This is a genomic window from Shinella sp. AETb1-6 (genome assembly GCF_009826875.1).
GTDB lineage: Bacteria > Pseudomonadota > Alphaproteobacteria > Rhizobiales > Rhizobiaceae > Shinella > Shinella sumterensis.
This window is the reverse complement of sequence record NZ_WUMM01000006.1, coordinates 328,500-378,340: the sequence shown is the minus strand read 5'-3', so window position 1 is coordinate 378,340 and position 49,841 is coordinate 328,500. Positions and strand designations below refer to the sequence as shown.

52 protein-coding genes and 1 tRNA gene (1 of these 53 only partly in view) are annotated in these 49,841 nt (G+C 63.3%); 17 read left to right on the top strand and 36 right to left on the bottom strand.

Features of this window, described 5'->3' with window-relative positions:
- Window positions 1-77: 77 nt before the first annotated feature.
- The 3 genes from tsf to GR158_RS13840 all read right to left on the bottom strand — a co-directional run bounded on the left by tsf (window position 78) and on the right by GR158_RS13840 (window position 3,071).
- On the bottom strand, window positions 78-1,004 hold the full coding sequence (tsf, locus tag GR158_RS13850) for a translation elongation factor Ts (protein ID WP_134649137.1): 927 nt from the start codon (window positions 1,002-1,004) through the stop codon (window positions 78-80).
- A 232-nt stretch (window positions 1,005-1,236) separates the two neighbouring features.
- Complete coding sequence (rpsB, locus tag GR158_RS13845) at window positions 1,237-1,998, bottom strand: 30S ribosomal protein S2 (RefSeq protein WP_160871479.1); 762 nt, start codon at window positions 1,996-1,998, stop codon at window positions 1,237-1,239.
- A gap of 245 nt (window positions 1,999-2,243) precedes the next feature.
- Window positions 2,244-3,071 carry a cell envelope integrity EipB family protein gene (locus GR158_RS13840; protein WP_160871478.1) on the bottom strand — a complete coding sequence of 276 codons (828 nt, stop codon included), beginning with the start codon at window positions 3,069-3,071 and terminating at the stop codon, window positions 2,244-2,246.
- A 179-nt stretch (window positions 3,072-3,250) separates the two neighbouring features.
- Between GR158_RS13840 and GR158_RS13835 the strand changes: the two genes are divergently transcribed.
- Genes GR158_RS13835 through GR158_RS13820 form a run of 4 tightly spaced genes read left to right on the top strand, consistent with a single transcriptional unit; the run spans window position 3,251 to window position 6,073 of the window.
- Window positions 3,251-3,715 (top strand): RidA family protein, encoded by a 465-nt coding sequence (locus tag GR158_RS13835; protein WP_134649134.1) that lies wholly within the window; start codon window positions 3,251-3,253, stop codon window positions 3,713-3,715.
- Complete coding sequence (locus GR158_RS13830) at window positions 3,715-4,440, top strand: glycerophosphodiester phosphodiesterase (RefSeq protein WP_160871477.1); 726 nt, start codon at window positions 3,715-3,717, stop codon at window positions 4,438-4,440. Before GR158_RS13835 ends, GR158_RS13830 begins: the two co-directional genes overlap by 1 nt.
- A 1-nt stretch (window position 4,441) precedes the next feature.
- Window positions 4,442-5,635 (top strand): GNAT family N-acetyltransferase, encoded by a 1,194-nt coding sequence (locus GR158_RS13825; RefSeq protein WP_160871476.1) that lies wholly within the window; start codon window positions 4,442-4,444, stop codon window positions 5,633-5,635.
- Window positions 5,636-5,650: 15 nt separating this feature from the next.
- Window positions 5,651-6,073: an HIT family protein gene (locus GR158_RS13820; protein ID WP_160871475.1), complete on the top strand. Its 423-nt coding sequence runs from the start codon at window positions 5,651-5,653 to the stop codon at window positions 6,071-6,073.
- Window positions 6,074-6,079: 6 nt separating this feature from the next.
- Here the strand turns inward: GR158_RS13820 and GR158_RS13815 are convergent, their stop codons facing one another.
- The 8 genes from GR158_RS13815 to GR158_RS13780 all read right to left on the bottom strand — a co-directional run bounded on the left by GR158_RS13815 (window position 6,080) and on the right by GR158_RS13780 (window position 12,988).
- Window positions 6,080-6,424 carry an AzlD domain-containing protein gene (locus GR158_RS13815; RefSeq protein WP_134649130.1) on the bottom strand — a complete coding sequence of 115 codons (345 nt, stop codon included), beginning with the start codon at window positions 6,422-6,424 and terminating at the stop codon, window positions 6,080-6,082.
- Window positions 6,421-7,161 (bottom strand): AzlC family ABC transporter permease, encoded by a 741-nt coding sequence (locus GR158_RS13810; protein ID WP_160871474.1) that lies wholly within the window; start codon window positions 7,159-7,161, stop codon window positions 6,421-6,423. Before GR158_RS13810 ends, GR158_RS13815 begins: the two co-directional genes overlap by 4 nt.
- Before the next feature lie 67 nt (window positions 7,162-7,228).
- Window positions 7,229-9,742 carry an ATP-dependent Clp protease ATP-binding subunit ClpA gene (gene clpA / locus GR158_RS13805; protein ID WP_134649128.1) on the bottom strand — a complete coding sequence of 838 codons (2,514 nt, stop codon included), beginning with the start codon at window positions 9,740-9,742 and terminating at the stop codon, window positions 7,229-7,231.
- Window positions 9,743-9,751: 9 nt separating this feature from the next.
- Complete coding sequence (gene clpS / locus GR158_RS13800) at window positions 9,752-10,102, bottom strand: ATP-dependent Clp protease adapter ClpS (RefSeq protein ID WP_134649127.1); 351 nt, start codon at window positions 10,100-10,102, stop codon at window positions 9,752-9,754.
- A 246-nt stretch (window positions 10,103-10,348) separates the two neighbouring features.
- Window positions 10,349-10,702, bottom strand: coding sequence for a phasin family protein (locus GR158_RS13795; protein ID WP_160871473.1), 354 nt, complete (start codon window positions 10,700-10,702; stop codon window positions 10,349-10,351).
- A gap of 219 nt (window positions 10,703-10,921) precedes the next feature.
- On the bottom strand, window positions 10,922-11,125 hold the full coding sequence (locus GR158_RS13790; protein ID WP_134649125.1) for a DUF3126 family protein: 204 nt from the start codon (window positions 11,123-11,125) through the stop codon (window positions 10,922-10,924).
- Window positions 11,126-11,278: 153 nt separating this feature from the next.
- Window positions 11,279-12,112 (bottom strand): serine O-acetyltransferase, encoded by an 834-nt coding sequence (cysE, locus tag GR158_RS13785; RefSeq protein ID WP_134649124.1) that lies wholly within the window; start codon window positions 12,110-12,112, stop codon window positions 11,279-11,281.
- A gap of 90 nt (window positions 12,113-12,202) precedes the next feature.
- Window positions 12,203-12,988: an alpha/beta fold hydrolase gene (locus GR158_RS13780; protein WP_160871472.1), complete on the bottom strand. Its 786-nt coding sequence runs from the start codon at window positions 12,986-12,988 to the stop codon at window positions 12,203-12,205.
- A 217-nt stretch (window positions 12,989-13,205) separates the two neighbouring features.
- Between GR158_RS13780 and GR158_RS13775 the strand changes: the two genes are divergently transcribed.
- Together GR158_RS13775 and GR158_RS13770 are read left to right on the top strand one after the other, a co-directional pair.
- Entirely contained in the window at window positions 13,206-13,454 is a 249-nt protein-coding gene (locus GR158_RS13775; RefSeq protein ID WP_134649122.1) for a zinc-finger domain-containing protein, read from the top strand.
- A 22-nt stretch (window positions 13,455-13,476) separates the two neighbouring features.
- Window positions 13,477-14,637, top strand: coding sequence for an FAD-dependent monooxygenase (locus tag GR158_RS13770; RefSeq protein WP_160871471.1), 1,161 nt, complete (start codon window positions 13,477-13,479; stop codon window positions 14,635-14,637).
- Window positions 14,638-14,701: 64 nt separating this feature from the next.
- On the opposite strand, the gene GR158_RS13765 is transcribed toward GR158_RS13770, so the two are convergent.
- On the bottom strand, window positions 14,702-15,892 hold the full coding sequence (locus GR158_RS13765; protein ID WP_160871470.1) for a cystathionine beta-lyase: 1,191 nt from the start codon (window positions 15,890-15,892) through the stop codon (window positions 14,702-14,704).
- Window positions 15,893-15,963: 71 nt separating this feature from the next.
- On the opposite strand from GR158_RS13765, the gene GR158_RS13760 reads away from it, so the two are divergent.
- The 5 genes from GR158_RS13760 (at window position 15,964) to GR158_RS13740 (ending at window position 20,537) form a co-directional block, all read left to right on the top strand.
- The gene (locus GR158_RS13760; protein WP_160871469.1) at window positions 15,964-16,137 is read left to right on the top strand and encodes a hypothetical protein; all 174 of its coding nucleotides are present in this window, start codon (window positions 15,964-15,966) and stop codon (window positions 16,135-16,137) included.
- Window positions 16,138-16,256: 119 nt separating this feature from the next.
- Complete coding sequence (locus GR158_RS13755) at window positions 16,257-17,285, top strand: amino acid ABC transporter substrate-binding protein (RefSeq protein ID WP_134649119.1); 1,029 nt, start codon at window positions 16,257-16,259, stop codon at window positions 17,283-17,285.
- 94 nt (window positions 17,286-17,379) lie between these two features.
- Window positions 17,380-18,588, top strand: coding sequence for an amino acid ABC transporter permease (locus GR158_RS13750; RefSeq protein ID WP_160871468.1), 1,209 nt, complete (start codon window positions 17,380-17,382; stop codon window positions 18,586-18,588).
- 1 nt (window position 18,589) lies between these two features.
- Window positions 18,590-19,744: an amino acid ABC transporter permease gene (locus GR158_RS13745; protein ID WP_134649117.1), complete on the top strand. Its 1,155-nt coding sequence runs from the start codon at window positions 18,590-18,592 to the stop codon at window positions 19,742-19,744.
- Window positions 19,745-19,760: 16 nt separating this feature from the next.
- On the top strand, window positions 19,761-20,537 hold the full coding sequence (locus GR158_RS13740) for an amino acid ABC transporter ATP-binding protein (protein WP_134649116.1): 777 nt from the start codon (window positions 19,761-19,763) through the stop codon (window positions 20,535-20,537).
- A gap of 75 nt (window positions 20,538-20,612) precedes the next feature.
- Here the strand turns inward: GR158_RS13740 and GR158_RS13735 are convergent, their stop codons facing one another.
- A complete protein-coding gene (locus GR158_RS13735; RefSeq protein WP_160871467.1) occupies window positions 20,613-21,587 on the bottom strand; it encodes a GlxA family transcriptional regulator in 975 nt (324 codons plus the stop codon).
- A 284-nt stretch (window positions 21,588-21,871) separates the two neighbouring features.
- On the opposite strand from GR158_RS13735, the gene GR158_RS13730 reads away from it, so the two are divergent.
- A complete protein-coding gene (locus GR158_RS13730; protein ID WP_160871466.1) occupies window positions 21,872-22,309 on the top strand; it encodes a BA14K family protein in 438 nt (145 codons plus the stop codon).
- A gap of 101 nt (window positions 22,310-22,410) precedes the next feature.
- Here the strand turns inward: GR158_RS13730 and tig are convergent, their stop codons facing one another.
- The 4 genes from tig to GR158_RS13710 form a co-directional block, all read right to left on the bottom strand.
- Window positions 22,411-23,886: a trigger factor gene (tig, locus tag GR158_RS13725; protein ID WP_134649113.1), complete on the bottom strand. Its 1,476-nt coding sequence runs from the start codon at window positions 23,884-23,886 to the stop codon at window positions 22,411-22,413.
- 180 nt (window positions 23,887-24,066) lie between these two features.
- Window positions 24,067-24,151 (bottom strand) — tRNA-Leu (locus tag GR158_RS13720).
- A 134-nt stretch (window positions 24,152-24,285) separates the two neighbouring features.
- A complete protein-coding gene (locus tag GR158_RS13715) occupies window positions 24,286-24,876 on the bottom strand; it encodes a GDYXXLXY domain-containing protein (protein WP_134649112.1) in 591 nt (196 codons plus the stop codon).
- A gap of 1 nt (window position 24,877) precedes the next feature.
- Window positions 24,878-25,981 carry a DUF2157 domain-containing protein gene (locus GR158_RS13710; RefSeq protein WP_160871465.1) on the bottom strand — a complete coding sequence of 368 codons (1,104 nt, stop codon included), beginning with the start codon at window positions 25,979-25,981 and terminating at the stop codon, window positions 24,878-24,880.
- Window positions 25,982-26,324: 343 nt separating this feature from the next.
- Between GR158_RS13710 and GR158_RS13705 the strand changes: the two genes are divergently transcribed.
- The 4 genes from GR158_RS13705 (at window position 26,325) to trmFO (ending at window position 29,038) form a co-directional block, all read left to right on the top strand.
- Window positions 26,325-26,705 (top strand): hypothetical protein, encoded by a 381-nt coding sequence (locus GR158_RS13705; RefSeq protein ID WP_160871464.1) that lies wholly within the window; start codon window positions 26,325-26,327, stop codon window positions 26,703-26,705.
- A 139-nt stretch (window positions 26,706-26,844) separates the two neighbouring features.
- The gene (locus GR158_RS13700) at window positions 26,845-26,988 is read left to right on the top strand and encodes a DUF1127 domain-containing protein (RefSeq protein WP_134649244.1); all 144 of its coding nucleotides are present in this window, start codon (window positions 26,845-26,847) and stop codon (window positions 26,986-26,988) included.
- A gap of 339 nt (window positions 26,989-27,327) precedes the next feature.
- The gene (locus GR158_RS13695) at window positions 27,328-27,471 is read left to right on the top strand and encodes a DUF1127 domain-containing protein (RefSeq protein WP_134649109.1); all 144 of its coding nucleotides are present in this window, start codon (window positions 27,328-27,330) and stop codon (window positions 27,469-27,471) included.
- Between the two features lie 157 nt (window positions 27,472-27,628).
- Window positions 27,629-29,038 carry a methylenetetrahydrofolate--tRNA-(uracil(54)-C(5))-methyltransferase (FADH(2)-oxidizing) TrmFO gene (gene trmFO, locus GR158_RS13690; RefSeq protein WP_160871463.1) on the top strand — a complete coding sequence of 470 codons (1,410 nt, stop codon included), beginning with the start codon at window positions 27,629-27,631 and terminating at the stop codon, window positions 29,036-29,038.
- 9 nt (window positions 29,039-29,047) lie between these two features.
- Here the strand turns inward: trmFO and GR158_RS13685 are convergent, their stop codons facing one another.
- The 5 genes from GR158_RS13685 to yajC all read right to left on the bottom strand — a co-directional run bounded on the left by GR158_RS13685 (window position 29,048) and on the right by yajC (window position 33,797).
- Entirely contained in the window at window positions 29,048-29,497 is a 450-nt protein-coding gene (locus tag GR158_RS13685) for a hypothetical protein (RefSeq protein ID WP_160871462.1), read from the bottom strand.
- Window positions 29,498-29,611: 114 nt separating this feature from the next.
- Window positions 29,612-30,463: a phytoene/squalene synthase family protein gene (locus tag GR158_RS13680; protein WP_160871461.1), complete on the bottom strand. Its 852-nt coding sequence runs from the start codon at window positions 30,461-30,463 to the stop codon at window positions 29,612-29,614.
- 21 nt (window positions 30,464-30,484) lie between these two features.
- Window positions 30,485-30,871: an Mth938-like domain-containing protein gene (locus tag GR158_RS13675; RefSeq protein WP_160871460.1), complete on the bottom strand. Its 387-nt coding sequence runs from the start codon at window positions 30,869-30,871 to the stop codon at window positions 30,485-30,487.
- Window positions 30,864-33,371: a protein translocase subunit SecD gene (gene secD / locus GR158_RS13670; RefSeq protein ID WP_160871459.1), complete on the bottom strand. Its 2,508-nt coding sequence runs from the start codon at window positions 33,369-33,371 to the stop codon at window positions 30,864-30,866. Before secD ends, GR158_RS13675 begins: the two co-directional genes overlap by 8 nt.
- A gap of 87 nt (window positions 33,372-33,458) precedes the next feature.
- A complete protein-coding gene (yajC, locus tag GR158_RS13665; RefSeq protein WP_134649104.1) occupies window positions 33,459-33,797 on the bottom strand; it encodes a preprotein translocase subunit YajC in 339 nt (112 codons plus the stop codon).
- Between the two features lie 167 nt (window positions 33,798-33,964).
- On the opposite strand from yajC, the gene GR158_RS13660 reads away from it, so the two are divergent.
- Complete coding sequence (locus tag GR158_RS13660) at window positions 33,965-34,849, top strand: ATP-binding protein (RefSeq protein ID WP_202402270.1); 885 nt, start codon at window positions 33,965-33,967, stop codon at window positions 34,847-34,849.
- A gap of 69 nt (window positions 34,850-34,918) precedes the next feature.
- On the opposite strand, the gene GR158_RS13655 is transcribed toward GR158_RS13660, so the two are convergent.
- From GR158_RS13655 to argS, 14 genes are all read right to left on the bottom strand, one after another.
- The gene (locus tag GR158_RS13655; RefSeq protein WP_160871457.1) at window positions 34,919-36,478 is read right to left on the bottom strand and encodes a peptidoglycan DD-metalloendopeptidase family protein; all 1,560 of its coding nucleotides are present in this window, start codon (window positions 36,476-36,478) and stop codon (window positions 34,919-34,921) included.
- 139 nt (window positions 36,479-36,617) lie between these two features.
- On the bottom strand, window positions 36,618-37,223 hold the full coding sequence (locus tag GR158_RS13650) for a biotin biosynthesis protein BioC (RefSeq protein ID WP_134649101.1): 606 nt from the start codon (window positions 37,221-37,223) through the stop codon (window positions 36,618-36,620).
- Window positions 37,224-37,469: 246 nt separating this feature from the next.
- Complete coding sequence (locus tag GR158_RS13645; RefSeq protein WP_202402269.1) at window positions 37,470-38,126, bottom strand: protein-L-isoaspartate(D-aspartate) O-methyltransferase; 657 nt, start codon at window positions 38,124-38,126, stop codon at window positions 37,470-37,472.
- Window positions 38,123-38,893, bottom strand: a complete 771-nt coding sequence (surE, locus tag GR158_RS13640) for a 5'/3'-nucleotidase SurE (protein ID WP_160871456.1) — start codon at window positions 38,891-38,893, stop codon at window positions 38,123-38,125. The genes GR158_RS13645 and surE overlap by 4 nt, the downstream gene beginning before the upstream one ends.
- 14 nt (window positions 38,894-38,907) lie before the next feature.
- Window positions 38,908-40,191 (bottom strand): serine--tRNA ligase, encoded by a 1,284-nt coding sequence (gene serS, locus GR158_RS13635; RefSeq protein ID WP_160871455.1) that lies wholly within the window; start codon window positions 40,189-40,191, stop codon window positions 38,908-38,910.
- A 66-nt stretch (window positions 40,192-40,257) separates the two neighbouring features.
- Window positions 40,258-41,088, bottom strand: coding sequence for a twin-arginine translocase subunit TatC (gene tatC, locus GR158_RS13630; RefSeq protein ID WP_134649097.1), 831 nt, complete (start codon window positions 41,086-41,088; stop codon window positions 40,258-40,260).
- Window positions 41,085-41,708, bottom strand: coding sequence for a Sec-independent protein translocase protein TatB (tatB, locus tag GR158_RS13625; protein ID WP_160871454.1), 624 nt, complete (start codon window positions 41,706-41,708; stop codon window positions 41,085-41,087). The genes tatC and tatB overlap by 4 nt, the downstream gene beginning before the upstream one ends.
- A gap of 50 nt (window positions 41,709-41,758) precedes the next feature.
- A complete protein-coding gene (locus tag GR158_RS13620; RefSeq protein ID WP_134649095.1) occupies window positions 41,759-41,953 on the bottom strand; it encodes a twin-arginine translocase TatA/TatE family subunit in 195 nt (64 codons plus the stop codon).
- Window positions 41,954-41,995: 42 nt separating this feature from the next.
- Entirely contained in the window at window positions 41,996-43,099 is a 1,104-nt protein-coding gene (locus tag GR158_RS13615; RefSeq protein ID WP_160871453.1) for an ABC transporter ATP-binding protein, read from the bottom strand.
- A 63-nt stretch (window positions 43,100-43,162) separates the two neighbouring features.
- Complete coding sequence (gene scpB / locus GR158_RS13610) at window positions 43,163-43,867, bottom strand: SMC-Scp complex subunit ScpB (protein WP_160871452.1); 705 nt, start codon at window positions 43,865-43,867, stop codon at window positions 43,163-43,165.
- Window positions 43,860-44,669: a ScpA family protein gene (locus GR158_RS13605; protein ID WP_134649092.1), complete on the bottom strand. Its 810-nt coding sequence runs from the start codon at window positions 44,667-44,669 to the stop codon at window positions 43,860-43,862. The genes scpB and GR158_RS13605 overlap by 8 nt, the downstream gene beginning before the upstream one ends.
- Window positions 44,670-44,777: 108 nt before the next feature.
- Window positions 44,778-45,797, bottom strand: coding sequence for a beta-N-acetylhexosaminidase (nagZ, locus tag GR158_RS13600; RefSeq protein WP_160871451.1), 1,020 nt, complete (start codon window positions 45,795-45,797; stop codon window positions 44,778-44,780).
- A 129-nt stretch (window positions 45,798-45,926) separates the two neighbouring features.
- Window positions 45,927-49,259: an SPOR domain-containing protein gene (locus GR158_RS13595; RefSeq protein ID WP_160871450.1), complete on the bottom strand. Its 3,333-nt coding sequence runs from the start codon at window positions 49,257-49,259 to the stop codon at window positions 45,927-45,929.
- Window positions 49,260-49,321: 62 nt separating this feature from the next.
- Window positions 49,322-49,841 carry the final stretch of an arginine--tRNA ligase gene (gene argS / locus GR158_RS13590; protein WP_160871449.1) on the bottom strand. It continues 1,241 nt past the right edge of the window, so 520 of the gene's 1,761 nt are visible here — the last part of the coding sequence; its start codon lies beyond the right edge, outside the window; the stop codon is at window positions 49,322-49,324.

Below are 49,841 nucleotides of genomic sequence, written 5' to 3'. Positions count from 1 at the left end.
GACGGGCGCCGGGTTGTCCCGCGGCGCCCTCCTCTTTTCCAAACCGAGATTACTTTTCCCTTGCGGAAGAAGTGAAATCAGCCCTTTGCAGCGGCTGCGACTTCAGCGGCGAAGTCCGACTCTTCCTTTTCGACGCCTTCGCCGAGCAGGAGGCGGGCCATGCCGACGACTTCGATCGGCGCGCCGACGGTCTTTTCAGCTTCCTTGACGGCAGCGCCGACGGTCAGGTCGGGGTTCATGACGAAGGCCTGCGACAGCAGGGCGACTTCCTCGAAGAACTTGCGCATGCGGCCTTCGACCATCTTTTCGATGATGGCGTCCGGCTTGCCGGAAGCGCGCGACTGCTCGATGAAGACGTTGCGCTCGCGCTCGGCGACGGCTGCATCGACTTCTTCGGCGCGGATCGCCAGCGGCGCGGTCGCTGCGATGTGCATGGCAACCTGACGGCCGATAGCGTTCAGGGCTTCCTTGTCGCCGGTCGACTGGAGCGCGACGAGAACGCCGAGCTTGCCGAGACGGTCGGCGGCGGCATTGTGGATATAGGTCGCGACAACACCGTCTTCGACCGACAGGGCGGCCGAACGGCGCAGGTTCATGTTCTCGCCGATGGTGGCGACGGCGTCCTTGATCGTGTCGGTGACCGACTTGCCGGTTGCCGGGTAGGTCACGGCGCCAACGGCTTCGACGGTGCCATCGGTGGTGAGCGCAACGTCGGCGATGCCGCGAACCATGCCCTGGAAGGCATCGTTACGGGCAACGAAGTCGGTTTCGGAGTTGACTTCGACGACAACGGCCTTGGTGCCGGAAGAAGCAACGCCGATGAGACCTTCGGCAGCCGTGCGGCCCGACTTCTTGTCGGCCTTGGCGATGCCCTTGGCGCGCAGCCAGTCGATTGCCGCTTCGATGTCGCCGTTGTTTTCAGCCAGCGCCTTCTTGCAGTCCATCATGCCAGCGCCGGACTTTTCGCGCAGTTCCTTCACCAGTGCAGCGGTGATTTCAGCCATTGTGAGCCTCTTGTCGGTTGTTGCGTGCCGCCGAAAAACCTCGGCGAACTCAAGGTTTTGGGAACGAATGTACCCGGAAATATGACAGGGTGATGAAGATCACCTCCGGCCCGTGCCTCGAATGCAACCGCTTGGATTGCGGCAGCAGGGCCTTCAAACAAGCCGAGGCCAGGGATCGTCTCTCTGGCCTCGGTTGATCAGGAAGCTGGAGCGGATCGCTCCGGCCTTGGCCTTACGCTTCGGCTTCGAGAGCCGGCTCGACCGGAGCTTCGGCGGAGGCGCCGAGGTCACGGCCCGAGGCGCCCTGCTGGCGCGCGATGCCGTCGATGGCGGCGCGGGCGATCAGGTCGCAATACAGAGCGATGGCGCGCGAGGCGTCGTCGTTGCCGGGGATCGGGAAATCGATCGGGTCCGGGTCGCAGTTCGAGTCGATGACGGCGACGACCGGGATGCCGAGACGCTTGGCTTCCTGGATCGCGATCGATTCCTTGTTGGTATCGATGATGAACATCAGGTCCGGCGTGCCGCCCATGTCGCGGATACCGCCGAGAGCCTTTTCAAGCTTCTCGCGTTCGCGCTCGAGGTTCAGGCGTTCCTTCTTCGAGTAGCCCGAGCCTTCCGAGGCCAGGATCTCGTCGAGCTTGCGCAGGCGCTGGATCGAGTTGGAGATCGTCTTCCAGTTCGTCAGCATGCCGCCGAGCCAGCGGGCGTTGACGTAGTACTGGGCCGAGCGCTTGGCAGCGTCGGCGATGATGTCGGACGCCTGACGCTTCGTGCCGACGAAGAGAACGCGGCCGCCGCCGGCGACGGTGTCGCTGACGACCTGAAGGGCGCGCGACAGCATCGGAACGGTCTGTGCCAGGTCGATGATGTGAACGTTGTTGCGGTCGCCGAAGATGTACGGCTTCATCTTCGGGTTCCAGCGGTGCGTCTGGTGGCCGAAGTGGATGCCGGCTTCGAGAAGCTGGCGCATAGAGAAATCGGGCAATGCCATGCCTAGTTATCCTTTTCCGGTTGAACCTTCGCGAGACGAACAGCCCTTCCTTGGGAAGCGCCACCGGGCGGAACAGTCCGGATTTCTCCCGGACGATCCCATGTCTCACGTGTGGAATGGCTGCCCCATAACCGCAGTTTCCCGGCAAATCAAGGGCAGCGGGGTAAAAAACACGCCGGCGAGCGCTCTTTCCTCCCGATCAGGCGCTGCCGGCAACGGCCGGCACCGCCAAAGCGGCGGATCGCCTATTTGCAGTCCTGCTGCTTGAGCATTTCAAGCTTGGCGAGCTTTCCGCTCAGCACGAACTCGCCGTAGTCCATCGTCAGGTCGCGGGTGATGCCGTTTTCATAGAGCTTGAAGGACATGCGGTAGACCGGCACGGCGTCGCCATCGCTGGTGTCATTATAGTACGCAACGGAGACCGGCCAGAAGGCCTGCTTCGAGAAGGTGCCCGCCTTGTCCGCGTCGGGATCGCCCGCCTTGGGCTTCTCCTTCTTGCCGACGACGGCCGTCGTCATCAACGTCTTGTCGCCCGAATCGGAGCCATCGAAGATCCGCGATTCGAAGAACCGCTCCCCCTTCTTGGCGTGGTCGATCACCTCGAGCATGTGTTCGGTCGGAAAGCGGCTGGCGGCAAGTTCCACCTGCTTGGTGTCCGGCGCGGTCAGGTCGACGCTGACGCCGGTCTTTTCCTCGCGTGCCGTGCCGCGCACTTCCTTGTCCAGCTTCTCATCGGTGAAGGAGCGGGTCAGGAAGCGGAAGCTGCCGTTCTTCAGGTCCTCGTAGGTCGTCGTCTGCTGGTCGGTGAGGCGCGTTTCCTCGCCCGTATTGACCTGCGTGACGAAGCGGAAGCTCACCGTATAGCCGTCACAGGGGCTGCCGTTGAATTCGTAGACCATGCGGCCATACATGCCCGCGATTCCGGAACGCTCGCTCGCATCCTTGAGCTGGAGGTCATAGACGGCGCGGTGCGGCGCAAGCCCGCTCGCCGGGTTGGCGTAAGCGCCGGTCACGCCGCTGCCGGCGACACATGCCCCGGCTACAAGAGCCGTGACAAAGGATGAACGAAACATCCGTTTCCTCCTGTTGAATCCAGCGGCGATGTTATATGAACTCTTCCGGCAAAAGCGAGGCAATATCCGTGCGATGACATATTCATTTGCAATGGCGCGATCTGCCGTGTCGCGATGCCCCTGACAGTCGAACCGCGCCGACCCTATCTGAGGGTGGTGAACACACTACGGAGACCGGAATGTCCGCTGAAATCGAAAACCGCGTCAAGGAACTGGGTTACGATATCCCGGTCGCCGCAGCCCCCGCAGCCAATTACGTGCCCTTCGTCATCAGCGGCAATGTCCTCCACATCTCCGGCCAGCTGCCGATGCGCGACGGCAAGATCGCCGTGACCGGCCATGTCGGGAAGGACGTCGACGTGGCGGGTGCACAGAAAGCAGCAGAACTCTGCGCACTCGGCCTGCTCGCCCAGGCCAAGGCCGCACTCGGCGACCTCTCGCGCATCAAGCGCGTCATCAAGATCAACGGCTTCGTCGCCTCCACGCCCGATTTCGTCGAGCAGCACCTCGTCATCAACGGTGCGTCCAATTTCCTCGTCGGCGCGCTGGGCGATGCCGGCAAGCATGCGCGTGCCGCCGTCGGCATGGCCGCCCTGCCCCTGAATGCGGCGGTCGAGATCGACGCCATCATGGAAATCGCCTGATGCACAAATTCAACTGGCTGACCGAGCGCCCGATTGCGCATCGCGGCTACCACGATCTCAACCGCGCGGTCTGGGAAAACACGCTCTCGGCCTTCTCCCGCGCGGCCGAGGCCGGCTTCTCCATCGAATGCGACCTGCAATATGCGGCCGATGCCATTCCGGTCGTCTTTCATGACGACGGCCTGAGGCGCCTTTGCGGCATTGAGGGGGACGTACGCCAGCGCACGGCCGCCGAACTCGGCCTGTTGCCGATCGGCGGCACGGCGGACCGCATCCCGACGCTGAAGCAGTTGCTCGATCTCGTGAAGGGCCGGGTGCCGCTGATCCTGGAGCTCAAGGGTCGCAAGGGCGACGACGACGGTTTCGCGATGGCGGTTCTGGATGCACTTGAGGGCTACGATGGGCCCGTGGCGCTGATGAGCTTCGATCACTGGCTCCTCAAGGACCTCAAGGCGATCGGTACCGACCATCCGGTCGGACTGACGGCCGAGGGCGCGCGCCCGGAAAACTTCGCCGAGCACGAGGACGCCATGCAGTACGGGCTCGACTTCATTTCCTACTATTACGGACACCTGCCCAACGCCTTCATCAGCCGCCAGCGCGACCTCGGCAAGCAGATCATCACCTGGACCGTTCGCGACGACGAGGCGCGCACGATCACGGCCCTCAACGCGGACCAGATGACCTTCGAGGGCTTCGATCCCCGCGAGCCCCTGACAGCATAGGATGACGGAAACCGTGCGCATCCGCGTCGAAACGACTTTCGCCGATATCGCGGCGGACGACTGGGGCCGCCTTTCCGGCGCCTCCCGGGCGGATGCGCAGACGCCCTACAACCCTTTCATCAGCCACGCTTTCCTGTCCTCGCTGGAGGAATCGGGGTGCGCAGTCGCCGAAACCGGATGGCTCGGACAGCACCTGCTTCTGGAGGGCGACGATGGTGCCCTGCTCGGCGCCCTGCCCGCCTATCTGAAGAACCACAGCCAGGGCGAATATGTCTTCGATCATGGCTGGGCGGATGCGTTCGAGCGTGCCGGCGGGCGCTATTATCCCAAGCTGCAAGCCTCCGTCCCCTTCACGCCGGCCACGGGCCCGCGGCTGCTTTCCCGCGTCGGCCAACCGGTCGTCGCCACGCAGACGGCGCTTGCCGAGGGGCTCAAGGAGCTGGCGAAGCGCCATGACGTCTCATCGGCGCATGTCACCTTCGCGCCACAGGACGAAATGCCGGTCTTCGAAGCGGCCGGCTATCTCCACCGCACCGACCAGCAATTCCATTTCATCAATGAGGGCTACGGCTCGCACGACGATTTCCTGGAGACGCTGGCGTCACGCAAGCGCAAGGCGCTGAAGAAGGAGCGTCGTGCCGCCCTCGAGCACGGCATCGAGATCGATTGGCTCACGGGCAAGGACCTGACCGAATCCATCTGGGACCAGTTCTTCGCCTTCTACATGGATACCGGCAGCCGCAAGTGGGGCCGGCCTTACCTCAACCGGGAATTCTACAGCCTGATTGGCGAGCGCATGGCCGAGGACATCATGCTGGTCATGGCCAGGCGCGACGGCCGTTATGTTGCCGGTGCGATCAATTTCATCGGCAGCGACACGCTTTTCGGCCGGCACTGGGGCTGCATCGAGGATCACCCGTTCCTGCATTTCGAGGTGTGCTACCATCAGGCGATCGATTTCGCGATCGCCAGGGGCCTCAAGCGCGTCGAAGCCGGCGCGCAGGGCGAGCACAAGCTGGCGCGCGGCTATCTGCCGGTCACGACCCATTCCGCGCACTACATCACCCATCCAGGGCTTCGTCGGGCCGTCGCCGACTATCTGGAGCGCGAGCGGCGCGATGTGGAGATGATGGGCGAATATCTGGCCGAACACGGCCCCTTCCGCCGCGGCGGCGACAACAACGAGACTGAGTGAGACCGGGAGACGGGCATGAGCTACGACAGCAACAACATCTTCGCAAAGATCCTGCGCGGCGAGATCCCGTCGCACCGCGTCTATGAGGACGAGCATACCGTCGCCTTCATGGACGTGATGCCCCAGGCGAACGGCCACGCGCTCGTCATTCCCAAGGCGGCATCGCGCAATATCCTGGATGCCGATCCCGAAACGCTGTCGCGCCTCCTGCCCGTCGTGCAGAAGGTGGCGAAGGCGGCGAAGGAGGCTTTCCAGGCCGACGGCGTCACCGTCATGCAGTTCAACGAACCGGCTGCCGGCCAGACCGTCTACCACCTGCATTTCCACATCATCCCGCGTGTGGAAGGTGCCCCCCTCCGGCCACATTCCGGCACGATGGAGGATCAGGGCGTGCTGGCGGCAAACGCCGAGAAGCTTCGCAAGGCACTGGCCGGCTGAGCCTGCTCAGACACCGGTAAGCGCAAGTCCCGCGGCCAGGAAGGCCATGGCCGCGGCGATGCCCAGAGGCTGGCGGAAACGTCCGCCGATGAAAAAGAACAGGGCTCCGAACAGGATCGACCCGAGCCGCAACCACAAGGGCGAGTTTTCCAGCACGCCGGTCGGGAAGAAGATGAGCTTGGCGATGACCGCAGCCACCAGCGCCGTGGCGACCGCCCTCACCCAGTTCAGCATTTCCGAATTTTCGTCGATCCGCTTGCCGGCGATGACGCCGGCCCAGCGCCAGATGTCCGTTGCCAGCCAGCCGGCAATCGCGATGTAGATATAGGGCCAGACACCGTCGAAGCTCATTGCCCGGCCTCCTTCTGCCGCAGCTGCTTTTCCGCCCACCATGCCACCGTACCGCCGATTATGCCGGCCAGCAGGATATCGTATTCCGGCGCGATGACGGCGAAGAGGTAGCCGAGAGCAAGCCCGATGCCGAGCGCCCAGTAGATCACGCGATGACGGGCCGAAATCCAGATCGAGGTCAGGAAGTAGACCGGCGTCAGGAAGAAGAGGCAGCCCGAGACGATGGGCGGAAAGTGCGAGACGGCGCCGTATACCAGGCCGACGAGGATGATGTTGGTGACCGTCAGCGTGATGCCGAACCCGGCAAAGAACGCCACACGGCCGGAGCGCGGCACGTCGCGCACCTTCTCCATGGCAAAGACCCAGGCGGTGATCGCGACGAAGTGCGAGATGATGAGCAGCAGCCAGGTCGGCGTGCGGCGGTCGCGGATTTCCGGAATGAGCGCCGCCACCATCGGCATCATGCGCACGGACGAAAGCGTGACGGCGATGAAGGCGGCGGCGACATGCGCGCCTGATAGCATGGAGCCGACGAGGATCACCTTGGCGGGCAGCGCCCAGACCATGCCCGTCATGAACATCACCTGATCGACCGGGATGTTCGCTTCGGCGGTGAAGGCGGCAAAGCCCACGAAAGACAGCATGAGAATGATGGCCGGCAGGCTGAAGAGCCCGCGCATGCCGATGAGGAACCAGTGGGTCTGGGATTGGGTGTCTGGCGCGGTGTCGGCCGTCATCGGGATCTCGTGCAAAAAAAACAAAGCCGGGCAGTTTCCTGCCCGGCCCGTACCGTTTGTAAAGCCGTTATTTCTTGCGCGGCACCTTGGGAACGGCGCTGGAAGACTTGCGCGGCGGCTCGTCCTTCGGCTCCGGTGCCTTGGCCTCGGTCGCCTTCTTCGACGACTTCGCCTTGGCGGGTGCTGCCTCGGCGGCAACCGTTTCCTTGGCCTTGCGCGGCTTTGCCTTCTTGGCGGCAGCCTCTTCCACCTCGGCCTTGGGCTTGATCGGCGCGGTCTCCGGTACGGCGTCGAGGATCAGGCCCTTCGAGCCGTCTTCCTTGGTGCCGACGGAGACGCGGACGACGCCGCCCTTCTTGAGCTTGCCGAAGAGGATCTCGTCGGCCAGCTTCTTCTTGATGTTTTCCTGGATGACGCGCGCCAGCGGGCGGGCACCCATCTTCTCGTCGTAGCCCTTCTCGGCCAGCCAGGCGATGGCGTCCTGCTGGAGGTCGAAGGTGACGTTGCGCTCGGCCAGCTGGGTTTCCAGCTGCATGACGAACTTCTGCACGACCTGATGGATGACCGGGGTCGGCAGCGAGCCGAACGGGATGATCGCATCGAGACGGTTGCGGAATTCCGGCGTGAAAAGGCGGTTGATCGCCTCCATGTCCTCGCCTTCGCGCTTGGACGAACCGAAGCCGATGGCGGCCTTGGCCATGTCGGACGCGCCCGCATTGGTCGTCATGATCAGGATGACGTTACGGAAGTCGATCTTCTTGCCGTTATGGTCGGTCAGCGAGCCGTGATCCATGACCTGCAACAGGATGTTGTAGAGGTCCGGATGCGCCTTCTCGATTTCATCGAGCAGCAGCACGCAATGCGGATGCTGGTCGACGCCATCGGTCAGCAGGCCGCCCTGGTCGAAGCCGACATAGCCGGGAGGTGCACCGAGCAGGCGCGAGACCGTGTGCCGCTCCATGTATTCCGACATGTCGAAGCGCAGCAGTTCGACGCCGAGCGAGCTGGCGAGCTGCTTGGCGACTTCCGTCTTGCCGACGCCCGTGGGGCCGGAGAACAGGTAGCTGCCGATCGGCTTGTTCGGCTCGCGCAGGCCCGCACGGGACAGCTTGATTGCCGAAGCCAGCGCCTCGATGGCGAGATCCTGGCCATACACGACCGAGCGCAGTTCCTTGTCCAGGTTGGCGAGCACCTGCTCGTCGTCCTTGGAAACCGTCTTCGGCGGAATGCGGGCCATGGTGGCGATCGTCGCTTCGATCTCCTTTTCGGTGATCAGCTTGCGACGCTTGCCGGCCGGCAGCAGCATCTGGGCCGCACCGGTCTCGTCGATCACGTCGATCGCCTTGTCCGGCAGCTTGCGGTCGTTGATGTAGCGTGCCGACAGCTCGACGGCGGTCTTGATCGCCTCGTTCGAGTACCGCAGCTTGTGATACTCTTCGAAATAGGGCTTCAGGCCCTTCATGATCTCGATCGTATCGTCGATGGTCGGCTCGTTCACGTCGATCTTCTGGAAGCGGCGCACGAGTGCCCGATCCTTCTCGAAGAACTGGCGGTATTCCTTGTAGGTCGTCGAACCGATGCAGCGGATCGCGCCGGAAGACAGCGCCGGCTTCAGGAGGTTGGACGCGTCCATCGCGCCGCCGGAGGTGGCGCCGGCGCCGATGACGGTGTGGATCTCGTCGATGAACAGCACGGCGCCCGGATACTCTTCCAGCTCCTTGACGACCTGCTTCAGGCGTTCCTCGAAGTCGCCGCGATAGCGGGTGCCGGCGAGCAGCGTGCCCATGTCGAGCGAGAAGATCGTGGCATCCGCCAGCGCTTCCGGCACCTTGCCTTCGACGATGCGCTTGGCAAGGCCCTCGGCGATGGCCGTCTTGCCCACGCCCGGATCACCCACATAGAGCGGGTTGTTCTTGGAGCGGCGGCACAGCACCTGGATGGTCCGGTTGACTTCGGCGTGACGGCCGATCAGCGGATCGATCTTGCCACCCTTGGCCTTTTCGTTGAGATTGACGCAGTAGGCGGTGAGCGCATCCTGCTTCTTGGCCGGCTCTTCCTGTTCGTTGCTGCCGTTGCGCTGCTGCTTGGGTTCGCTTTCCGTCTCGTCCGCGCCGCGGACCGGCCGCTGCTCGGAAGCGCCCGGCCGCTTGCCGATGCCGTGCGAGATGAAGTTGACGGCGTCGTACCGCGTCATCTCCTGCTCCTGCAGGAAGTAGGCGGCATGGCTTTCGCGCTCGGCGAAGATCGCGACGAGCACGTTGGCGCCGGTCACTTCTTCACGGCCGGACGACTGGACATGGATGACCGCACGCTGGATGACGCGCTGGAAGCCGGAGGTCGGCTTGGAATCTTCCTCGTATCCGGTCACGAGGTTGGCGAGGTCGTGATCGACATAGTCGGTAACGGTCTTGCGCAGCGCGTCGAGGTTCACGTTGCACGCGCCCATGACGGCCGCCGCATCGGAATCGTCGATCAACGCCAGAAGCAGATGCTCCAGCGTTGCGTATTCGTGGTGACGCTCGTTTGCAAAAGTCAGTGCCTGATGGAGCGCCTTTTCAAGGCTTGCAGAAAATGTTGGCACGTTGGTTCCTCATTTCTTTTCCATGACACATTGCAGCGGGTGCTGGTGCTGGCGGGAGAAATCCATCACCTGTGTCACTTTGGTTTCGGCAACCTCGTAGGTGAATACACCACATTCGCCCACGCCATGATTGTGCACATGGAGCATGATCCGCGTGGCCGCTTCCCGGTCCTTCTGGAAGAAACGTTCCAGAATGTGGATCACGAACTCCATGGGCGTGTAGTCGTCATTCAGAAGCAGGACGCGGTAAAGACTCGGCTTCTTGGTCTTCGGCTTCGTACGGGTAATGACGGACGTGCTGCGGCCGGGAGTATCGCCGCCGTCTTCGCCATCCTGCATTCGAACCCGTCTCACTTCCATTTCCTGTTCATTCCCTGACTGCGTAGTCCGTCTCGAGGTTGCCTCTCGACGTGTTATCTAATGTCTCGACACACGATTGTAAGACCCTCGCTTCGCACTGCAATCATAATCGCGGACCGTCCGAAGGAAATAGCGAAATTTCCCGCCGGCGCGTCAGCCTCGCGCAATCCCCGAAACGGAAACGACCGGCTGCGGTTGCCCGCGGCCGGTCGTTGAACGTCATGCGCGTATTAGGGCGCGTCGGCCTCAGGCGGCGACTGCGGCCTTTGCCGCCGCGGTGGCCTTGGCAACCGGCGCTTCGTAAGGCTTGTAGGCGCCCTTGGCGAGATCGGCATAGAGTTCGCCGATCTTGGTGGCTTCGGCGACGAAGCTTTCATAGGAGGACTTCACGAAGGCGGACTGCAGCTCGACGGCGGTCTCGATGCTCTTGACGCCCGAAAGCTTCTCGAAATGGGCAAGGCCATTTTCGAAGGACTTCTTGGAATAGTCTGCGGCTTCGGTGGCGATGGCCTGCCAGCCCTGCGCGACAGTCGTATAGCTCTTCACGAACGTATCCATGGCTTCCTTGTTCTTCTTGCTTGCTTCGTCGAAATTGAACATCGAAGTCTCCTTTGGTCCCTTGTGACTTAGCTCGAAATATATATGCGATGCACAAAAAAGTCAATGTATATGCTGCAATGCAATATTCCGTAACCAAAGCAAGATGTTGGACGATACGTATGATTATTGGTGCTGACGAAAGCCAATTTGCCGCAAAACAATAACAAAAGGCCCGGCGCCAAGGGCGGCCGGGCCTTGTTTTGCTGGAAATCCTTCAGATCAGAGATCGATGTCGAGGATCGCCATGGAGAAGTTGTAGGAGAGCTCGCCGTCTTCGTCGTCGCGGAAGATGACACCGAGAAATTCGTCCGCGAGGTAGACTTCGGCGGATTCATCCTTGCGCGGGCGGGCCTTCACGACAATCTCCTTGTTGATATTGCGCTTGAAGTAGGCCTCGAGCTTTCTGATTTCTTCCGGCTTCACGATACGTCTCCGTCAACGATTTGATGTGCCGCGCTTCTCGCACCTGCTCCCGGGCGTGTAAACCCTTCAATGCCGGTGCGCGCCGACTTTTCCCGCGTTCAGGCTTTTGGCGCGGTGCCGCAAGCAAGGCCGTTTCGGCCCTGGCCGGCGCGGTCAGAGATCGTAATCGAAGGCCGCAAGCAACTGGTCCATCGCACGCGACGGCTCGTTGCAACCCGCCTCGCCCACGACGCGCGCCGGCACACCCGCCACCGTCGATTTCGGCGGTACGGGCTTGAGCACGACGGAGCCGGCCGCGATGCGCGAGCAATGGCCGATATGGATGTTGCCGAGGATTTTCGCGCCGGCACCAATCATCACGCCGTCGCCGATCTTGGGGTGGCGGTCGCCGCCTTCCTTGCCGGTGCCGCCGAGCGTGACATTGTGGAGGATCGAGACATTGTCGCCGATGGACGCCGTCTCGCCCACGACCAGACCCGTCGCGTGGTCGAGGAAGATACCCTTGCCGATGCGCGCAGCCGGATTGATATCGGTCTGGAAGATGCTGGAGGAGCGGCTCTGCAAATAGAGCGCGAGGTCGCGCCGCCCGCTGTTGTGGAGCCAGTGGGCAACGCGGTGCGTCTGGATGGCGTGAAAGCCCTTGAAATAGAGCACGGCATCGAGGAACCGCAGGCATGCCGGATCCCGGTCATAGACGGCCTGGATATCGACGCGCAGGATGCCGCCCCATTCCGGCCAGTCTTCAAGCATCTCGTCGAAGATCTGGTGCAGCAGATTGGCCTGCAGGTCCGGATGATCGAGACGCTCGCAGACCCGATGAATCACGCTTTCCTCAAGCGAGTGGTGGTTCAGCACCGTCGAATAGAGGAAGGCCGCCAGCAGCGGCTCGGCCTGGGCGGCAACACGCGCTTCCTCGCGCAGGCTGTCCCAGATCGGATCCATGGCCTTGAGCCGCTCGGCAGCCCGCAGTTCGTTCGTCGCGACCATCGCCGCACTCCTTGTCGTCATTCTCGTCCATATATAGAACAAACCAAGGGCAAGCGAAATGCCCCGGCCGTCATTGTCACGAACGCCGCCTCAACGTCCTTCGATCTCCGCATAGAAATCCAGCACAGCGCGCTTGAAAACCTTGTCGCCGACCGCGAGCATGTGATCGCGGCCGGGAATGTCGAGCGCGCGGGCATCCGGCATCAGGGCCGCCAGCGGCTGCGGCGCGCCGGCAATGTCGTCCTTCGTGCCGACGCCAATCAAGGCCGGCATGTCGATGCGCGCCATGTCGGCTTGCGTCAGCAGGTCGCGCGAGGTCATGATGCAGGCAGCAAGCGCCTGCCGGTCCGATTTCGTCTGCTCGGCGAAAGCACGGAACATGCGCCCGCGTGCATGGGTGACATCGTCGAGCGACGGCGCCAGCAGCGCATCCGCGATCGGGTCCCAGTCGCCCACACCTTCGATCATGCCGATGCCAAGCCCGCCGAAGACGACGGAGCGCACCCGATGCGGATGGGCAAGCGCCATGAAGGCCGTGATGCGCGCACCCATCGAATAGCCGAAGACGTGCGCTTCGGGGATCGCGAGATGATCGAGAAGGGCCGCGGCATCGCCTGCCATCAGCGGCGGGGTGTAAAGCGCTGGGTCATGCGGCTTGGCACTGGCGCCGTGTCCGCGATTGTCGAGCGCGATGACGCGGTAGCCGGCATCCCCCAGCGTCTTCAGCCAGCCGGGAAACACCCAATTGACATTGGCGCTCGAGGCGAAACCGTGGATCAGCAGAACGGGATCGCCGGAGGGATCGCCCTCATCGAAGAAAGCCAGTTCGAGGCCTTCGTGGGTGAAACGGGAAAAGGGCGGAGGATCAATGTTCATCGCGAGGCCGTCTTTCGTTTTCTCGCCCCGCTCTTACCGCCGTTTGCGCCCGGAGGAAACGCCCGGTGCGGAAATCTCGCACGCTCCCCCAGGCGCGATCGGAGGAAAACCACGGCAAGGATACGATCATCGTCTCGCCGCGGCGGTTTTGCATCTACACATTCCGGCGGAAGACGATTATGGTCCGGCCGACAAACAGACCTGCACGGAGCATGACATGGCTGGGCACAGCATTCCCCATTTCCAGAACGACGGCGGCCATAGTGCAATCGAGATCGGCGTGAAGGAATTCATGTGCGTCGGCGCATCGATCCCCTATGACCATCCGCACGTCTTCCTCGACATGGGCGACGACAACGAGAAGGTCTGTCCCTATTGCTCGACGCTCTACCGCTACAACCCGGCCCTGAAGGCCACGCAGACCAATCCGGTCGGCTGCACCTTCACTAACGTGGTGGCGGCGTGACGGCCGGAAGGCCGACACGATCATGTCCCCTGTAGAATCAGTCACGATCGTCGGCGCCGGCATTGCCGGCCTGACGGCAGCGCTTGCGCTCGCCCGCAAGGGTATCGCCGCGCACATCGTCGAACAGGCCTCGACGCTTGCGGAAGTCGGGGCCGGGCTGCAGCTTTCGCCCAATGCTTCCCGTGTCCTGGCCGAGCTCGGCCTTCTGCAGGACCTTGAACGGCGCTGGAGCGAACCGGATCACATCCAGCTTTCCTCGGGAAATACGCTTGCGCCGCTCGCCTCGGTTCCGGCCGGCGGCGCCGCCCGCGCACGGTGGGGGGCACCCTACGGCGTTCTCCATCGCGCCTCGCTGCAGGCCGTCCTTCTCGATGCGGTCAGCCGGGAGCCATCGTGCACGCTCGTCACGGGCCGCCGGGTCGAAACCGCCGAAGAGGCCGCAGCCGTCGCCGACACCGATCTGGTGATTGCGGCGGACGGCGTCTGGTCCAGGCTGCGCGGTTCCGTTCCGGGTGCCCTGCCCGCGCGATACTCCGGCAATGTCGCCTGGCGTTTTCTCGTGCCCTACGATTCTGCGCCCGCCCTGCTCAATCCCCGCACGGTCACGGCCTTTCTCGGACCGCAGGCCCATCTCGTCGCCTATCCGCTGGCCGAGACCCGTTCGTTTAACATCGTCGCCATCCACCAGCAGGCCGAGGCACCGCCGGAAGGATGGTCACGGCGTGGAGACACCGCCGCCCAGAAACGCCTGGCCAATGCTTTTTCCGGCTGGCATGCCGGCATAAGAGAGCTGATCGCGGCGGCAGACGATCCGCTGGTCTGGCCACTGTTCGGTTGTCCGGATGGTGCCTGGACGGATGGGCGCAAGACGGTGCTGATCGGGGACGCCGCCCACGCCATGACGCCCTTTGCGGCCCAGGGCGCCGCCATGGCCATCGAGGATGCCGCGCTTCTGGCAAACCGGCTTGCCGGCGCAACGGACCTCGGCGCAGCATTACGCCGCTTCGAGGCCGAGCGCCGGGAACGGGTCGCGAAGGTCCGCAATCGCGGCGCCTTCAACCGCTTTGCCTATCATGCGCGCGGTCCCGTCGCACTTGCGCGCAATCTGGTGCTGTCGCTGCGAAAGCCGGAGAGCCTGGCCGGCGATTTCGACTGGCTCTACGGCTACCGCACGCCGGACTGATCCGGCATGTTCCCCAACTTGCCGGGAAGCCCCGGCAAGCCGTGATCTCAAGCGCTTGCAGCCGTCAGACGGAACGCGCCGCGGCCAGGCCGCGTTCGATATCGGCCTTGATATCTTTGACGTCCTCAAGGCCGATCTGGAGGCGCAGCACCGGGCCCTCTTCCGGCGCCTTGGCGACCCGGCGGTCGTTGAGGTTCACATGCACCGCGAGGCATTCGAAGCCACCCCAGGAATAGCCGAGCCCGAAAATACCGAGCGCATCGAGGAATGCATGGGCCTTGGCCTTGTGACGATCAGGCGAACCACCGTTCAGCACGATCGAGAAGATGCCGCTTGACCCCTTGAAGTCCCGCTTCCAGAGTTCGTGCCCCGGGAAGCTCGGCAAGGCAGGGTGCAGGACCCGCGCGACATCGTCCACGCCCTCCAGCCAGCGCGCCAATTCCAGCGCGCTTTCCTGGTGACGCTCCAGCCGCACGCCCATGGTGCGCAATCCGCGCAGCACCTGGTAGGAATCATCCGGGGAGGCGCAGGTGCCCAGCGTGATCTGCGTATCGTGCAGCTGTTCCCAATGGGCGGCATTGGCCGAGACCGTGCCGAACAAAATGTCGGAATGACCGGCCGGATACTTCGTGGCGGCATGGATGGAAACGTCGACGCCGAAATCGAGCGGCTTGAAATAGAGCGGCGTCGCCCAGGTGTTGTCCATGGTGACGACCGCGCCATGCCGGTGCGCCGCAGCGGCGATGGCCGGAATATCCTGCATCTCGAATGTATTGGAGCCGGGCGCCTCGGTGTGCACGAGCCTGGTGTTGGGCCGGATCAGGCTCTCGATACCGGCGCCGATCAGGGGATCGTAATATTCCACGGTCACGCCCAGCCGCTTCAGCATGGTGTCGCAGAAATGGCGTGTCGGGTGATAGACGGAATCGACGATCAGCGCGTGGTCGCCCGCCGAAAGGTAGGCAAGGAACGGCACGGTCACGGCTGCCAGACCCGACGGCACGAGAATCGTGCCGGCCGAACCTTCCAGCTCGTCGATCGCGGCGCAGAGCGCATCCGTGGTCGGCGTGCCGCGCGTGCCGTAGGTGTATTTCTGCGCCCGGCTTTCCATGGTCGCAGCATTGGGAAAGAGAACCGTGGACGCATGCACGACGGGTGGATTGACGAAACCGTAATAGTCGGCGGGGTCGTTGCCTGCATGGGCAAGGCGGGTGTTCACGCCGGCGCCGGCGAGGATTTCGTCTCTGTTTTTCATGGATCAATCCGAACGATGCAATGTGTTACCTCCGGCGGACTTTTCGCCAGCATGAAGGTGAGGTCAACCCCGTGCGCAAGAAGAAGGCGAAACCCCGAAAGCGCTACAAATTTCCAACAAGCGGTTTTTTTGTGCGGCTGACTGCACTTGCCCCCATTTTCCTGCCCAAAACCGCGCCAACTTTCCTTAAATTTGGAGAAGTGAATGGAAAATGGGCTGTGTCACTTGACCGTGCGAAATTTTGAGCATGAGATAAGCGACCTCGCGCCGGGAGGGTGGCGAGTTCCGCATAGGTGTCCTTTCGGACCGCGTGACCTGCGGATAAGATAAGATAAGACAAGACAACAGAAAAAGGTCGTAAAAAATGGCAAAAAAAATCGTGACGGCGCTCGTTGGTGCAGCCGTACTGGGGTTTGGCGCAACAGCATCTCAAGCCGACACACTGTCTGACGTTAAGGCAAAGGGCTTTGTCCAGTGCGGCGTCAACGGCTCGAACCTTGCCGGCTTCGGCGCACAGGATTCGCAGGGCAACTGGGCCGGCCTCGACGTGGATCTCTGCAAGGCCGTGGCCGCTGCCGTCTTCGGCGACGCCACCAAGGTCAAGTTCACGCCTCTTTCGGCCAAGGACCGTTTCCCCGCACTGCAGTCGGGCGAAATCGATCTTCTGGCACGCAACACGACATGGAGCATCAGCCGCGACACGCAGCTCGGCTTCGACTTCCGCGCCGTGAACTACTATGACGGCCAGGGCTTCATGGTGAAGAAGGAGCTCGGCGTTAAGTCCGCTCTGGAACTGTCGGGCGCCTCCGTCTGCGTCCAGTCGGGCACCACCACCGAACTGAACCTCGCCGACTACTTCCGCTCCAACAACATGGACTTCAAGCCGGTCGTTTTCGAAGCGCAGGATGAAGCCGACGCCGCCTACAATGCCGGCCGCTGCGACGCCTACACGACGGACGCCTCGGGCCTCTACTCGATCCGCCTGAAGATGGCCAACCCGGACGACCATATGGTTCTGCCGGAAATCATCTCCAAGGAGCCGCTCGGCCCGGCCGTTCGCCAGAACGATTCCAAGTGGCTCGATATCGTCAGCTGGGCGCACTACGCGATGGTGGCTGCCGAAGAGTTCGGCATCACGCAGGCGAATGTCGAGGAAATGAAGACCTCCGCCAATCCCGACATCAAGCGCTTCCTCGGTGAAGAAGCCGATTCGACCATCGGTGCGGATCTCGGCGTGCCGAAGGACTGGGCCGTGCAGATCATCAAGGCCGTCGGCAACTATGGCGAATCCTTCGAGCGCAATGTCGGCGAAGGTTCTCCGCTCAAGATCGCCCGTGGCCTGAACGCCCAGTGGACGAAGGGCGGCCTGCAATACGCCCCGCCGATCCGCTAAGTCGGACGACACCGCTTCGGGAGGGCAAGCCATTGCCCTCCCTTTTTAGAACAACGCCCGGAAAACAGGGCGAACACAATGTCAGGGGACTTGCATGGCTCTTGCGGACACCCGAACCGGGTCCAGCGAACCGCCGAAGGTTTCGCTTCTCTACAATCCTGCGCTGCGAAGCGTGCTCTATCAGGTCGTTACACTTGTCGTGATCGTCGGTGCGGTGTGGTACGCCTGGAACAATGTCGTCCAGAACCTCGCCCGCGCCAACATGTCGGCCGGTTTCGGCTTTCTGAACAGCCGCGCCGGTTTCGACATCGCGCAGACGCTGATCGCCTATTCGAGTGACTCGACCTATTTCCGTGCCTTGCAGGTCGGTCTGCTCAACACGCTGGTGGTCGCCGCCGCCGGTATCGTCACCGCGACGATCGTCGGCCTTCTCATCGGTGTCGGGCGCCTGTCGAACAACTGGCTGATTGCGCGGCTCTGCACGGTCTATGTGGAAATCTTCCGCAACATTCCGCCGCTTCTCGTCATCTTCTTCTGGTATCTCGGCGTTCTCGCCCTGTTGCCGTCGATCCGCACGATCTTCCAGCATCTCGAGGAAAACCCGGACGCGATCTTCTTCATCTCCAACCGCGGCATCTACATGCCCGCCCCGATCTTCGGTGAGGGATTCGGCATGGTGGTCGGGGCCTTCGTCCTTGGTGTCGTCGCGGCAATCGCCTTCACGATCTGGGCCAATGCCCGCCAGCGGGCCACGGGCAAGCGTCCGCCGGTGCTGTGGGTCAATCTCGGCCTGATCGTGCTGTTCCCGATCCTCGTCTTCCTCATCATGGGAAGCCCGCTGTCGCTGGACTACGCCGTTCCGGGGTCGTTCAACATGCGCGGCGGCATGTCCATCGGGCCGGAATTCCTGGCGCTCTACCTCGCACTTTCCCTCTACACGGCGTCGTTCATCGCCGAAATCGTGCGGGCCGGCATCCGTGGCGTGTCGAAGGGCCAGTCGGAGGCCGCTTTCGCACTCGGGCTGCGGGGCGGACACACGACGCGTCTCGTCGTCCTGCCGCAGGCCTTGCGCATCATCATCCCGCCCCTCACCTCGCAATATCTCAACCTCATCAAGAACTCATCGCTCGCCGTCGCCGTCGGTTACGCCGACCTCGTGGCTGTCGGCGGCACCATCCTCAACCAGTCGGGCAAGTCCATCGAGATCATCGCGATCTGGATGCTGGTCTACGTATCGATCAGCCTCATCACGTCGCTGTTCATGAACTGGTTCAATGCCAAGATGGCCCTGGTGGAGCGCTGAGATGTCCCAAAGCATTACCTATGTCCGTGACGGGTTCATCGAGGCGGAAAAGCCGCCGACCTCGGATTCGTCCGCGTTTGCCTGGATTCGCCACAATCTCTTCGCCTCCTGGAAGGACAGCCTTCTGACGGTGATCGCGCTTGCGGTGCTCGTCTACTACCTGCCGAAGGCCATCGACTGGCTGTTCGTGTCGGCTGTGTGGACCGGGACCGACAGAACGGCCTGCCTGACCACCGATCAGGGCGGCCAGCTTCCGGCCGGCTGGAGCGGCGCCTGCTGGGCCTATGTGAACGACCGCTTCGTGCAGTTCATGTTCGGCTCCTATCCGCGCGATCAGCTGTGGCGTCCGCTGCTCGTCGCCGGCCTGTTCGTCGCGCTGCTCGTGCCGTTCCTCATACCGCGGGTGCCGCGCAAGGGCCTCAATGCCCTCCTCCTGCTCGTGGCGCTGCCCCTCGTGGCCTATGTCCTGCTGCTGGGCGGCTATTTCGGCCTGCGCCATGTGGAAACGTCGCTGTGGGGCGGCCTCATGGTCACCCTCATCATCTCCTTTGTCGGCATCGTCATGTCGCTGCCGATCGGCATCCTGCTGGCGCTCGGGCGCCGGTCGTCCATGCCGATCCTGAAGATGGTGTGCATCGGCTTCATCGAGCTGATCCGCGGCGTGCCGCTGATCACCGTCCTGTTCATGGCCAGCGTGCTTCTGCCGCTGTTCCTGGAACCGGGCAACAATATCGACAAGTTCCTGCGGGCCCTGATCGGCGTGTCGATCTTCGCATCCGCCTATATGGCGGAGGTTATCCGCGGCGGTCTTCAGGCCATTCCGAAAGGGCAATACGAAGCCGCCGATGCGCTTGGCCTGAACTACTTCCACAAGATGACCTTCATCGTGCTTCCGCAGGCCATCAAGCTGGTCATTCCGGGCATCGTGAACACCTTCATCGGCATGTTCAAGGACACCTCGCTCGTCACCATCATCTCGATGTACGATCTGCTTGGGATCGTGAAGGCAAGTTTTGGCGATTCGGGCTGGATCACGCCGGTCACCCCGCTGACGGGCCTGATCTTCGCTGGATTCGTGTTCTGGATTTTCTGCTTCGGCATGTCGCGCTACTCGGCCTTCGTGGAACGCCGGCTCGACAAGGGCCACAAAAGATAACTGAGAGGAAACAACAATGGCCAACCAAGCCAACGCACAGAAGATGACCGTCTCAGCGACCGATGTCGCCGTCGAGATCGTCAACATGAACAAGTGGTACGGCGATTTCCATGTGCTGCGTGACATCAATCTCAAGGTGATGAAGGGCGAGCGCATCGTTATTGCGGGACCGTCGGGTTCCGGCAAGTCGACGATGATCCGCTGCATCAACCGGCTGGAAGAGCACCAGAAGGGCCAGATCATCGTCGACGGGATCGAGCTGACGAACGACCTCAAGAAGATCGACGAGGTGCGTCGCGAAGTCGGCATGGTGTTCCAGCACTTTAACCTCTTCCCGCACCTGACCATCCTCGAGAACTGCACGCTCGCGCCGATTTGGGTGCGCAAGATGCCGAAGAAGGAGGCCGAGGAGATCGCGATGCACTACCTCACGCGCGTCAAGATCCCCGAACAGGCCAACAAGTATCCGGGTCAACTCTCGGGCGGCCAGCAGCAGCGCGTGGCGATCGCCCGCTCGCTCTGCATGAAGCCCAAGATCATGCTGTTCGACGAGCCGACCTCGGCGCTCGACCCGGAAATGGTCAAGGAAGTGCTCGACACCATGGTTTCGCTGGCTGAAGAAGGCATGACCATGCTGTGCGTGACGCACGAAATGGGCTTCGCCCGCCAGGTCGCCAACCGCGTGATCTTCATGGACCAGGGCCAGATCGTCGAGGAGAATGCACCCGCCGAGTTCTTCGACAATCCGCAGCACGAGCGCACCAAGCTGTTCCTCAGCCAGATCCTGCACTGAGCGGATCGAAATCCGGGTTTGGAAAAGGCGGGCGGAGTGCCCGCCTTTTTTTGTCCGTCTGGCTGGTCATGCCCTTCATTTCGTCCGAAGCCCCATCCGGAACTTGAGCGGACTTGCGCCGAAATGATTGCGGAAGGCGCGCGAGAAGGCCGAGAGACTGTCGAAGCCGCTGCGCAGCGCCACCTCCTGCATGGACAGCGGCGTATTGCGCACCAGACGCTGCGCCGCTGTCAGCCGCAGGCGCAGGTAATATTTCCCGGGCGCTGCGCCGAGCCCGTCGACGAACAGCGTCTCGAGCTTTCGCGTGGAGAAGCCGAGGCGGCGCGCCAGCGCCGCAATGGTCAGCGGCCGGTCGATCGTGCGCTCCATCAGGCGGATCGCGGCAGCAAGCTCCGGCCTGTGCTCGCCCAGGCGCCCCAATGAGACGAGCGGCTGTGCGTCCGTCGCGGCATGCGTCTCGTCATAGACGAACACGCTGGCCACATCGAGCGCCACCGCCGAGCCGAACCGTTCGCGCACCAGATGCAGCATCATGTCGAAGGTCGGCGAGGCACCGCCAGACGTCCAGAGCGGGCCGTCCGTGACGAAGCGGTCGGCGCGCACGTTGAGCGCAGGAAAGGCTGCCGCGAAGTCCTCCAGTTCCTCCCAATGCGCCGTCGCGTCGCGGCCGTCCAACAGGCCGGAGCGCGCCAGCAGCCAGCAGCCGGATTCGATGCCGGCCACGATCCCGAAACGCCGTGCCACCTTCTTCAGCCGCGCAACGAACGGTCGCCCGGCGTAGCAATCCTGGTTGAAGCCGGCGATCAGGAGCAAGGCATCGCCGCCCGTCACATCGGCAAACGCGCCGTCGACACGAACCTCCACTCCGCAGGTCAGGAGCACCGGCTGCCCCTCCGGCGAGAGTATCGTCCAGCGGAAGACCGGTTCGGGCACCACGCGGTTGGCCGCGCGCATGGGATCGAGCACGGAGGCAAGCGACATGATCGACGATTCCGGCAGCAAAACAATCGTGACGTCGAGCGGGCCCGACCGCGGCATTTCTCTGGTCATGCGGAAATTGTCAAAAAACAGACGTATTATGTCAATCGGGAAAAGATAAATCCGGCATGATCCCTCTCACAGGTGATCCGGAGATGCAGCCGGGTCATGGCGACAGCCCCTGTACCCCGAACCCTGATCCGCTTTTTATCGGAACGGGTTGGCGAGCCCGAGGGCGGACCAGCCCGTTTTTTTTGCGCTGTCCTCCGCCCCCTTTCGCTCATCAGGTTGCGGTCGCCCGGAACCTACACTTGTCTTGCGCGTTGAAGCGACAACCAAGCAGGAAAGGTTCTATCATGCAGAAGCTCAAGTCCATCTTTGCCACGGGTGCGCTCTCCATCGCCGTCGCGCTGACGTCCTTCGTCCCGGCACAGGCCATTACGTTCCCGAACGTTCCGGTTCCGTCGGCGTCGGCCGTCGAGCAGGTGCAGTATCGCTATGAGCGTCGTGAACGCATGCATCGCCGCGACCGGGCGGAGCGGCGCTGGCACGGCCATCGCGGTTACCGCGACCGCCGTCCCGGCTATCGCCGCCACTCCGATGGCTGGTGGTACCCGCTGGCCGCCTTCGGCCTGGGGGCGGCAATTGGCGGCGCTGTGAGCAGCGACCGCAACGTAAGCGGCTCGCACGTCAACTGGTGCGCCAACCGCTATCGTTCATACCGCGCCTACGACAACACGTTCCAGCCGAACAACGGTCCGCGCCGAAGCTGCGTCTCGCCCTATTCGCGCTAAGCCGGAGACCTCTTCCCTACAAACAAAACGCCCGCGATGGATATCGCGGGCGTTTTGCATTGCTTAGGCATTATGGAGGGTCGAAACCCTCCTCCGGATACTTACTCGGCGTCGCCTTCAGCGGCCTTCTTCTTGGCCGGGGCCTTCTTCTTCGGAGCGGCTTCTTCGCCTTCCGCAGCGTCGGCCTTGGCAGCAGCCTTCTTCTTCGGCGCAGCCTTCTTGGCGTCCTTCTCGGAGCCTTCCTCGTCGTCAGCCATCAGCTCGTCCTTGGAGACGGTCTTGTCCGTCACCTTGATTTCGCCGAGCAGGTGATCGACGACCTTTTCTTCGAAGATCGGCGCGCGCAGCGAAGCGGCGGCACCCGGGGTCTTCTGGAAATATTCGAGGATCTGCTTTTCCTGGCCGGGGAACTGGCGCAGCTGCTGGTAGAGCGACTGCTGCATTTCCTCGTCGGAAACCTGGATGCCCGCCTTTTCCCCGATTTCCGAGAGAACGAGGCCGAGGCGGACGCGACGTTCGGCCAGCTTGCGGTATTCCTCGCGCGCGGCTTCTTCCGTCGTGTCTTCGTCAGCGAAGGTCTTGCCGGACTGCTGGAGGTCCGTGTTGATCTGGCGCCAGATGTTTTCGAATTCGGCGTCGACCAGGCGCTCCGGCGTGTCGAACTTGTACATCTCGTCGAGCTGGTCGAGGATCTGGCGCTTGACCTTCTGGCGCGTGACCGAGCCGTACTGGCTTTCGATCTGGCCGCGGACGATTTCGCGCAGCTTGTCGGCCGATTCGAGGCCGAGCTTCTTGGCGAGCTCGTCGTTGATCTCGATGTCGGCGGCAGCAGCGACGTCCTTGACCTTGATGTCGAAGGTGGCTTCCTTGCCGGCGAGGTTTGCAGCCGGGTAATCGGCCGGGAAGGTCACGGTGATGACCTTCTCGTCACCAGCCTTCAAGCCGACGAGCTGCTCTTCGAAGCCCGGGATGAAGCGGTTGGAACCGAGAACCAGTTCTGCGTCTTCATCCTTGCCGCCGTCGAAGGCTTCGCCGTCGACCTTGCCAAGGTAATCGATGGTGACGCGGTCGCCATTGGCGGCCTTGCCCTTCTTGGTTTCGTAGGAGCGAGCGCTTTCGGCGATCTGCAGGATCTGGTCGTCGACTTCCTTGGCGTCGATTTCCACGACTTCGCGCGTGACCGCGATGCCCGAATTGTCCTTCAGCTCGATGGCCGGAATGACTTCATAGGCCAGCGTGAACTCGAAATCGGCTTCACCGGCGAGAATCTTCTCGGCCTCGGCCTGGTCTTCGGTCATCGCGACTTCCGGCTGCGTGGCAGACTTTTCGCCGCGCTCGGAAAGAATTGCGGAGGGGCGGTCGCGAACGATCTCGTTGACCAGCTCGGCCATGACGGACTTGCCGTACATCTTCTTGAGATGTGCGAACGGCACCTTGCCCGGACGGAAGCCGTTGATGCGGACACGGCCCTTCACGTCCTCAAGACGCTCGTTCATCTGAGCTTCCATGTCCTTGGCCGGGATGACGACCTTGATTTCGCGCTTCAGCCCTTCAGCGAGCGTTTCGATAACCTGCATGTTCAAACCTTTATTTCGAGTTGGCGGTGTTCAAACCGGGCTGCCGGTTATGGCGAACACCCCGCCGGTCCATTTGCCGGCAGTGGCTTTACTGAATTCGGTGGCCTTTTGGCAAGCAAAATGGCGCGCTCTAACATTCCACACCCCGCGGAAACGTCCGGTTTCCACGTTTGGTGGCTCTGGTGCGGGTAGAGAGACTTGAACTCCCACGCCTTGCGGCACCAGAACCTAAATCTGGCGTGTCTACCAATTTCACCATACCCGCGTCTCAGAAACCGCTGTCCACAGGCGGCCGGGCCGCTCCAGTGGCGCCTTCCGAGCGCGGCGTCTCTATACCATCCGTTTCCAAGGGATCAAAGGAAAAATGACAGGAAAATGACCGTTCTCCGGCGCTTCGGCTCAATAGAGCGGCTCGTCGTAGACCGGCTCCCCGCGCAGCAGCAGCCGCGCGATCTGCGGCGTGCCATCGCTCGACACCCGCGCCTCCACATCCAGCTCCTGCGCATTGCGGGCATTTTCCAGCGCCCTGCCCTCGCCTTCCGGCACATAGTAGCGCTCGATGCCGTATTGCACGAAGAGCGTGTCAGCCAGGACGCCGGCCCCGTATGTATTGATAATGAAGGGCAGTGTTCGCAGGATGACCGAGCCCTCCTCGGGCGCCATGTCTTCGAAGCGCGCTTCCGTTGCGTTCCACAGGCCGTCCGCATCAGGTTTCAGGCGCACGGAGAGACGCGCACGCGTTCCATCTTCAGGAATGTCGCCGGCAACGATTGAGCTCGGAATGGTCGAGATCGGGTAGGACAGAATGACGTAGTCGCCGCGCAGCAGGTCGCGCGGATCGACCGGGCTGGTCTTCAGGCGGATATCCGCGCCGTTGCGCAGGATGGACGCCCGGCTTTCGACCATATAGCCGATCACGGCGGTCTGGAGCACGGCGACGATAAGTGCTGCAACGAGCGGCGACAGGCGGAAGGAACGCGTCCGGGTCATATCAGGCCTCCGCCTTGTCTTCGTTGGATGCAAGCCGGCGCTCCAGTGCGATCACCGCCCAGGCGATGGCGGCGACGACGAGGCCGGAGACGAGGAAGAAACCGGATGTGCCGATGATGGAGCCGATGGTTTCCGACGCGAGATAGAGTGTCTCCGCCGCGAAGGCCACGTATCCCAAGTACCGGACCGCGCCGTTCTCCTTCCCCGAAAGCGCGATGCCGGCGATCGCCGCGCCGAGCGTGACGATACCGACAGCCAGACGCTCGCCCACCGCATCGAACTCGACATGCAGGACCACGAGCCCGAGCATCAGCACGAGATAGGCGTAGAAAGCGGGCGCCGAACCGGCGCTGCGGGCGATGGCATGCAACGGCGACTGCGGCAGCGCGGCGGCAAGATAGGCAACGGCGCCGAAAACGACGATGGCGATTGCCGTCGTTGCAGTGGAGTATTCGCTGTAGATGAAGGCGAGCCAGGCGACCAACAGCAGATAGCCGAGGTGGCGTGCACGCCCGGCGCCGGTGTAGCGCGCAAGCGCGATGACGATGACCGCCATCAGCGGCATCAGCCAGAGCAGCAGCATCTGATCGGCCGCGTAGGATTGTGTCCAGTCCGTACCCGAGACGACGAAGGCGAGAAAGCCGGCGACGACGGTGACGGCACCCGACCGGAACAGCACGGCCGCCGCCACCGTCCCGCCGAACCAGACGAGCGCCGCCTGGAGCGCGTCGCCCGAGAGATGGTACATCTGCCCCACAAGCGCGATGGCCCCGCCGAAGGACAGCGCCCCCAGAACGAGGAAAGCGGCCGCAAGACGCTCTGCGCCGCGCGCCAGAAGCGCACCGCCGCCGAAATAGGCCGCCCAGATGACGCCGATAATGCCTGCCAGGCGCACGAGCCGCGGAATGGCTTCCCAATTGGCCGCGACAAGCAGGAGGACGGCGGCCGCAAAAAGAAGTGCCGAGATGATCAGAAGCACGCGCCCCACGCTGAAGGAGCTGGGACGCGAATCGTACTCGTTGAGCAGCACGGTTGCTGTTTTCGCGTCGATCAGGCCCTGCGCCGCCCACATTTTCAGGTCTCGTTCCAGCCAGCTCCTGTACATTGCCCCGCCGTCCCCTTCGAAAATCCGCCTTCGCCGCGATTCCGGCCCTGTCAACGGCCGCACTATAGGCTGGCCGAAAATGCCCGGTCACGGCAAAAGTGAAGAAAACCGTCAATGCGGCAGCAAAATCGCGACGTTTTCTGCGGACACGCAATCAGGATTAACAAAACATAAAGAAAACCATGAGAGATTTGGCCGTAACGATCCGGTCCAGACGGCATGCAGGCAGCGCATACCATCCATGACCATATTGCACTGCACAAAACCGAATGACCCGGTTATATTGCAAGCATCGGATCGATGATGATCCAGCCGCAACGAGGCGCTGCTTTAAGGCGACAGGTTGCGCAAAGGCCAGATGATCGGGCCCGGCATGACGCCGAAAGATCAGGTTACCGGAAACGGTGATCGATGGAATTCGGAGTGGCGCACTCCTCCTCCCAGCGCCCCTTCGATCGATTGGCAACACTCCTCCTCCCAGTTGCCAATCAATATCAATGACGCCCGCTGGATCTCCTCCCCCAGCGGGCGTTATTCTTTTGACCTCCCCGCGATTTCCAAGATCCATATCCCGTGGCCGTGGCGGCGCCGGCGCCTTTCTTCAGAGCGCTGCGCATCGCCCCTCGCCATTCGGGCCGGCCTATTCCGGATTTGCATGGCGAATGTTTACCAGTGTGGCGAGGCGGCCTTTTTTGGCCAGAATTTTGTCAAAATTTCTGCTTGACATGCAAGAAATGCATGGGTGCCGTGCCAATCGAGCGCTGTTCATTTTGCCGCTCAAGCGTATAGTCCGGCTCAACAGATCAGGGCGGCGCCAACGACGAGCGGCCGCTCAGTACGAAGCCCAAGAAAGGGGTATGAAAATGAACCTGGCACGCTCTTTCAACAACTGGCGCAAGTATCGTCAGACCGTCACCGAACTCGGCCGCATGTCGGACCGCGAGCTTCGTGACCTCGGCATCGGCCGCAGCGATATCCCGTATATCGCACGCAAGGCAACGATCTAAGCCAAACGGACCCACGGGTCGCAAATTGAACGCCCTTCGGCCTCCGCCGGAGGGCGTTTTCGTTTGCCGGTCTTTTTGCGCCGCACAATGTCGCAGATTACAGGCTGCGACATCCTGCAGATGGTCAGGTGACGCAGCTGTATTACTGTATCTGCCTGATATAGCGCCCTTATCTGCCTTTTTTGCATGCAGCCGCAGCAGTTGCCTCATCCTTGATCGTCTTATTGCACAAATGCATAGCAGCTGCATTTTCTTTGCACTGCACATTAACGGGGATGTCGCGTATATGAGCGTCAACGCCGGGGGAAAGCCTCCGGGTAACCCTTCTAGGACACGACCATGAACCCGCTCCGCATCGCAAAGAACTGGATTTCCTACCGCCGCACCCTGAACGAACTCGGCAACCTGTCGAACCACACGCTCTCGGACATCGGCCTGACCCGTTACGACATCCGTGACATCGCTTCCCGTTCCTTCCGCTAATTCATAGCCGGTTTCCGCCGCTGCGGCCGGAAACGGCGACGCGCGAGGAACGCTTCAAACGGCACCATATGGTGCCGTTTTTGATTCCGGGGGCATGTTGCCTCGCCTCCATGCTTTTCCTTGGAATTGCAGCGTTGCCCATGGTAACGAACCGGCCATGACCAAGACCTCTTCGCACACTCCCATCCATGTCATCGGCGGCGGCCTCGCCGGCTCGGAAGCCGCCTGGCAGATCGCCGAACGCGGCATACCCGTCATCCTGCATGAAATGCGCGGCGTGCGCGGCACGGATGCGCACAAGACCGATGGCCTCGCCGAACTCGTCTGTTCGAACTCCTTCCGCTCGGACGACGCGACGAGCAATGCCGTCGGCGTGCTGCATGCGGAGATGCGGCTGGCCGGTTCGCTCATCATGCGTTCGGCGGATGCCAATCAGGTTCCGGCCGGCGGCGCGCTCGCGGTGGACCGCGACGGCTTTTCCGACGCCGTGACGGCCGCCATCGAGGGTCACCCGCTGATTACCGTTACGCGCGAGGAAGTAACAGGGCTTCCGCCCGAGGACTGGGACCAGGCCATCATCGCCACCGGTCCGCTCACCGCCCCATCGCTGGCGGAGGCCATCCAGGCGCGGACCGGCGCCGATTCGCTCGCCTTCTTCGACGCTATCGCGCCGATCGTGCACACCGCCAGCATCGATATGGATATCTGCTGGTATCAGTCGCGCTACGACAAGGTCGGGCCCGGCGGCACGGGCAAGGACTATATCAACTGCCCGATGGACGAGGCGCAGTACAACGCCTTCATCGATGCACTGATCGCCGGCGACACGACCGGCTTCAAGGAATGGGAAGGCACGCCCTATTTCGACGGCTGCCTGCCGATCGAGGTGATGGCGGAACGTGGCCGCGAAACGCTGCGCCACGGGCCGATGAAGCCGATGGGGCTGACCAATGCGCATAATCCCACGGTAAAGCCCTACGCGGTCGTGCAGCTGCGCCAGGACAATGCACTCGGCACGCTCTACAACATGGTCGGCTTCCAGACGAAGCTGAAATATGGTGCACAGGCGGAGATCTTCCGGCTGATTCCCGGCTTGGAGAACGCCGAATTCGCGCGCCTCGGCGGGCTGCACCGCAATACCTATATCAACTCCCCCACCCTGCTCGACAGGTCGCTGACGCTGAAGGGTCGTCCGGGACTTCGCTTTGCCGGCCAGATCACCGGCTGCGAAGGTTATGTCGAAAGTGCCAGCATCGGCCTGCTGGCAGGACGCTTCGCGGCCGCCGAGCGCCAGGGCGCCACGCCTATCCTGCCTCCGGAGACCACCGCCTTCGGCGCGCTGCTCAACCACATTACCGGCGGGCATATCGTGTCGGACGATGAGCCGGGCAAGCGCTCCTTCCAGCCGATGAACATCAATTTCGGCCTGTTCCCGCCGCTTGAGCCGGGCACCGTGACGAAGCCGGACGGGGTGAAGCGCTTCCGCGGCAAGGACAAGGCGCTCGCCAAGAAGCATGCAACGGCCGCGCGCGCGCTGGAAGATTGCGCCCGTTGGCTGAAAGGCTGATCTTCAGGCTCAGATCGGCTGTTTCTGGGCGAGGTCGCCGGCAACGGCGGTCATCGGCCTGAAGCTGCCGAGCAGCCAGAGCGAAACTTCCGCGGCCTGCTGCTCATTGCGGAATTCGAATGTGCCGCCCTCGAAGGCGGCATTGGCGAATGTCACGGAAAGCCGGCGGGGACCGGCACTTTCGACGCGCACCGTGCCGGGCTCGATGAGATGGCAGGTGTAATGCAGGCCGTGTGCGTTCATGCAACCGGCTTTGCCGTCATGCAGCCGCAGAAACACGGTCTTGCCGTTTGCCGTGGTCACGACATCTCGGATGGCCTCGTCGGGAAAGGCCCGGCCGAACTCCACGATCGCCAGCCCCGAATCGTTCTCGGCTTTCTCACGCTCGTCCCGTTGAAACGCCTGGCGAAAGATCAGGCCCACCAGAAACAGACACACGATCGTGATGGTCCAGAGCATGGCGTGAACTCCCCCGCGCCGATAACATTCGGCCTCCCTAACAAACGAGGCTTGCGCCAGTTTTACGTGTCGCTCGTCAAACGAGGCCCGGGCCAAACGGTTCCACCGGGCGGCTCAGAAAGGACCGCGTCGCAGGGCCCGCCACATCCACCATTGCCGTCGCCATTGCGCCGGCTGCAGCACGCGTTCGAGTGTGTCCGCACCGGCCTTTTCGGCAGCGTCGAGGATGTGCGGCACGAGCGCAATGGGCAAGAAGGCCGGGCGGTTGCCCTTCGAGACACCACCCGCCGCACGTGCTTTGGCCAGATGCTCCCGCCCCAGGCCCACAAAAGCCTCGATGGCGCGCCCGGCGGCGGCCTTGTCGTCTCCCCGCAGCAGCGCCTCCGGCGACAGGCCCGTCGCCGCGAGCAGGTCCGCAGGCAGATAGACCTGACCACGCCGGCGATGAATGGGCAGCATCAGAAGCGCACCGGCAACGGTTTGCGCGACACCGGCATGCCCTGCCGCGTCGGCCGATTTCGGCGCGTTGACCGGATCGAGCACGAGGCTCGCAAGCTGGATGAGCGCCGAGGCCGTTTCGCCCGCATAGCCTTCGAACGCCGAACGGCTCTCCATCGGGTCGTTGTAGACGTCGAAGATGCGGGCCTCGATCATATCGGTCAGCACCGCGACCGGCAGATGATGATCCCGCACGCAGGCGAGAAGGCCCGCCGCCAGCGGATTGGCCAGCGCATCGCCATCCGCTTGCCCCTCCAGAAGATCCCGCCACCATTGCAGGCGGATTTCGCCCGGCAGTGCCTCGCGCACGACGTCGCGCACCCGTGCGAGCTCGGCATTGAAGGCATAGAGGGCGGCAAGCGCGCCACGCTTTTCAGCCGGCGCCAGAAGGCAGGCGAGATAGCGGTCGCGATCGGTGTCGCGAAGCACCGCCAGGCAGTGCGCATAATGGGTATCGTTATCGCTCACGTCGAAAAACCGCCTCGTCCGTCACACGGCGATAAGCGCGGCGGCAACCGCACGGCTCTCCGCCAGCATGACATTGAACGTGCGCACGGCCGCACCCGTGCTCATCGGATCGGAACTGATTCTGCGCTCCCGCAGGGCCGCCTTGATTTCCGGCGCAAGCGGGCGGATCTCCTTGCCGGTGCCGACAAGCAGGACCTCGATATCGCCGGCCTCGTTCAGCACGCGCTGCAGGTCGTCCAGCGTCAGCGGACTGCCATCCTGTTTGTCCCAGCCATGAATGCCCGAGGGCAGGCAGAGGATGGAGCCGCGGTGCGACATGTCGGCAAAACGGAAGCCACCATTGCCGTATGCATCAATCGGCGCGCGTCCGGGGAAGTGCGCCTCCCGTATTTCAATTCCCTTAGCCATTGGCTCCCGTCGCTTCCGGGGCCGTCACCGCACCGCCCTTGCCGGGGCGGTAGCGCTCCGGCCGCAGACGGAACAGGATGAGGATGGGCCCGGCAATGTAGATGGAGGATATGGTGCCGACCGCCACGCCGAAGAACAGCGTCAGCGCGAATGTGCGGATCGCCTCGCCGCCGAAGAGGGCAAGAGCGGCCAGCGCGATCAGCGTTGTCGCGGAGGTCAGGACCGTGCGCGACAATGTGCGATTGATCGCGTCGTCGATCAGGATCGGCAGCGGCATCTGCTTGAAGTGCCGGAGATTCTCGCGGATGCGGTCGTAAACGACCATCGTGTCGTTCAGCGAGTAGCCGGCGACCGTCAAGAGCGCGGCAACAGCGCTGATGTTGAACTCGATATTGGCGATGGCGAGGAAGCCGAGCGTGAAGAACACGTCATGCGCCAGCGCGATGACGGCGCCGATGGCGAAATGCCATTCGAAGCGCACCCAGATATAGGCGATCAGCGCGAGAAGCCCGGCGACGAAGCCGAGGGAGGCCGTATCGATCAACTCTCCCGATATCGACGGGCCGACAACCTCGACGCGGCGGAAATCGTAGTCGTCCTCAAGTTCACCGCGAGCGACGAGGACCGAGGTCTGCTCGGCGTTCTCGCCATCCCCTTGCGAGGTCAGCCGTACGATGGCGCGGCGCTCGTCCGCGCGTGTATCGACGGTCTGGATGGCGACGCCGGCATCGGCAAGGCGCGCGGAGATGTCGAACGGATCGGCCTTGCCCGATTTCGCCTGGACCTCGACCGCCGCGCCGCCGGTGAAATCGATCCCGAGCCGCAGCTCGCCGAGCGCAAGCAGGCCCGCGATCACGAGCGACAGGGCGGCCGTCGCCAGGAAAACGGCATTGCGCACCGCCATGAAGCGGAGGTTCAGGCTGTCGAAAAATCCGCTGCGCACGCCTTTGGGAAGGCGCATGGCATGGCTGCGGCCGAGCCAGATGCGCACAAGGCGGTGTGTCAGCCCGAATGTGGTGAACAACGTCGCCACCATGCCGACGCCGACCGCCAGCGCGAAGCCGCGCACAGGCGCCGCCGACAAGAGGAACAGGACGGCGACGGCGATCAGCATCGTCACCGACGCATCCAGAACCGTCGTGCGGGCGCGACCGAAACCGACCGACACGGCCTGCGACAACGGACGCCCGGCCTTTACCTCCTCGCGGATGCGTTCGAAGATCAGAACGCTCGCATCGACGGCAAGGCCGACGGTCAGCACGACGCCCGCGATCATGGAGAGGGAGATCGGCGCACCGATCAGCGCGAGCGCGGCGAATGTCAGCAGCACGTTGAAGAACAGCGCCAGCGATGCGATGACCCCGAGCACGCCGTAAAAGAACGTGATGAAGGCCACGACCGCCACGACGGCAACGACGAGCGCCAGGACGATGGAGCCGACCGACGTCGTGCCGAGTACCGGCTCGATCGACCGCTCCTCCAGAATGGTAAGCGCGGCCGGCAGCGGACCACTGGCGACGATGCGGGCGAGGTTTGCCGCGCCTTCGGCATCGAAATCACCGGAAAGCCGGCCGACGCCATCGCTGATGGCGCCCTGGATCCGCGATGTCGAGATCACCTGTCCATCGAGCAGGATCGCGATCGTTCGGCCGGCATTGTCGCGCGTGAAGGCGGCGAGCTTGTCGGCGGCTTCCTTGCGCAGCACGAATTCGATGAAGGGTTCGCCATCTGCCGATGCCCGCGCCGATGCGACGTCGGCGGCGGTGAAAAGGTCATCCTGGCGCACGAGATAACCGGTCGGCGGTTCGTCGGCGGAATAGAGCACTTCGGAACCGGCAGGCGCGCCGTTCTCGATGGCCGTATTGACCGGCACGCTGTCGTCGATCAGGCGTGCAGAAAGCTTGCCGACGGTCGCCAGCATATCCTTCACGCGCTGCGGGTCGGTCAGACCCGGCATCGACACGACGATGCGGCCGCGGTCGCCGCGCCCCACGGTCAGCGCGGGAATATCCAGGCTCTCCACCCGCCGGCGCACGGCATCGACCGCGCCGAGCGATGCAGCCGCCACGGCTTCATCGACGGCGGCATCGGACAGCACGATGCTGAATTCGCCGTTTTCGCCGGTATTGAGCGTACCGAGCCCAAGGCTTTCAAGCGCCTGCCTTGCCCTATCGGCGTCGCCGGCTGCCGATATCGTCACATCGACCTGATCGTCAGCGCCGTTGAGATTGCCGTAGGGGATCTGCGCTGCCCGCAAGGCGTTGCCGATCGTCTCGACGGCACCACGCAGGCGCGCATCGACGATGTCGTCACGGGAAATATCGAGAACGAGGCGGGAGCCGCCGGTCAGGTCCAGGCCCGGCTTCAGCCGATGCGCGGAGATCCAGTCCGGAAGGCCGGCGGCCATGCGGGCCGGCATAAGGCTCGGCAACAGGACGAGAAGGCTGGCCAGGAACGCGGACCAGAGAAGGAATGTTTTCCAGCGGGCGGATTGCTGCATTGCGATCTCGACAAAAACGGCGCCAGCGCCGCTGAAAACCAGTCGGGCCGCAGGCCGAGGTTACCCTCGGCCGAACGGCAAGCCAAGTCATTCCTTGACGGGTTCGCCCTTGACGCGGACTTCGCTGACGCCGCTGCGCACGACGCGCACCTTGATGCCTTCTGCGATTTCGACTTCGAGCTCGCTGTCGTCGACGACCTTGGTCACCTTGCCGACAATGCCACCGCCCGTGACGACCTGGTCGCCGCGGCGGATGTTCTTCAGAAGCTCTTCGCGACGCTTCATGGCTGCACGCTGCGGGCGGATGATGAGGAAATACATCACCACGAAGATCAGCAGGAACGGGAGGATAGACATCAGGATGTCTGCACCGCCTGCTGAACCGCCGGGTGCCGCCGTCTGGGCGAAGGCCTCGGTAATGAACATCAGCTACTCCTTGAAAACTTGGATTTATAAGGCCTGTAGACCCATTTCGGATGCCGGAATATAGGCAAGCACACATCCAATGCAACACACGAGACCGAGAAGCTCTCGTTTTTCAAGTGTTTTCCCCCTTTTCGCCCCCCTTCCCGCCATGCTACCCGGCAGAGAGCATGAGGAGAGACACAGTGCAGGAAGATCACGTCAAGCTTCTGCTGGCCGAAATCGGCCGCATCAATGCAACGCTGGAGCGCCTTGCCGGCCCGGCGCCCGCCGTCAACGACTGGAATGCGGCCGACGTCTTCGTCTGGTCGCCCGCGCGTCTCCAGGTGCAGCCGGTGAAGCGCCCCAACCGCATCGACATCGATCTTATCCGCGGCGTCGATCATGTTCGTGACATTCTCGTCGACAACACGATGCGCTTCGCACGCGGCCTTCCGGCCAACAACGTGCTGTTGTGGGGCGCACGCGGCATGGGCAAGTCCTCCTTGGTCAAGTCTGTCCATGCGCTTGCGGCAAGGGAGACCGGCAGCAACCTGAAGCTCATCGAGGTGCACCGCGAAGACATCGCCAGCCTGCCCGCGCTGATGGACATCCTCAAGGAAGCGCCCCATCCGGTCATCATCTTCTGCGACGACCTGTCCTTCGACCATGACGACACGTCCTACAAGTCGCTGAAGGCGGCGCTGGACGGCGGTGTCGAGGGCCGGCCGGACAATGTCCTGCTTTACGCCACCTCCAACCGGCGCCACCTCCTGCCCCGCGACATGATGGAAAACGAGCAGTCCACGGCGATCAACCCGTCGGAAGCCGTCGAGGAGAAGGTCTCCCTTTCCGATCGCTTCGGGCTATGGCTCGGCTTCTACAAGTGCAGCCAGGCGGAATATCTCGAGATGATCGACGGCTATGCGAGCCACTACACGCTCGACATCCCGGTGGAACAGCTTCACGCGGAGGCACTGGAATGGGCGACCACGCGCGGCTCCCGCTCCGGGCGCGTGGCCTGGCAGTATGTCCAGGATCTTGCCGGGCGTCTCGGCAAGCCGCTCAACCGCTGAAACCACCTCAATGACGAAAGGGCGATCCCGCAGGAACCGCCCTTCTTTTTATCGGCGATATCCGCCCGCCTATTCCAGATAGGTCATCGGGTTGACCGGGGTCGCGTTCTTGCGCACCTCGAAGTGAACCTTCGGCCGGGTGGCGCTGCCGCTCATGCCCGAGGTCGCGACGGTCTGGCCGCGCTGGATCTTCTGGCCGCGCTGCACGTTGAGGTCGCCGGCATGGCCGTAGACGGTAACGGTGCCGTCGTCGTGGCGGACGAGAACCGCGTTGCCGAGTTCCTTCAGGCTGCTGCCGGCATAGATGACCACGCCATTCTCAGCCGCCTTGATCGGCGTGCCCTCGGGCACCGAGATATCGATACCGTCGTTGCGGCTGCCGTTGACGTTGGAGCCATAGCCGGCAATGACCGCGCCGCGAACCGGCCAGCGATACTTGCCGATGCCAGTCGATTCGGGCGCTTCGTCCGTCACATCGGACTTTTGCGTCACCTCGGCGACCGAGACGGTCTTGACCGGCGCCTTATAAGACTCGGGCTTCTTCTCCGCCGTCTCGACCTTCTTTTCCTTGACCGGAACGGAGGCCGTCGTCGTCTTGTCCGTCGTTGTCTCGACGGCCGCGCCGCCCGCCGGGATCACCAGCTTCTGGCCGATGCGGATCGCGGCGGTATCGATGCCGTTCGCCTTTTTCAGGGCGTCGACCGACACGCCATTGCTGCGGGCGATCTTGGCGAGCGAATCGCCGGGCTTGACCTCATAGCCGCCTGTGCCTTCGCCGGCATTGGCGAGGTTGGTGTTGGCCTGATTGGCTTCGGACTTCACCTTGTCACGCTTCGACGTGCCGGGCAGGATGGCAACGTTCTGTTCCGTCTTGCGCTCGGGCGTCGGCAGCTTGTTGTCGACCTTCAGCGTGTGGTCCGTCGCAGCCTTGGCAGCGCTTGCCGTCGTGCTGAAGGTCGGGATGATGATCCGCTGGCCGGGCTCGGCGTCGGTCGAACGCTTCAGTCCGTTTGCGGCAAGGATTTCCTTCTCCGGCACACCATAACGGTTGGCGAGCGTCTTCACGCTTTCGCCCTGGCGCAGCATGACGACCGGGGCATTGTTCGTCGACCAGCCGGCCTTGGCCTTCTGCACGGTTCCGGTCGAGAGCGTATCCGTATTGTCGGCAACCGCTTTTGCCTGGCGCTGCCCACCGAAGGTCTCGCGCTCGGCCGGCCGGGTGCCGCCATCCGTGGGGTCGCTGAGCGAACCGCGCTGAACGGTCATCGGTGTCGTCGCCAGACGCGAACCCGAGCCGGTCGTCGTTGATGTGTTGATGGGATCGTAGGAAACACCGCCCTGATCCGGGAAGGGCTGGTTGAGCGCCTGATCACGGGTTCCCATCTGATTTGCCGATGCGAACTGCTCCTGACCGTTGCCGACCGTTCCGCGAGGCACGACGCTGTTGCTGCCAAACAGCGTGCGGCGCGGAACCGAACTGGTCGTCATGTTGTCCTGCCCGGAGCTGGAAAACAGACCGCCAAAACGGGACGCATCCGAGCTGCACCCGGTTGCGACACTGGCCAGCAGGGCTGCTGCAATAAGGCGGGTCGCGGTCCTGCCAAAACTCGGCGATACACTCTGACGCATGAGACTACCCAATCGGTACGCTACTTGAAGTGAACCGATTAAAGCGCGTTAGAGTTACTGCCCGGTTAAGGCCGGCTTATCCGCGAAGGTTTTTTGATGAATTGATAACCATGGCGCAAGGTCGGAAGCGCCGGCGGCGTCAGAAGCCGGCCGCGTACATGCTGTCGGCGCGGGAAATACGCGCGCCGATATGGGCACCATTCTCGATGGCGCCCTGGCCCGGCTGCAGGATCGCGGAGATGGGCGTCGCGCGCCGCGCCGCGCCTTCGATGACCGCTTCTGGTTCGCTCATGTCGAGCGCGCTTTCATTATAGGCGATGGCCCGCAGGGCGGACACGGCAGCCTCGCGTGTTCCCAGATAGCGGGCGCTGCGCTGGTCCTGCGCCGGCATGCTGTCGAAATATTCGATATAGGCGCGGTAATAGGCCTTGCGGTCGCCGGCATCGAGGAAATGGCCGTAGGCGCCGTATTCACGCGCCTCCAGTGCGGCTGTATCCAGGTTGTTGCGCTCGGCATCCGTCAAGGCCGGCTGGCTGTGGACCGCCTCTTCCTTGGCGACGCTGAGGACGAGAAGCGCATCGACCGAAAGGCCGACATGGGATGAGGGATCGGTCGTGCCGCCCGCGAGATTCGCTGACGATGCGGTCTCGGTGGCATCCTCGGCGACCTTTCCCGCCGCCTTGGTCGCGAGATAAGCGAGCCCCTCATGCGTCGAGCCGCTGGCTATCCTGTTTGAGACGTACATTTCCCTCTCCATCGGAATGGCCGGAAAGGTTGGAAAACCGGCATCCTGCTTGGAAACTGCTGCTTCGTTACCGGCCTACGCGCCAAAGCTTGCGCGAAACTTACGTCGGTTAACAAATGGTTAACGCTGCACTTTTCGGGACGGCCGGAAGGAAGGCGCACAGAAACGCGCGCGACAACGCGAAAAAACCGCCGAAACGACTCGGCCGGTACGCAGGCATGGAGGCAGGGTAAAACGTTCGGGCGCTCAGAGCGCCTGCGCCATCATCGGAACGATGGGCAGATAGGGCACCGCAAAGAGATCCTCACGGTCGAAGCGGCTGCCGGTCTTGGTGAGCTTCAGCATGCGACACTCGGTTTCACTGACCATGGCGGGCGCGATGAGAACGCCGCCGGAGACGAGCTGCTCGGCGAAGAAGCGCGGCAGGGCGGGAAAGGCGGCGGTGACGAGGATGCGGTCGAAAGTGCCCTCGCCCGGCATGCCGTTGCTGCCATCGGCCTGGCGGACGATGACGTTGCGGGTGCCCGCCTTTTCGATGGCCTGCTGGGCGTTCGTGACCAGCGTCCGGTAGCGGTCGATGGTCAGCACGCGCTCCGTCAGGCGTCCCATCACGGCGGCGGTGAAGCCGCTGCCGGTGCCGACTTCCAGCACGCGCTGCCCGGTCTTGAGGTTCAGAATGTGCAGGAGGCGCACGGCGAGATCGATGCCTTCGGCGAAGGAGCCGCATTCGAGCGGCAGCAGGCGGCTCGAATAGGCATCGCCGGCAAACTGCGGAGGAACGAAGAGCGTGCGCGGCGTCTGCTCCACGGCTGTCAGGAGTTCGAGATTGTTGATGCCCTCCCCCCGCAGGCGCAGCGCCAGCGCAGCAAAACCTTCCTTCTCGATCACCCGTCCCGTGCTCAATCGGCATCCTCACTGATCAGGGCGCGCTTCACGCGGTCCAGTACCGTATAGTCCGTCAGGTCGAGCTTGAGCGGCGTGACGGAAATCTTGTGGTTCTTCACCGCGTGGATATCGGTGCCCGCGCGGAAATCGCCCTTCCGCTCGCCGAAGCGCAGCCAGTAATAGGGAAAGCCGCGGCCGTCGGCGCGCTCGTCGATGGTCAGCCCGAAATCGAGCTTGCCCTGGCTCGTCACTTCGACGCCCTGGAGTTCCTTCGGCGCGCAATTCGGGAAGTTGAGGTTGAAGAACGTCCAGTCCGGCAGCTCGACATCCATCAGCTGGCGAATGAGCTTGGGCGCAAAGGTCTCGGCAACCTCCCATGGCACGATCCGGCCATTGGCGTGGTTGTAGGCCTGGCTGAGCGCCATCGACTTGATGCCCTGAAGCGTGCCCTCGATCGCGCCGGCAATGGTGCCGGAATAGGTGACGTCGTCAGCCATGTTGGCGCCGGCGTTGACGCCAGACAGAACGAGATCCGGCTTTTCGTCGAGAACCTCGCGCACGCCCATGATGACGCAATCAGTCGGCGTGCCGCGCAGCGCGAAACGCTTCTCATCGATCTTCCGGAGCCGCAGCGGCTCGGAGAGCGTAAGAGAATGAGCAAGGCCGCTCTGGTCGGTCTCCGGCGCGACGACCCAGACGTCGTCGGTCAGTTCGCGCGCGATCCTTTCGAGAGCCACCAGGCCCTCGGCATGGATACCGTCGTCGTTTGTCAGGAGAATGCGCATGCCCCGTCCCGCCCTCAGGCGGCCTTCTCGATCTTCGTCAGACCGCCCATATAGGGCAGCAGCGCTTCCGGCACAGTCACGGAACCGTCGGCATTGAGATAGTTTTCCATGACGGCGATCAGCGCGCGGCCGACGGCCGTTCCCGAACCGTTGAGCGTATGCACGAACTTCGTCGCCTTGTCGTCCTTGCCGCGGTAGCGGGCATTCATCCGCCGGCCCTGGAAATCGCCGCAGACCGAGCAGGACGAGATTTCGCGGAACGTATCCTGTCCGGGCAGCCAGACTTCGAGGTCGTAGGTTTTCCGGGCGCCGAAGCCCATGTCGCCGGTGCAGAGCGTCATGACGCGGTAATGCAGGCCGAGGCGCTGGAGGATCGTTTCCGCGCAGGCCGTCATGCGCTCATGCTCGTCCACGGCGCTTTCGGCATCGGTGATCGAGACGAGTTCGCACTTCATGAACTGATGCTGGCGCAGCATGCCGCGCGTGTCACGCCCCGCCGAACCCGCCTCCGAGCGGAAGCACGGCGTCAGCGCCGTGAAGCGCAGGGGAAGCTTTTCCTGCTCAAGGATTTCCTCACGCACCAGGTTGGTGAGCGAGACCTCCGCCGTCGGGATCAGCCAGCGGCCATCGGTGGTGCGGAAAAGGTCTTCGGAGAACTTCGGCAGCTGGCCCGTGCCGAACATGGCGTCGTCGCGCACGAGGAGCGGCGCATGCACTTCCGTATAGCCGTGCTCCTGCGTGTGCACGTCGATCATGAACTGGCCGAGCGCGCGTTCCAGACGGGCAAGCTGCCCTTTCAGCACGGTGAAACGCGAGCCGGCGATCTTCGCCGCGGCCTCGAAATCCATGTAGCCAAGGGCTTCGCCGATCTCGTAATGCTCCAGCGCCTTGTGGTTCCAGGCGGGCCTGTTGCCCCAACGGTGCTTCTCGACATTGCCCGCTTCATCCGCCCCGACGGGCACGTCCTCGAAGGGAATGTTCGGCAGGCGCGCCAGGGCGTCGCTGAGTTCGGCCGTGACCTGTCGCTCTTCCTCCTCGGCGGCGGGGAGCCGGTCCTTGATAGCGGAGACTTCCGCCTTCAGCTTCTCGGCAAGGTCCGTGTTCTTGGCGGCCATGGCCGCACCGATTTCCTTGGAGGCGGCATTGCGGCGCGACTGCATGTCCTGCGCGGTCTGGATGACGGCGCGGCGCTTCTCGTCGAGGTCGATCAGCGCCTGCGCGAGCGGGCTTGCGCCGCGCTTGGCGAGAGCAGCGTCAAGGGCGGCCGGATTGTCGCGGATCCATTTGATATCAAGCATTGTCGTTCCAGGCTCTTCCGTGGATGAAGGCCCATCCACGCCCGGCAGCGACCCGCAGGCGAAGGCTTATTCAGCCTCGCCCTGCGTTGCAGCGACCTCGTTTTCCGCATCCTGCGCGTTCGAGGCGCTCGCCCGCTGCCGTTCGATGAGTCGGGCCGTATAGATGGAAATCTCGTAGAGAAGGATGGCCGGCAGTGCAAGGCCGATCTGGGACACCGGATCGGGCGGGGTCAGCACGGCCGCCACGACAAACGCGATGACGATTGCGTATTTGCGCTTCTCCGCGAGCGTCTGCGACGTGATGAAGCCGGCGCGCACCAGGAGCGACGAGATGACGGGCAGCTGGAACACCAGACCGAAGGCCAAGATCAGCGACATGATGAGGCTGAGATATTCCGAAACCTTCGGAAGAAGCTGAATGGAAACCTGCCCTTCACCGCCGCCCTGCTCCATGGAGAGGAAGAACCACATGACCATGGGCGTGAAGAAGAAGTAGACGAGTGCAGCGCCGATAAGAAACAGGATCGGGGACGCGATGAGGAACGGCAGGAAGGCGGCGCGCTCGTTCTTGTAGAGGCCGGGCGCCACGAACTTGTAGACCTGCTGCGCAATGACCGGAAAGGCGATGACAAGGGCGCTGAACATGGCGACCTTGATCTGCGTGAAGAAAAACTCCTGCGGCGCCGTATAGATAAGCTCGACGTTGCGATGCGTCAGGCCGGCCCATTCGACGGACCATTTGAACGGCAGCACCAGGATGTTGAAGAGCTGCTTGGCGAAATAGAAGCACACCAGGAAGGCGACGAAGAATGCGCCGACGGCCCACATCAGGCGCTGGCGCAGTTCGATCAGGTGCTCGAGGAGCGGCTGGGGCTTGTCTTCGATATCGCCGCTCATGCCTCATCCTTCCGGGTCTTTACAGTCTTGGCCTTTGCCGTGGATGTCTTGGCGGCGACCGTGTTCTTCGCGCTCGAGGCTTTCGCGGCCGGCTTGACGGCAACGGTCTTGGGCTCGGCCTTCGCTTTGGCAGCCAGCTTGCGCGCAGCCTTCTCGGTGCTGGCCGTGGCGGGGTCGGCCTTCTTCGCCGCCGTCTTGCGCGTCGGCCCCTTCTTCAGCGGCTCGGCGGCGACCGGTTCTGCAGAGGCGGGCTTGTTCGCTTCCGATGGCACGGCCGAAACGGCGGAAACCGGCGTCGAGACGGATGAGGTCGACGAATTGACGGACTTCTGAAGGTCGGACTTGATCTCGTCGCCCACCTGGCGCAACGGATTGACCGCATCGCGGATGGTGTTGAGCGGGTTCAGCTTCTGAGCGTCGCCGATGGTCTTGCGGACATCGTCGAGATCGGCTTCGCGCAGCGCTTCGTCGAACTGCTGGCGGAAATCGCTCGCCATGCCGCGCATCTTTGTCACCATGCGGCCAAACGTCCTGAGCATGGGCGGCAGGTCCTTCGGGCCCACCACCAGGATCAGGACGATGGCGATGACGAGTATCTCGGTCCAGCCGACATCAAGCATTGGGTACTGTCCTCAGAAGCCGCGCACCACCGTCCGCAGCCGAATGCCGGTTACTTGACCTCGTCGGCCTTGTGGTCGACGGTCTTCGCCTGCTCGGCGTTGGCTTCCTCGTCCGTCATGCCCTTCTTGAAGTTCTTGATGCCCTTGGCGACATCGCCCATCAGTTCCGGAATCTTGCCGCGGCCGAACAGCAGCAGCACCACCACCAGAACAATCAGCCAATGCCAGATGCTGAAAGAACCCATTCGCTTGACTCCCTTTTGAACCTTGATCCCGATGTAAGACGTTCAGCCGTCTTTTTCAAACACAAGTATGTCGCGCTGGTTAGCCGAAAGCGTGACGTCGCGCAATCCGGCAGGCAGTTGATCGGCTCTCACCCGCGCCCGGACGGGACGGTCGGTTCCGTTAACGGCGAGCTCCAAAAGCTCCACGACGCCGAGGAAACGCCGCGAAAGGATGCGCGCCGGCGTGTCGCCGCCGGTTTCCTGCACCCGAATGCCTGTCAAACGCACCGCGACATGAACTTTCTGACCATCGGTAAAATCTTTGCCATCGACATTGCCGAGCGGCGTTTCCACCACGCCGCCGCGAACGTGGCCCGGAAATTCGTTGATCTCTGAGAAGAACGCCGCGGCGAATATGTCTTTCGGTTTGAGATAGAGGTCCTCGGCGGTGCCGACCTGGACGAGCCTGCCGTCCTTCAGGAGCGCGATGCGGTCGCCCATGCGCATCGCTTCCTCGGCGTCGTGCGTGACGACGATCGCGCTGGCGCGGGATTTGCGCAGGATGGCGAGCGTATCGGCACGGATGGAATCCTTGAGCCGCGAGTCCAGGCCCGAGAACGGCTCGTCCATCAGGAGAACGCTCGGACGGGGCGCCAGCGCGCGCGCAAGCGCCACGCGCTGCTGCTCGCCGCCCGACAGCATATGCGGGAACTTCGCGGCGTAGTGCGACAGACCGACGCGGTCCAGCGCCACGTTCGCTTCCGCCTCCGCTTCGGCACGCGGAAGCGCCGTCAGGCCGAAGCGTACATTGTCGAGCACGGACATATGCGGGAAGAGCGCAAAATCCTGGAACATCAGCCCGACGCCGCGTCGTTCCGGCGGCAGGAAGACATCCGGGCCCGCGATCTCGCGATCGTCGAGCAGGACGCGACCACGCGTCTGCGCCTCGATGCCGGCGGCGATGCGCAGCAAGGTGGTCTTGCCCGAGCCGGACGGTCCGAGCAGGCACAAGACCTCACCCGGTTCCGCCGTCAGCGAGAGGCCACGAATGGTGTCCTTGTTGTGATAGCTGTGATGAATGTCATCGAAGACGAGGCGCGACGCGAAGGTCACCGCCGAAGCCCGTCTCGCCTCGATGCCGTTGGAACCTGACGGGTCCGAAGCCATTGCCGAAGTCTTTCCCTGTCGCCGGCGCGGAGGTCGACGATGCAGTCTTGCATAAACCTTCGTCTATTCGTCCGCTTTTCCGCCCGGTGTCAAGAGTCCGAGTTCCTCAAGGTCGAGTTGGGTCAGCGGATCCTCGTCCTCCGCAAGCTCGTCCTCGCCAAGCGGCATGGGGATCTGGAAATTGGAGGGAATACGGCCCGACAGCAGGCCCGTTCCCTTCAGTTCGTCGAGGCCCGGCAGGTCGCGCAGCTCTTCCAGCCCGAAATGATCGAGAAAATCCCGCGTGGTGCCGAATGTCACGGGACGGCCCGGCGAGCGGCGGCGGCCGCGCAGGCGCACCCATCCGGCCTCCATGAGCACGTCGAGCGTGCCCTTGGACGTCTGGACGCCGCGGATATCCTCGATCTCGGCACGCGTAACCGGCTGGTGGTAGGCGATGATCGACAGCACCTCGAGCGCGGCGCGCGACACTTTGCGCACCTCCGTCTCGTCGGTGCGGATGACGAAGGACATATCGGGCGCCGTGCGGAACGCCCAGCTGTCCTCGATCTGCACGAGATTGACACCACGCCCCGCGTAGAACGCCTTCAGTTCGCGCATGACATGCAGGACGTCGACACCGCGCGGCAGCCGCTCGGCGATATAGGCTGAGGAAACGGGACCCGCGGACGCGAACACCAGCGCCTCGGCGATGCGCGTGGCCTCATATAGCCGCCGCGGATCGACGACCGTCGCGTTCTCCGTGTCGGCATCCACGTCGTCAGCCACCTTCTTCGCCCCCGCTGCCTTCTGCGGCCTTCTGGCCCCGGCGCAGATAGATCGGCTGGAAGACGCCGTCCTGGCGCAGTTCCAGCCGCCCTTCCCTGACCAGCTCCAGCGTCGCGGCAAATGCGCTGGCAATCGCCGTGGTCCGTTCGGCCGGATCGCTCAGGTAGCGCAGCATGAAATGATCGAGCGCAGTCCAGTCATCGTCGAAATCGCCGACGAGGAGTTGCAGGATCTCGCGCGCGTCGGCCAGCGACCAGACGCTGCGCTTTTCGATGGTGACCTGGGTGATCGCATGACGCTGGCGCAGCGACGCGTAGGCCGTGAGCAGATCGTAGAGCGACGCTTCGAAGGCCGAGCGACGTTCGGTCGGGATATGCTCGGGCATGCCGCGCGCGAAGACGTCGCGGCCGAGGCGGTTGCGGTTGACCAGCTTCGTCGCGGCATCGCGCATCGCTTCCAGCCGCTTGAGGCGGAAGGCAAGGCTCGCCGCCATCTCCTCGCCCGAAGGCCCATCATCCTTCGCCTGCCTGGGAATGAGGAGGCGCGACTTGAGATAGGCAAGCCACGCCGCCATGACGAGGTAGTCGGCGGCAAGCTCGATGCGGATCTTGCGCGCCCGGTCGATGAAGACGAGATATTGCTCGGCCAGCGCCAGCACGGAAATTCGCGTCAGGTCGACCTTCTGCGTGCGGGCAAGATGCAGGAGCAGGTCGAGCGGCCCTTCGAAGCCGGCGAGATCGACGACGAGGCTTTCCTCGTGCAGTCCCCGCCCCGAGGCGTCGTCCTGCCACAGGTCGTCCATCGGCGCATCCGCGCCGCGTCCTTTCCTCGGTGGCTTGCCGCCCGTTGCCTGCACGTCGCGCCTCTCGTGTTCGAACGCAGTTTCCGACGCACGCCGCAATGCGGCAGATCAGGCTACCGCGATCATGGCGTTGAATTCCTCCCGCAGCGCCTGCTCGTCCGCGCCGTCGGGCGCCTGGAAGCCTGCACGGACCGCTTTCGCCCGCCGCAGGCTCTCGCCGGAAAGGGGCGGAACGTTTTCGGTCACTGCCAGCATTTCGTCCATGATGCCATGGCAATGCAACACCATGTCGAGGCCCGCGGCGATGATTCCCCGTGTTCTTTCGGCAATATCGCCCCGCAGCGCATTCATCGAGACGTCATCGGACATCAGGAGACCGTCGAAACCGATCCTCTCGCGGATGATTTCGCGCACGACCGTCGGCGACGTGGTGGCCGGATTGTCGGGGTCGATGGCCGTGAAGACGATATGCGCCGACATCGCCATCAACTCGTCGTTCATGCGCCGGAACGGCACGAAGTCGCAGGCGTCGAGTTCTTCCAGGCTCGCCTGCACGACGGGCAGGTCATGGTGGGAATCGACCATCGTGCGGCCGTGGCCGGGCATGTGCTTCATGATCGGCAGCATGCCGCCGGCCTTCAGGCCTTCCGCCGCGGCCTTGCCCATGGCGGACACGATTTCCGGTTCCTGGCCGTAGGCGCGATTGCCGATGACATCGTGCACGCCGGGAACGGCCACGTCCAGCACCGGCAGGCAATCCACATTGATGCCGAGGCGCAGCAGGTCGAAGGCGTGAAGGCGCGACATCAGCCAGCTGGCGCGCAGGCCCTTTGCCTCGTCGGCACGATAGATCGCGCCGAGCGCGGCGGCGTTCGGATATTGCTGGACATGCGGCGGCTTGATGCGCTGAACGCGCCCGCCTTCCTGATCGATCAGCACGGGAATATCGGCATCGCCGCCGACGCAATCGCGCATTTCGGCAGTGAGATCGGCAACCTGCGCGGGCTCGCCGATATTGCGGCCGAACAGGATGAAACCCCATGGCCGCTCATTGCGGAAGAAGGCTTTTTCGTCGGCGGTGAGACTCAGGCCCTTGCAGCCCGAAATGAAGGATTTCGATTCGCTCATATCGGCAATCTTATTGGTTCGGGGAAGAAAGACGAGGCCCTGCTCTGCCGGCTATCCGCGATGCGCCTCGCGACGGAATCGAAAGGGCGCGGACAGGATCCGCGCCCTCCATGATGCTGACCGTCTGCCTCAGCGGGTCACGAGGCAGCTGCCGCCGGCGCCCTTGTAGCGATTGCAGAGGCTGTTGGCCTCCTCACGCGAGCCGGCCGGGATGCGGACGCGGTAGAACGTGCCCTTGTTGGGGATCGCCACCTGCTTGATATCCACGCCGCGACCGCCGATGACGCTGCCGAATTTGGCAGACAGCGAATTGTAGGTCTTCTGCGCTTCCGCCTCCGATGGCAGCGAGGCGATCTGCACGACGTAGCTGCCGGGCGTCACGGCGGCAACCTGGGTGGTGGTCTCAGCAGCCTGGCCCGTCGTCGCAGCAGCGGTCTGCTGGCCGCGGACATTGCCGTTTTCGGTCACAGTGCCGACGACGTTGACCGGCTGGTCGACCGGACGGCTTTCCGGCGTCGGCGTGTTGTTGCCGGCCGTCGTTGCGGTTTCCGCGCCGAAGGTCGTCGTCTTCACGGTGCGGACAGGCGCCGTGTCGTCGACCTCGGCATTCGCCACTTCGGCGAGCGCCGAACGCGGCTGCGTGCTGGTGGCAGCCTGTTCGGCACGCAGCGAGGCGTTGGGATCGACCTCGGCCTCGGCGGTGGCGGCTTCACCCGCCGTGCGGCCGGTGGTCGCCGTCGGCTTCGCGTCGAGCTGGGCGGTTTCCTGTGTCGCCGGCGTATCCTCGCGGGCGACCAGCGTGCCGTCAGGCTTGACGATCATGGTGCGTACCTTGCGGGGCGACACGAGCGGCTTGTTGGTATCGGCGGTCGCCTTTTCCGGCTCGTCCACGCCCGGAAGCAGGCGGTTGTCATCGTCAGCGCCAGCCGTCTCCTGTCCGTCATCGGCATCGTCGAACGGCAGGGTTTCCGGGGTCAGCGTGCGCTGGACGACATCGATCGGCTCTTCCGACGAGGTGACGAGCTGCTCCTGCTGCGGCGTGCTGGCGCCATCGCCTGCCACGCGATCGTAGACAGCCTTGTCCTGGTTGGGCACGGTCTTGCCGCCGCGCTCCTCGGGCACGACCTTGATCGGCTCCTTGTCGGCGAGGATCACGCGCGGCTCACCGGAACTCGCCGCGCCGCCGCCCGTAAACGAGGACCATGCGTAGACGCCACCGCCGCCGACAAGCAGCAGGGCCGCGACGGACGCCGCAATCAGCATGCCGCGGCGCGGACGCGACTGTTCGTCATCATAGCCGTCGCCCGCGTAAAGCGTGTTGGCCTGGCCGGGATCGACGGGGATGGCCATGCGCTCCGGCTGGTGCAGCGAGCGGCGGAAATCCTCCTCGAGCGCCCGTTCGAAATCATCGACATCGTTGATCTGCGCCGCCGGCTGGCCGACCGCGGCCGCACCCGCACCCGTGGCAGCGCCGCGCGACAGATCTTCCGCACGCACCGGAGCAGCCGGCTCGGTAAAGAGCTGGGCCATCTCCGCATCGAGGTCGAAATCGAAATCGGGCTGGTAGGCCTGCGGCTTTTCCTTCTCGACAACGGGAAGCTGCGGCACGTCCAGTTCCGTGACCGGCGCCACGCCGACATCTGTGTCGGCGATCATGGTCGGATCGAACGGCAGGGAACCGTCAGCGGTTTCCGCGATGATCGGCTGCGGCGCCGTGTAGGTCGACACGGGAACGGCGACAGCCGGCTCACGGCGCACGGGGCGTTCCGCGTCGACCGGACGCACCAGCTCTGCCGGGGCGACCTCTGCACGGGCCACGGGCGTCGTGGCGACCGGCGCCTCGTCCAGCGAGAAATCGGACAGGTCCAGATCGATGTCCGAGAGGTCGAAATCCAGATTGTCGAAATCGACGTCCGGCTCGGCGGCCGATATCGGGCTGGAAACCGGCTCGTGACGGGTTTCGACGACAGCTGCCGGCGCGGTGAAGGCGGGCTCGGTGAATGTCGGCGTGGCGGACGTGACGGCCTTCTCGGCCACGGTCTCGCGGCGTCCCGTCGGGGTCGCACGCCCGAAGATGGCCGAAACGTTCGCAAAGGAATTGCGCTGCGCAGCGGCGGCGGCGCTCACCGTTGCAGCCGTTGCAGCCGTAGCGGTGGCGACGGAAAAGGGCGAGTTTGCCTCCGGCACCGGATAAAGCTCGACTTCGGCCAGCAGCGAATCGCGATCGTAGCCCTGCCCCTTCTGGACGGACTGCACCTGATAATCCGGCTCCGCTTCATGCACGGGCTCCGTCTGCCACGACTGCTGGGCTTCGGCGACAGCGCGTGCATGATCTTCGGCGGTCTCGACCGGCATGTCGGAAACGAAATGCGGTTCCTCACCGGCATAGTAGGCGGTCTCTGCGTGGAAGGGCTCGGCATGCTCGACACCCGAGTCAGCCGGCACCCAGGTGTCCGCAACAGGCTCGACGGCACTTTCAACCGCTATCGCGGCGGCCGGCAGCGGCTGGACGAAGGCGGCCTCGGCGCTCGCGTCGTACGCCTGATCGCCATCCGTGAAAGCATCGCCGAGCGACAGTTCCAGTTCGCGCTCGAGGTCCACGCCAAGATCGGAAATCGTGTCACCTTCCACCGGCTGCAGGCCGAGGAATGTCGGCTCCGGCGCTGCATAGGTTTCGTGTTCCGTAACAGGCGAAACCTGCGGCAGCGCCTTGAAACGCGGCTCGAACCGGTCGGCGAACTGCAGGCCCGCATGCGCCTCCGCTTCGGCGGAAACCGGCGGCACGTCCTGAACAGCGCCTTCGAGCTCATCGGCCAGCAGGAGTGCAGAGTCAGCGGGCTCATCGGCCTGGAAGACCGGAGCATCGACCGCTACCGGCACCTCTTCGAACGACGGCTCCCAGTCGCCGGCCGCGTCGGCATGGACGCCATGCACCGAAAAATCCTCGACAGGGCTGGCGACGAACGCATCGGTGACTTCCGGCTCGAAAACGGGCTCGGCATAAACAGGGGACTGATAGACCTCTGCCGGCGCCTCGAAGGCGGGCTCGTCGACGAAGGAGGGCTCGGCGAACGACGGCTCCTGATGGCGCGGGGCGCTCACGAAGGTTTCCCGCGCGGGAATCTCGTCGATGATCGCGGCGCGGTCCTCGACAACCGGCGCCGGCACGTCGAAGACGGGCTCGACATGGCGCTCGGCGACCGGCTCCACCAGCGGCTGCGCCGAAACGCGGCTTGCGGGCGCATCGTATTGCTCGAAGGCGCGCATCAGCTCGTCCTCAAGCGCGAGAACGGCATTCTCGCGCCGGGACACCGGCTGCGCGGTCTCCGAGAAGGATTGCGTCACGCCCTGCACCGGGCGCGGATCGAAGTTCACGAGACGGGTAAGCTCGCTCAGCGGATCATCATCCGCCAAGAGGCCCGCATCACCGGTTCCGCTTCGCGCGAAGTTCTTGTCAGCCATACTGCTTCCCACTCATAAGCTACAAAGACGCATTGCCAGCTTATTATGGGTAAATGGTGACGTTATCGCATTTCATCCGGTGCTGCGGTGCCTGTAATGGACAGGCCCGACTTGAGAACGGAAGCGACAGCGTGCACCAGCCCAAGTCTGGCGATGGTCAATTCTCTATTTTTATCGTTAACAAACCGTAATTCCGGTTGTTCTTTACCCTTGTTCCAGTGTCCGTGGAATGCGCTGGCAAGTTCATAGAGATAAAATGCAATGCGATGCGGCTCCTGCGCCGCCGCCGCACCTTCGATGACACGGGGATATTCTGCCAGTTTTGCCAGAAGCTGCAACTCGCTGGGATCCGCGATATTTCCGGCGATCGCACCGGCAAGATCGAGCGCGTTCACATCGAGGTCCGGCAGCGCCTCGGCCGCCTGGCGGAACACCGACATGCAACGCGCATGGGCATACTGCACGTAGAAGACCGGATTGTCCTTGGACTGCTCGGTTACCTTCGCAAAGTCGAAGTCGAGCGGCTCGCTGCTCTTGCGATAGAGCATCATGAAGCGGACGGGATCGCGGCCGACCTCCTCG

Coding starts and splice junctions, on each gene's coding strand:
- GR158_RS13595 (WP_160871450.1), bottom strand. CDS start 49,259: ATGGCTGACAAGAACTTCGCGCGAAGCGGAACCGGTGATGCGGGCCTC.
- GR158_RS13825 (WP_160871476.1), top strand. CDS start 4,442: ATGACGGAAACCGTGCGCATCCGCGTCGAAACGACTTTCGCCGATATC.
- GR158_RS13765 (WP_160871470.1), bottom strand. CDS start 15,892: ATGAAAAACAGAGACGAAATCCTCGCCGGCGCCGGCGTGAACACCCGC.
- yajC (WP_134649104.1), bottom strand. CDS start 33,797: ATGTTCATTACCGAGGCCTTCGCCCAGACGGCGGCACCCGGCGGTTCA.
- tatC (WP_134649097.1), bottom strand. CDS start 41,088: ATGAGCGGCGATATCGAAGACAAGCCCCAGCCGCTCCTCGAGCACCTG.
- GR158_RS13655 (WP_160871457.1), bottom strand. CDS start 36,478: ATGCGTCAGAGTGTATCGCCGAGTTTTGGCAGGACCGCGACCCGCCTT.
- GR158_RS13810 (WP_160871474.1), bottom strand. CDS start 7,161: ATGACGGCCGACACCGCGCCAGACACCCAATCCCAGACCCACTGGTTC.
- GR158_RS13750 (WP_160871468.1), top strand. CDS start 17,380: ATGGCTCTTGCGGACACCCGAACCGGGTCCAGCGAACCGCCGAAGGTT.
- trmFO (WP_160871463.1), top strand. CDS start 27,629: ATGACCAAGACCTCTTCGCACACTCCCATCCATGTCATCGGCGGCGGC.
- nagZ (WP_160871451.1), bottom strand. CDS start 45,797: ATGAGCGAATCGAAATCCTTCATTTCGGGCTGCAAGGGCCTGAGTCTC.
- serS (WP_160871455.1), bottom strand. CDS start 40,191: ATGCTTGATATCAAATGGATCCGCGACAATCCGGCCGCCCTTGACGCT.
- GR158_RS13715 (WP_134649112.1), bottom strand. CDS start 24,876: ATGACCCGGACGCGTTCCTTCCGCCTGTCGCCGCTCGTTGCAGCACTT.
- rpsB (WP_160871479.1), bottom strand. CDS start 1,998: ATGGCATTGCCCGATTTCTCTATGCGCCAGCTTCTCGAAGCCGGCATC.
- GR158_RS13755 (WP_134649119.1), top strand. CDS start 16,257: ATGGCAAAAAAAATCGTGACGGCGCTCGTTGGTGCAGCCGTACTGGGG.
- GR158_RS13840 (WP_160871478.1), bottom strand. CDS start 3,071: ATGTTTCGTTCATCCTTTGTCACGGCTCTTGTAGCCGGGGCATGTGTC.
- GR158_RS13740 (WP_134649116.1), top strand. CDS start 19,761: ATGGCCAACCAAGCCAACGCACAGAAGATGACCGTCTCAGCGACCGAT.
- GR158_RS13605 (WP_134649092.1), bottom strand. CDS start 44,669: ATGGACGACCTGTGGCAGGACGACGCCTCGGGGCGGGGACTGCACGAG.
- GR158_RS13675 (WP_160871460.1), bottom strand. CDS start 30,871: ATGGCTAAGGGAATTGAAATACGGGAGGCGCACTTCCCCGGACGCGCG.
- tsf (WP_134649137.1), bottom strand. CDS start 1,004: ATGGCTGAAATCACCGCTGCACTGGTGAAGGAACTGCGCGAAAAGTCC.
- GR158_RS13820 (WP_160871475.1), top strand. CDS start 5,651: ATGAGCTACGACAGCAACAACATCTTCGCAAAGATCCTGCGCGGCGAG.
- GR158_RS13660 (WP_202402270.1), top strand. CDS start 33,965: ATGAGGAGAGACACAGTGCAGGAAGATCACGTCAAGCTTCTGCTGGCC.
- GR158_RS13815 (WP_134649130.1), bottom strand. CDS start 6,424: ATGAGCTTCGACGGTGTCTGGCCCTATATCTACATCGCGATTGCCGGC.
- secD (WP_160871459.1), bottom strand. CDS start 33,371: ATGCAGCAATCCGCCCGCTGGAAAACATTCCTTCTCTGGTCCGCGTTC.
- GR158_RS13735 (WP_160871467.1), bottom strand. CDS start 21,587: ATGACCAGAGAAATGCCGCGGTCGGGCCCGCTCGACGTCACGATTGTT.
- cysE (WP_134649124.1), bottom strand. CDS start 12,112: ATGGTCGCGACGAACGAACTGCGGGCTGCCGAGCGGCTCAAGGCCATG.
- GR158_RS13830 (WP_160871477.1), top strand. CDS start 3,715: ATGCACAAATTCAACTGGCTGACCGAGCGCCCGATTGCGCATCGCGGC.
- clpS (WP_134649127.1), bottom strand. CDS start 10,102: ATGGAAGTGAGACGGGTTCGAATGCAGGATGGCGAAGACGGCGGCGAT.
- GR158_RS13650 (WP_134649101.1), bottom strand. CDS start 37,223: ATGTACGTCTCAAACAGGATAGCCAGCGGCTCGACGCATGAGGGGCTC.
- GR158_RS13795 (WP_160871473.1), bottom strand. CDS start 10,702: ATGTTCAATTTCGACGAAGCAAGCAAGAAGAACAAGGAAGCCATGGAT.
- GR158_RS13615 (WP_160871453.1), bottom strand. CDS start 43,099: ATGGCTTCGGACCCGTCAGGTTCCAACGGCATCGAGGCGAGACGGGCT.
- GR158_RS13685 (WP_160871462.1), bottom strand. CDS start 29,497: ATGCTCTGGACCATCACGATCGTGTGTCTGTTTCTGGTGGGCCTGATC.
- GR158_RS13710 (WP_160871465.1), bottom strand. CDS start 25,981: ATGTACAGGAGCTGGCTGGAACGAGACCTGAAAATGTGGGCGGCGCAG.
- GR158_RS13835 (WP_134649134.1), top strand. CDS start 3,251: ATGTCCGCTGAAATCGAAAACCGCGTCAAGGAACTGGGTTACGATATC.
- GR158_RS13745 (WP_134649117.1), top strand. CDS start 18,590: ATGTCCCAAAGCATTACCTATGTCCGTGACGGGTTCATCGAGGCGGAA.
- tig (WP_134649113.1), bottom strand. CDS start 23,886: ATGCAGGTTATCGAAACGCTCGCTGAAGGGCTGAAGCGCGAAATCAAG.
- GR158_RS13695 (WP_134649109.1), top strand. CDS start 27,328: ATGAACCCGCTCCGCATCGCAAAGAACTGGATTTCCTACCGCCGCACC.
- GR158_RS13730 (WP_160871466.1), top strand. CDS start 21,872: ATGCAGAAGCTCAAGTCCATCTTTGCCACGGGTGCGCTCTCCATCGCC.
- surE (WP_160871456.1), bottom strand. CDS start 38,893: ATGCGCATTCTCCTGACAAACGACGACGGTATCCATGCCGAGGGCCTG.
- GR158_RS13780 (WP_160871472.1), bottom strand. CDS start 12,988: ATGAACATTGATCCTCCGCCCTTTTCCCGTTTCACCCACGAAGGCCTC.
- GR158_RS13620 (WP_134649095.1), bottom strand. CDS start 41,953: ATGGGTTCTTTCAGCATCTGGCATTGGCTGATTGTTCTGGTGGTGGTG.
- tatB (WP_160871454.1), bottom strand. CDS start 41,708: ATGCTTGATGTCGGCTGGACCGAGATACTCGTCATCGCCATCGTCCTG.
- GR158_RS13770 (WP_160871471.1), top strand. CDS start 13,477: ATGTCCCCTGTAGAATCAGTCACGATCGTCGGCGCCGGCATTGCCGGC.
- GR158_RS13700 (WP_134649244.1), top strand. CDS start 26,845: ATGAACCTGGCACGCTCTTTCAACAACTGGCGCAAGTATCGTCAGACC.
- GR158_RS13775 (WP_134649122.1), top strand. CDS start 13,206: ATGGCTGGGCACAGCATTCCCCATTTCCAGAACGACGGCGGCCATAGT.